The sequence below is a fragment of the Rhodanobacter denitrificans genome (genome assembly GCF_003335105.1).
GTDB lineage: Bacteria > Pseudomonadota > Gammaproteobacteria > Xanthomonadales > Rhodanobacteraceae > Rhodanobacter > Rhodanobacter denitrificans_A.
In genome coordinates this window covers 673662-715650 of sequence record NZ_QFWQ01000003.1, presented here as the reverse complement: position 1 = coordinate 715650, position 41989 = coordinate 673662, and the positions used below count along the sequence as shown (strand labels likewise).

At 67.1% G+C, this 41989-nt stretch carries 50 protein-coding genes (1 of these 50 running past the window's edge); 39 read left to right on the top strand and 11 right to left on the bottom strand.

Annotated features, from left to right (window positions below):
• Positions 1-447: 447 nt before the first annotated feature.
• From rpsJ to DEO45_RS05540, 29 genes are all read left to right on the top strand, one after another.
• Positions 448-759: a 30S ribosomal protein S10 gene (gene rpsJ, locus DEO45_RS05680; RefSeq protein ID WP_007082173.1), complete on the top strand. Its 312-nt coding sequence runs from the start codon at positions 448-450 to the stop codon at positions 757-759.
• A gap of 20 nt (positions 760-779) precedes the next feature.
• The gene (gene rplC / locus DEO45_RS05675; RefSeq protein WP_114341284.1) at positions 780-1421 is read left to right on the top strand and encodes a 50S ribosomal protein L3; all 642 of its coding nucleotides are present in this window, start codon (positions 780-782) and stop codon (positions 1419-1421) included.
• An 11-nt stretch (positions 1422-1432) separates the two neighbouring features.
• On the top strand, positions 1433-2035 hold the full coding sequence (gene rplD, locus DEO45_RS05670) for a 50S ribosomal protein L4 (RefSeq protein ID WP_114341283.1): 603 nt from the start codon (positions 1433-1435) through the stop codon (positions 2033-2035).
• A complete protein-coding gene (rplW, locus tag DEO45_RS05665) occupies positions 2032-2325 on the top strand; it encodes a 50S ribosomal protein L23 (protein WP_068095396.1) in 294 nt (97 codons plus the stop codon). The genes rplD and rplW overlap by 4 nt, the downstream gene beginning before the upstream one ends.
• Before the next feature lie 17 nt (positions 2326-2342).
• A complete protein-coding gene (gene rplB / locus DEO45_RS05660) occupies positions 2343-3167 on the top strand; it encodes a 50S ribosomal protein L2 (RefSeq protein ID WP_114341282.1) in 825 nt (274 codons plus the stop codon).
• 12 nt (positions 3168-3179) lie between these two features.
• Positions 3180-3452, top strand: coding sequence for a 30S ribosomal protein S19 (gene rpsS, locus DEO45_RS05655; protein ID WP_007082178.1), 273 nt, complete (start codon positions 3180-3182; stop codon positions 3450-3452).
• Complete coding sequence (gene rplV, locus DEO45_RS05650; protein WP_007082179.1) at positions 3452-3787, top strand: 50S ribosomal protein L22; 336 nt, start codon at positions 3452-3454, stop codon at positions 3785-3787. The genes rpsS and rplV overlap by 1 nt, the downstream gene beginning before the upstream one ends.
• A 15-nt stretch (positions 3788-3802) precedes the next feature.
• A complete protein-coding gene (rpsC, locus tag DEO45_RS05645) occupies positions 3803-4558 on the top strand; it encodes a 30S ribosomal protein S3 (protein WP_114341281.1) in 756 nt (251 codons plus the stop codon).
• 11 nt (positions 4559-4569) lie between these two features.
• The gene (gene rplP, locus DEO45_RS05640; protein WP_068095390.1) at positions 4570-4983 is read left to right on the top strand and encodes a 50S ribosomal protein L16; all 414 of its coding nucleotides are present in this window, start codon (positions 4570-4572) and stop codon (positions 4981-4983) included.
• A complete protein-coding gene (rpmC, locus tag DEO45_RS05635) occupies positions 4983-5168 on the top strand; it encodes a 50S ribosomal protein L29 (protein ID WP_007513354.1) in 186 nt (61 codons plus the stop codon). Before rplP ends, rpmC begins: the two co-directional genes overlap by 1 nt.
• Before the next feature lie 12 nt (positions 5169-5180).
• On the top strand, positions 5181-5453 hold the full coding sequence (rpsQ, locus tag DEO45_RS05630; protein WP_114341280.1) for a 30S ribosomal protein S17: 273 nt from the start codon (positions 5181-5183) through the stop codon (positions 5451-5453).
• Between the two features lie 15 nt (positions 5454-5468).
• Complete coding sequence (gene rplN / locus DEO45_RS05625) at positions 5469-5837, top strand: 50S ribosomal protein L14 (protein ID WP_007513359.1); 369 nt, start codon at positions 5469-5471, stop codon at positions 5835-5837.
• 14 nt (positions 5838-5851) lie between these two features.
• Entirely contained in the window at positions 5852-6166 is a 315-nt protein-coding gene (rplX, locus tag DEO45_RS05620; protein ID WP_114341279.1) for a 50S ribosomal protein L24, read from the top strand.
• 9 nt (positions 6167-6175) lie between these two features.
• Positions 6176-6718, top strand: coding sequence for a 50S ribosomal protein L5 (gene rplE / locus DEO45_RS05615; protein WP_189339684.1), 543 nt, complete (start codon positions 6176-6178; stop codon positions 6716-6718).
• A gap of 18 nt (positions 6719-6736) precedes the next feature.
• A complete protein-coding gene (gene rpsN, locus DEO45_RS05610; protein WP_114341277.1) occupies positions 6737-7042 on the top strand; it encodes a 30S ribosomal protein S14 in 306 nt (101 codons plus the stop codon).
• A 226-nt stretch (positions 7043-7268) separates the two neighbouring features.
• A complete protein-coding gene (gene rpsH / locus DEO45_RS05605; RefSeq protein ID WP_114341276.1) occupies positions 7269-7664 on the top strand; it encodes a 30S ribosomal protein S8 in 396 nt (131 codons plus the stop codon).
• Positions 7665-7675: 11 nt separating this feature from the next.
• Entirely contained in the window at positions 7676-8203 is a 528-nt protein-coding gene (rplF, locus tag DEO45_RS05600; protein ID WP_114341275.1) for a 50S ribosomal protein L6, read from the top strand.
• A gap of 97 nt (positions 8204-8300) precedes the next feature.
• On the top strand, positions 8301-8654 hold the full coding sequence (gene rplR / locus DEO45_RS05595) for a 50S ribosomal protein L18 (RefSeq protein ID WP_027493642.1): 354 nt from the start codon (positions 8301-8303) through the stop codon (positions 8652-8654).
• 105 nt (positions 8655-8759) lie between these two features.
• Complete coding sequence (gene rpsE / locus DEO45_RS05590) at positions 8760-9269, top strand: 30S ribosomal protein S5 (RefSeq protein ID WP_007513373.1); 510 nt, start codon at positions 8760-8762, stop codon at positions 9267-9269.
• Positions 9262-9459, top strand: coding sequence for a 50S ribosomal protein L30 (rpmD, locus tag DEO45_RS05585; RefSeq protein WP_114341274.1), 198 nt, complete (start codon positions 9262-9264; stop codon positions 9457-9459). The genes rpsE and rpmD overlap by 8 nt, the downstream gene beginning before the upstream one ends.
• Positions 9459-9896: a 50S ribosomal protein L15 gene (gene rplO, locus DEO45_RS05580; RefSeq protein ID WP_189339683.1), complete on the top strand. Its 438-nt coding sequence runs from the start codon at positions 9459-9461 to the stop codon at positions 9894-9896. Before rpmD ends, rplO begins: the two co-directional genes overlap by 1 nt.
• A 4-nt stretch (positions 9897-9900) precedes the next feature.
• Positions 9901-11223 (top strand): preprotein translocase subunit SecY, encoded by a 1323-nt coding sequence (gene secY, locus DEO45_RS05575; RefSeq protein WP_114341272.1) that lies wholly within the window; start codon positions 9901-9903, stop codon positions 11221-11223.
• A 135-nt stretch (positions 11224-11358) separates the two neighbouring features.
• Complete coding sequence (rpsM, locus tag DEO45_RS05570) at positions 11359-11715, top strand: 30S ribosomal protein S13 (protein ID WP_056386816.1); 357 nt, start codon at positions 11359-11361, stop codon at positions 11713-11715.
• A 16-nt stretch (positions 11716-11731) separates the two neighbouring features.
• Entirely contained in the window at positions 11732-12118 is a 387-nt protein-coding gene (gene rpsK / locus DEO45_RS05565; RefSeq protein ID WP_007513384.1) for a 30S ribosomal protein S11, read from the top strand.
• Positions 12119-12129: 11 nt separating this feature from the next.
• Positions 12130-12756 (top strand): 30S ribosomal protein S4, encoded by a 627-nt coding sequence (gene rpsD / locus DEO45_RS05560; protein ID WP_008435462.1) that lies wholly within the window; start codon positions 12130-12132, stop codon positions 12754-12756.
• Positions 12757-12773: 17 nt separating this feature from the next.
• Complete coding sequence (locus DEO45_RS05555; protein WP_007513388.1) at positions 12774-13772, top strand: DNA-directed RNA polymerase subunit alpha; 999 nt, start codon at positions 12774-12776, stop codon at positions 13770-13772.
• Between the two features lie 300 nt (positions 13773-14072).
• Positions 14073-14456: a 50S ribosomal protein L17 gene (rplQ, locus tag DEO45_RS05550; RefSeq protein WP_108473269.1), complete on the top strand. Its 384-nt coding sequence runs from the start codon at positions 14073-14075 to the stop codon at positions 14454-14456.
• 220 nt (positions 14457-14676) lie between these two features.
• Entirely contained in the window at positions 14677-15198 is a 522-nt protein-coding gene (locus DEO45_RS05545; RefSeq protein ID WP_114341271.1) for a disulfide bond formation protein B, read from the top strand.
• Positions 15195-16562, top strand: coding sequence for a class II 3-deoxy-7-phosphoheptulonate synthase (locus DEO45_RS05540; protein WP_114341270.1), 1368 nt, complete (start codon positions 15195-15197; stop codon positions 16560-16562). The genes DEO45_RS05545 and DEO45_RS05540 overlap by 4 nt, the downstream gene beginning before the upstream one ends.
• A gap of 72 nt (positions 16563-16634) precedes the next feature.
• On the opposite strand, the gene DEO45_RS05535 is transcribed toward DEO45_RS05540, so the two are convergent.
• Positions 16635-18242, bottom strand: a complete 1608-nt coding sequence (locus tag DEO45_RS05535; protein ID WP_114341269.1) for an amidase — start codon at positions 18240-18242, stop codon at positions 16635-16637.
• 96 nt (positions 18243-18338) lie between these two features.
• Between DEO45_RS05535 and DEO45_RS05530 the strand changes: the two genes are divergently transcribed.
• Both DEO45_RS05530 and DEO45_RS05525 read left to right on the top strand, forming a co-directional pair.
• On the top strand, positions 18339-19097 hold the full coding sequence (locus tag DEO45_RS05530) for a c-type cytochrome (protein ID WP_114341268.1): 759 nt from the start codon (positions 18339-18341) through the stop codon (positions 19095-19097).
• A complete protein-coding gene (locus DEO45_RS05525) occupies positions 19094-20383 on the top strand; it encodes a cytochrome c (RefSeq protein WP_114341267.1) in 1290 nt (429 codons plus the stop codon). Before DEO45_RS05530 ends, DEO45_RS05525 begins: the two co-directional genes overlap by 4 nt.
• A gap of 146 nt (positions 20384-20529) precedes the next feature.
• Here DEO45_RS05525 and DEO45_RS05520 read toward each other — a convergent pair whose 3' ends face one another.
• A complete protein-coding gene (locus tag DEO45_RS05520; protein WP_114341266.1) occupies positions 20530-21057 on the bottom strand; it encodes a mismatch-specific DNA-glycosylase in 528 nt (175 codons plus the stop codon).
• Positions 21035-21739 (bottom strand): ATP-binding protein, encoded by a 705-nt coding sequence (locus tag DEO45_RS05515; RefSeq protein WP_114341265.1) that lies wholly within the window; start codon positions 21737-21739, stop codon positions 21035-21037. Before DEO45_RS05515 ends, DEO45_RS05520 begins: the two co-directional genes overlap by 23 nt.
• 158 nt (positions 21740-21897) lie before the next feature.
• Between DEO45_RS05515 and rng the strand changes: the two genes are divergently transcribed.
• Together rng and DEO45_RS05505 are read left to right on the top strand one after the other, a co-directional pair.
• The gene (gene rng / locus DEO45_RS05510; protein ID WP_114341264.1) at positions 21898-23391 is read left to right on the top strand and encodes a ribonuclease G; all 1494 of its coding nucleotides are present in this window, start codon (positions 21898-21900) and stop codon (positions 23389-23391) included.
• Positions 23392-23427: 36 nt separating this feature from the next.
• Positions 23428-27330 carry a YhdP family protein gene (locus tag DEO45_RS05505; protein WP_114341337.1) on the top strand — a complete coding sequence of 1301 codons (3903 nt, stop codon included), beginning with the start codon at positions 23428-23430 and terminating at the stop codon, positions 27328-27330.
• Between the two features lie 110 nt (positions 27331-27440).
• Here DEO45_RS05505 and DEO45_RS05500 read toward each other — a convergent pair whose 3' ends face one another.
• Complete coding sequence (locus DEO45_RS05500) at positions 27441-28091, bottom strand: hypothetical protein (RefSeq protein ID WP_114341263.1); 651 nt, start codon at positions 28089-28091, stop codon at positions 27441-27443.
• Between the two features lie 142 nt (positions 28092-28233).
• On the opposite strand from DEO45_RS05500, the gene DEO45_RS05495 reads away from it, so the two are divergent.
• From DEO45_RS05495 to DEO45_RS05480, 4 genes are all read left to right on the top strand, one after another.
• Positions 28234-30471, top strand: coding sequence for a tetratricopeptide repeat protein (locus DEO45_RS05495; protein ID WP_114341262.1), 2238 nt, complete (start codon positions 28234-28236; stop codon positions 30469-30471).
• A gap of 2 nt (positions 30472-30473) precedes the next feature.
• Positions 30474-30713: a hypothetical protein gene (locus DEO45_RS16475; RefSeq protein ID WP_147269683.1), complete on the top strand. Its 240-nt coding sequence runs from the start codon at positions 30474-30476 to the stop codon at positions 30711-30713.
• Positions 30714-30870: 157 nt separating this feature from the next.
• On the top strand, positions 30871-32310 hold the full coding sequence (gene tldD, locus DEO45_RS05485; RefSeq protein WP_114341260.1) for a metalloprotease TldD: 1440 nt from the start codon (positions 30871-30873) through the stop codon (positions 32308-32310).
• A gap of 163 nt (positions 32311-32473) precedes the next feature.
• A complete protein-coding gene (locus DEO45_RS05480) occupies positions 32474-33859 on the top strand; it encodes a cytochrome C (RefSeq protein ID WP_223250791.1) in 1386 nt (461 codons plus the stop codon).
• Positions 33860-34583: 724 nt separating this feature from the next.
• Here DEO45_RS05480 and yjgA read toward each other — a convergent pair.
• On the bottom strand, positions 34584-35135 hold the full coding sequence (yjgA, locus tag DEO45_RS05475; protein ID WP_114341258.1) for a ribosome biogenesis factor YjgA: 552 nt from the start codon (positions 35133-35135) through the stop codon (positions 34584-34586).
• Between the two features lie 28 nt (positions 35136-35163).
• Positions 35164-35424, bottom strand: a complete 261-nt coding sequence (locus tag DEO45_RS05470; RefSeq protein ID WP_114341257.1) for a DUF1653 domain-containing protein — start codon at positions 35422-35424, stop codon at positions 35164-35166.
• Between the two features lie 105 nt (positions 35425-35529).
• Between DEO45_RS05470 and pmbA the strand changes: the two genes are divergently transcribed.
• Both pmbA and DEO45_RS05460 read left to right on the top strand, forming a co-directional pair.
• Complete coding sequence (gene pmbA / locus DEO45_RS05465; protein ID WP_114341256.1) at positions 35530-36897, top strand: metalloprotease PmbA; 1368 nt, start codon at positions 35530-35532, stop codon at positions 36895-36897.
• Positions 36898-37022: 125 nt separating this feature from the next.
• Positions 37023-37457, top strand: coding sequence for a DUF4870 domain-containing protein (locus DEO45_RS05460; RefSeq protein ID WP_114341255.1), 435 nt, complete (start codon positions 37023-37025; stop codon positions 37455-37457).
• A gap of 64 nt (positions 37458-37521) precedes the next feature.
• On the opposite strand, the gene DEO45_RS05455 is transcribed toward DEO45_RS05460, so the two are convergent.
• From DEO45_RS05455 to DEO45_RS05435, 5 genes are all read right to left on the bottom strand, one after another.
• The gene (locus DEO45_RS05455; protein WP_114341254.1) at positions 37522-38421 is read right to left on the bottom strand and encodes a polyprenyl synthetase family protein; all 900 of its coding nucleotides are present in this window, start codon (positions 38419-38421) and stop codon (positions 37522-37524) included.
• Complete coding sequence (locus DEO45_RS05450; protein WP_108472372.1) at positions 38405-38662, bottom strand: exodeoxyribonuclease VII small subunit; 258 nt, start codon at positions 38660-38662, stop codon at positions 38405-38407. Before DEO45_RS05450 ends, DEO45_RS05455 begins: the two co-directional genes overlap by 17 nt.
• A 75-nt stretch (positions 38663-38737) precedes the next feature.
• On the bottom strand, positions 38738-40039 hold the full coding sequence (gene tilS / locus DEO45_RS05445; RefSeq protein WP_114341253.1) for a tRNA lysidine(34) synthetase TilS: 1302 nt from the start codon (positions 40037-40039) through the stop codon (positions 38738-38740).
• On the bottom strand, positions 40036-40773 hold the full coding sequence (locus DEO45_RS05440) for an NYN domain-containing protein (protein WP_114341252.1): 738 nt from the start codon (positions 40771-40773) through the stop codon (positions 40036-40038). The genes tilS and DEO45_RS05440 overlap by 4 nt, the downstream gene beginning before the upstream one ends.
• Before the next feature lie 180 nt (positions 40774-40953).
• Positions 40954-41989, bottom strand: partial view of a hypothetical protein gene (locus tag DEO45_RS05435; RefSeq protein ID WP_147269682.1) — the 3' portion only. It continues 77 nt past the right edge of the window; the window shows 1036 of its 1113 coding nt (coding positions 78-1113); the start codon falls outside the window, past its right edge — the gene reads right to left on this strand; it ends in the stop codon at positions 40954-40956.

Below are 41989 nucleotides of genomic sequence, written 5' to 3'. Positions count from 1 at the left end.
AATACCTGTTGTCCCGGCAGCTTGCTGCCGGGACAACTTCAGACGTTGATCCGGTCTGGGTGATTGGATGATGCCAGGAAGGCGGGTGAGCCACTTTGATTGCACCCCCTTCACTAAATCCAGATTTGCCGGTATACTTCGCAGCTCACTTGTCGGCCATACACGTTTTGGCCGATCTACCGCGAAATGAGGTGCAGGAAGCGCTTCGAGTTCGCTGGCCGGGGATCGGCCTTGGCGAGTTGACGTCATCGCAGGGCTATCCTGTTGATAGCGTCTTTTTTCGCGAGATGCAAATTCGTCCAAGCAGGCCAATCGGTGCTTGCTTGGACTTTTCGAATTGGGGCCGCGAGGTTTTCGCCGGCCGCCGATGTGGTGACAAAGGGTAGTGCGGGGCGGCGAGAAGCCGTTTCGTTTCACATTACGTTCTTTCGACAACAGGACACGGTTATGGCGAACCAGAAGATTCGGATTCGGCTGAAAGCGTACGATCATCGCCTGATCGATCGCTCGGCCAGCGAGATCGTCGAGACGGCAAAGCGCACGGGTGCCACGGTACTCGGCCCGATCCCGCTCCCGACCAAGATCGAGCGTTACACCATTCTGACGTCGCCGCACGTCGACAAGGATGCACGCGACCAGTACGAGACACGTACCCACAAGCGCGTGCTCGACATCGTCGACCCGAACGACAAGACCGTGGACGCGCTCATGAAGCTTGATCTCGCCGCTGGCGTCGATGTTCAGATCAAGCTCGGTTGAGCGACAGACAGGATACGAAGATGAGTATCGGATTGGTTGGCCGCAAATGCGGCATGAGTCGCCTCTTCACCGAAGATGGCCGCTCGGTTCCGGTGACGCTGATTGAAGCGACCCCGAACCGCGTGACCCAGCTGAAGACGGATGACAACGATGGCTATAGCGCCGTCCAGGTTTCCGCGGGCAGCAAGCGCGCGAATCTGCTGACGCAGCCGCTGAAGGGCCACTACGCGAAGGCCAAGGTCGAGCCGGGTCGTGGCTTGTGGGAATTCCGCGTGGCTGCCGAGGATCTCGGCAAGTACGAAGTGGGCGCCGAGATCAAGGCGGACGACGTGTTCTCCGTCGGCCAGATCGTCGATGTCGCCGGCGTGTCCAAGGGCAAGGGCTTCCAGGGCACCATCAAGCGCTGGAACTTCAAGATGGGTGACGCCACCCACGGTAACTCGCTGTCGCATCGCGCACCGGGCTCCATCGGTCAGCGCCAGACGCCGGGTCGCGTGTTCCCGGGCAAGAAGATGGCCGGTCACATGGGTGCCGTGCGCCGTTCGGCGCAGGGTCTGGAAGTGGTCAAGGTCGACGCCGAGCGTCACCTGATTGCGGTGAAGGGCGCGGTGCCGGGTGCAACCGGTGGCGACGTCATCATCCGCCCGACGACCAAGGGTTGAGGAGAGTCGCCATGGAATTGAATGTCATTGGCGCCAAGCCGCTCAGCGTGTCGGACGAAGTGTTCGGCGGCGAGTACAAGAAAGCCCTGGTCCACCAGGTTGTGGTTGCCTACCAGGCGGCCGGTCGCGCCGGTACCAAGGCGCAGCTGTCGCGTGGCGAGATGTCCGGCACCACCAAGAAGTTCAAGAAGCAGAAGGGTGGCGGTGCCCGTCACGGTGACTACCGTGCGCCGATCTTCGTTGGCGGTGGCGTCACGTTTGCCGCCAAGCCGCGCAGCTATGAACAGAAGGTCAACCGCAAGGCCTATCGCGTCGCGATCCGTTCGATCTTCTCCGAGCTGGTCCGCCAGGGTCGCCTGAAGGTGGTCGAGAGCTTCGGCGTCGAAACGCCGAAAACCAAGTCGATGGTGGCCAAGCTGGCCGAGCTGGAAGTTGCCGGCCGCGTGCTGCTGGTGTCGGAAGACGCCTCCGAGGCGGTGTTCCTGGCCGCCCGCAACATCCCGTATATCCATGTGCTGGACGTGATGGCGCTGAACCCGGTCAGCCTGGTCGGTTCCGACCACGTGGTGATGACGGTCGACGCCGTGAAGAAGGTCGAGGAGTGGCTGGCATGAACAACGAACGCATTCTCGACATGCTGCGCGCGCCGCACATCTCGGAGAAATCGGCGCGTCTGGCCGAGCACAATCAGTATGTATTCGTGGTCGCCCCGACGGCGACCAAGGCCGATGTCCGCGTTGCCGTGGAAAAGCTGTTCGACGTGAAGGTCGAGCAGGTGAACCTCGTCAACACCAAGGGCAAGGTCAAGTCCTTCCGTTTCCGCGCTGGCAGCCGCCAGGGCAAGCGCAAGGCCTATGTGCGTCTTGCCGATGGCCAGACCATCGACGTGGCCGCCAAGGCCTGAGCCAGGAGTTCTGTGAGATGGCACTAATCAACCACAAGCCGACCTCGCCGGGTCGCCGCGACGCGGTGAGCGTTCGCACGGAAGGTCTGTACAAGGGCGCGCCGTACGCGGCGTTGACCGAGTCGCAGTCCAAGACCGGCGGCCGCAACCACCATGGCCGCATCACCACGCGTCATCGTGGCGGCGGTCACAAGCAGCACTACCGCATCATTGACTTCAAGCGCGACAAGGAAGGCATTGCCGCCCGCGTCGAGCGCATCGAATACGATCCGAACCGCACCGCGCATATCGCGCTGCTGTGCTACGCCGATGGCGAGCGCCGTTACATCATCGCGCCGAAAGGCGTGCAGGTGGACGATCGCCTGGTGTCCGGCCGTGATGCACCGATCAAGGCTGGCAACTGCCTGCAGCTGCGCAACATTCCGATGGGCAGCACGATTCACTGCATCGAGCTGCGTCCGGGCAAGGGTGCGCAGATCGCCCGCAGCGCTGGCGCCTCGGTGCAACTGGTTGCCCGCGAGTCCGGTTATGCCACGCTGCGCTTGCGTTCCGGCGAGATGCGCCGCGTATCGGTCGACTGTCGCGCCACCATCGGCGAAGTGGGCAACGGCGAGCACAGCCTGAAGAAGCTGGGCAAGGCCGGCGCCAAGCGCTGGGTGGGTATTCGCCCGACCGTCCGCGGCGTGGTGATGAACCCGGTCGATCACCCGCATGGCGGTGGTGAAGGCAAGACCTCCGGCGGTCGTCATCCGGTCAGCCCGTGGGGCACGCCGGCCAAGGGTTACAAGACCCGCAACAACAAGCGCACGCAGCAGTTCATCGTGCGTCGTCGTACCAAGTAACGGGAAGCCGACATGCCGCGTTCTCTGAAGAAAGGTCCGTTCGTCGACCTTCACCTCGTAAAGAAGGTGGAAGCTGCGGTTTCCGCCAACAACAAGCGCCCGATCAAGACCTGGTCGCGTCGCTCGATGATCCTGCCGGAAATGGTCGGCTTGACCATCGCCATCCACAACGGCCGTCAGCACGTGCCCGTCCTGATCAACGAGAACATGGTCGGGCACAAGCTCGGCGAGTTCGCGGTGACCCGTACGTTCAAGGGCCATGTCGGCGACAAGAAGGGCAAGTGATGAGCACTGAAGCCAAAGCGATCCTGCGCGGCGCCCGCATTTCGGCGCAAAAGGCACGCCTGGTGGCCGATCTCGTCCGCGGACTTCCCGTGGGCCGGGCCAGCGATGTGCTCACCTACACCAACAAGAAGGCCGCACACCTCGTCCGCAAGGTGCTGCTGTCGGCCGTCGCCAACGCCGAGAACAACCTCGGCGCCGATGTCGACGAGCTGAAGGTCTCCAGCATCTTCGTCGACGAAGGTCCGGCGATGAAGCGCATGTATGCCCGCGCCAAAGGCCGCGGTTCGCGCATTCTCAAGCGCACCAGCCACATCACTGTGGTTGTTGGCAACTGACCGGGGACATAGACGATGGGTCACAAAGTTCATCCCACCGGTATCCGCCTCGGCATTGCCAAGGACTGGAACTCGAAGTGGTTCGCAAACAAGGGCGACTACGCCAAGTATCTCGTGGCCGACATCAAGGTCCGCGACATGCTGAAGAAGAAGCTGGCGGCTGCCGGCATCTCGAAGATCCAGATCGAGCGCCCGGCCAAGACCGCGCGCGTGACGATCCACACCGCCCGGCCGGGCGTGGTGATCGGCAAGAAGGGCGAGGATATCGAGAAGCTGCGCAAGGAAGTCAGCGACATGATGGGCGTTCCGACGCACATCAACGTCAACGAGGTGCGCAAGCCCGAGCTGGACGCGCAGCTGGTGGCCGAGTCGATCGCGCAGCAGCTTGAGCGCCGCATCATGTTCCGCCGCGCGATGAAGCGCTCGGTCGGCAACGCGATGCGCCTGGGCGCGCTGGGCATCAAGATCAACGTGTCCGGCCGTCTGAACGGCGCCGAGATCGCGCGCTCCGAGTGGGCCCGCGAAGGCCGCGTACCGCTGCACACGCTGCGCGCCGACATCGATTACGGCTTCGCCGAGGCCAGCACGACCTACGGCATCATCGGCATCAAGGTGTGGGTCAACAAGGGCGAGATCTTCGACCTGACCCAGATCGGCCAGGAGTCGAAGGACGAGTCGCCCTCGCAGCCGCGCCGTGAAGGTGGCGAAGGTCGTCGTAACGATTCGCGTCGCGAGGCCGGTGACGGCCGCCGCGAGCGGTCGGCGAAGTAAGGAGAGTTGCCATGTTGCAACCCAAGCGAACCAAATACCGCAAGCAGTTCAAGGGCCGTAACGACGGGCTGGCGCAGTGCGCCAACCTGGTCAGCTTCGGCGAGTACGGTCTGAAGGCGACCACCCATGGCGCGCTCACCGCGCGCCAGATCGAGGCGGCCCGTCGTTGCATCACCCGCTTCGTCAAGCGCGGCGGCAAGCTGTGGATCCGCGTTTTCCCGGACAAGCCGATCACCAAGAAGCCGATCGAAGTCCGCATGGGCGCGGGCAAGGGTGGCGTCGAGTTCTGGGTCGCCCCGATCCAGCCCGGCCGCATGCTCTATGAAATCGAGGGCGTCGACGAGCCGACGGCGCGTGAGGCTTTCCGCCTGGCCGCCGCCAAGCTCTCGGTGCAGACCCAGTTCGTGACCCGGGCGGTGATGTGATGGCCAGCAAAGATATCAACAACCAGTCGGCCGAAGAGTTGCAGCAGCATCTGCTGGACCTGCGCAAGGAGCAGTTCAATCTGCGCATGCAAAAGGGTTCCGGCCAGCTCACCCAGCCGCACCAGCTCCGCCGCGTTCGGCGTGACATCGCCCGCACGAAGTTCGTGCTCGGCGGCAAGAAGTAAGGGACGGCCGACATGAGCGACAACCAGAATCAAGACAAGAAGCAGGCGCGCACCCTCGAGGGCCGCGTCACCAGCAACAAGATGGACAAGACGGTCACCGTCCTGATCGAGCGTCAGGAGCAGCACTGGCTGCTTGGCAAGACCATCCGCCGGTCGACCAAGCTGCATGCGCAGGATGACCTCGGTGCCAACGAGGGCGACCTCGTGCGCATCGCGGAGTGCCGTCCGTTGTCCAAGACCAAACATCACCGCGTGGTCGAGATCATCACGCGCGCCAACGTCTAAGGGAGGCATGCAGACATGATCCAGATGCAAAGCACGCTTTCCGCGGCGGACAACAGCGGCGCGAAGGAACTGATGTGCATCAAGGTGCTCGGCGGATCCAAGCGCCGATATGCCGCGATCGGCGACGTCATCAAGGTCACCGTGAAGGATGCGATTCCCCGCGGCAAGGTGAAGAAGGGCGAGGTGTACAATGCCGTGGTGGTGCGTACCGCCAAGGGCGTGCGCCGTCCCGATGGCTCGCTGATCCGTTTCGACGGCAATGCAGCGGTCCTCCTCAACAACAAGCTCGAGCCGATCGGTACCCGTATTTTCGGGCCGGTTACCCGCGAGCTGCGCAGCGAGAAGTTCATGAAGATCGTCTCGCTTGCGCCCGAAGTGCTCTGAGCGGAGTCAAGACAATGAACCGTATCCGCAAGGGTGATCAGGTCCTGGTGATCACCGGCAAGAACAAGGGTCAGCGCGGCGACGTGCTGCGCGTTGATGGCGAGCGCGTGTTCGTCTCCAACGTGAATCTGGTCAAGCGCCACACCAAGCCGAACCCCCAGGCCAACCAGGCTGGCGGTATCGTCGAGCGTGAAGCTTCGATCCATCTCTCCAATGTGCAGCTGTTCAACCCCGCCACGAACAAGGGTGAACGCGTCGGCACCAAAACGCTCGCTGATGGGCGCAAGGTCCGCGTGTTCCGTTCGACTGGCGAGGTCGTGGACGCGTAAGGAATCACGATCATGACCCGCCTTGAAAATTTCTACAAAGAGCAGGTAGTGCCGAAGCTCACCGAGCAGTTCGGCTACCAGAACGTGATGCAGGTTCCCCGCATCACCAAGATCACGCTGAACATGGGCGTGGGCGAAGCTGCCGGCAACAAGAAGGTGCTCGAGAACGCCGTGGCCGACATGGCCAAGATCTCCGGCCAGAAGCCGATCACGACCAAGGCGCGCGTTTCCGTCGCCTCGTTCAAGATTCGCGACGGCTGGCCGATCGGCTGCAAGGTCACCCTGCGCCGCGCCCAGATGTGGGAGTTCATGGATCGCCTGATCAATATCTCGCTGCCGCGCGTGCGCGACTTCCGCGGTGTCTCGGCGAAGGCGTTTGATGGTCGTGGCAACTATAACTTCGGCATCAAGGAACAGATCATCTTCCCTGAAATCGACTTCGATCAGGTTGACGCGCTGCGTGGCATGGATATTTCCATCACCACCACCGCCAAGACCGACGAAGAAGCGAAGGCCCTGCTGGCCGCGTTCAGCTTCCCGTTCCGCAACTGATAGACGCGAGAGATATCCATGGCAAAGACCTCGATGGTCAACCGCGACATCAAGCGGACCAAGCTCGCCCAGAAGTTCGCCGCCAAGCGCGCCGAGCTGAAGGCGATCGTGCTGAGTCCCAGCGCCTCCTACGAGGAGAAGATGGCGGCCCAGTCCAAGCTGCAGAAACTGCCGCGCGATGCCAGCCCGGTGCGCCAGCGCACCCGTTGTGCGTTGACCGGTCGTCCGCGCGCCGTCTACTCGAAGTTCGGCCTCGGTCGCAACAAGCTGCGTGAAGCGACCATGCGCGGCGACGTGCCTGGCCTGCGCAAGGCCAGCTGGTAATACTGTTTGCAGAACCGGCCGGCGGGGCGCGATGCCCCGCCGCCGATTCATCCCGGTCGCGTCGGTACGCGGCCGGCTGATGCGGTTATCGCATCGCTATTCGCCAAAACCTGAAAATGCTGTTATAGTCGGCGGTCTGCGCAAGGCAGGCCGGCGTCAATGCCGGCTCACAATCTGATTGATTTCCGGTTTTATCGGATATCGGTGCACTCTGAAGGATGTTTTCATGAGCATGACTGATCCCATCGCCGATCTGTTCACGCGCGTCCGCAATGCCCAGGCCATGGGCAAGCCGGCCGTGCGTATGCCGTCGTCGAAACTGAAGTTGGCGATCGCCAACCTTCTCAAGAACGAGGGCTACATCCTCGACGCCAAGACTTCCGCCGAGGAAGGCAAGCCGGTGCTCGAGATCAAGCTCAAGTATTTCGAGGGCCAGCCGGCCATCGAACGCATTTCCCGTGTCAGCCGCTCCGGCCTGCGCGTATATCGCGGCAAGGACGAGCTGCCGAAGGTCCTCGGTGGCCTGGGCATTTCGATCATTTCGACTTCCGCCGGTCTGTTGACCGATGCGCAGGCCCGTGCCAAGGGTCTGGGCGGCGAAGTCATTGGCCAAGTGGCATAAGGAGTCTTTCGATGTCACGTGTTGCCAAACAACCCATTTCCCTGCCCAAGGGCGTCGAGATGACCGTCGGCACCGACAGCATCTCCGTGAAGGGCCCGAAGGGCACGCTGTCCGTGCACCAGCTGCCGGGTGTGACCATTGCCGTGGACAACGGCGTAGCGCACATCAGCCTCGTCGAGGGCGCTGACGACATGTTCGGTGGCACCGCCCGCGCGCTGCTGGCCAACATGGTCACCGGTGTCTCCACCGGCTACGAGCGCAAGCTCGAGCTGGTCGGCGTCGGCTACCGCGCCTCCATGCAGGGCAAGTCGCTGAACCTGAGCCTGGGCTTTTCCCACCCGGTAGTGTTCGATGCGCCGGAAGGCATCAGCATCGAAACCCCGTCGCAGACCGAGATCCTGATCAAGGGTTCGGACAAGCAGGCGGTAGGCCAGGTGGCAGCCAAGGTCCGCGGTTTCCGTCCGCCGGAGCCCTACAAGGGCAAGGGCGTCCGCTATGCCGGTGAGAAGATCACGTTGAAGGAAGCAAAGAAGGCCTGAGTACGCTCTCCCTGCGTGTGGGGGCGGCCATCCATGGCCGCACTACTCACAAAAGCATTGCGTAACTACTGCCGATCCGCTTTCGAGGAACAGACAGATGAACAAGAACGAAAACCGCCTGCGCCGCGCCAAGTCGACGCGCGCCCACATCCGCAAGTTGGCCGTGGCCCGCTTGTCGGTGCATCGCACCGGGCAGCACATCTACGCGCAGGTGTTCGACGCCTCCGGCAAGAACGTGGTGGCGGCTGCCTCCACCGTGCAGAAGTCGGTGGCCGAGGGCCTGAAGGGCACGAAGAACCTGGCTGCCGCCGCCGCGGTGGGCAAGGCCGTCGCCGAACGTGCGAAGGCCGCGGGCATCGAGTCCGTCGCGTTCGACCGCTCCGGTTTCCGCTATCACGGGCGCATCAAGGCGCTGGCCGATGCGGCGCGCGAGGCCGGCCTGCAGTTCTAAGCAACATCAGGGTCGGGGTGTACCCCCGATCCATGGCGTCACCTACAACTCCAAGCGGCACAGCCGCAAGCAAAGTCCCGGTTCGCCGGGCACACGGAAAAGAACATGTCTTCTACCGATCGCGAAAATTCCGACGGCCTGCTGGAAAAGTTGATTGCCGTCAACCGTGTGGCCAAGACCGTCAAGGGTGGCCGCCAGATGAGCTTCACCGCACTGACTGTGGTCGGTGACGGCGAGGGCAAGGTCGGCTTTGGCTATGGCAAGGCGCGCGAAGTGCCGGTCGCCATCTCCAAGGCGATGGAGCGCGCCCGCCGCCAGATGGTGAACATCGAGCTGAACAACGGCACCCTGTGGTACGCCGTGAAGGCGAACCATGGTGCTGCCCGCGTCTACATGCAGCCGGCTTCCGAAGGTACCGGCGTGATCGCCGGCGGCGCGATGCGTGCCGTGTTGGAAGTGGTCGGCGTGAAGAACGTGCTGGCCAAGGCGGTCGGCTCGCGCAACCCGATCAACCTGGTGCGCGCCACCATCAAGGGTCTGCAGGCGGTTGCCTCGCCCAAGAAGATCGCCGCCAAGCGTGGCAAGAGTCTGGAAGAGGTGCTCGGCAATGGCTAAGAAGAACGAAACCGCCGCCACCGTGCGCGTGCGCCTGGTCAAGGGCCTGCGCGGCGTGCAGGCACGTCATCGCTTGAGCGTGAAGGCACTGGGTCTGAACAAGACCAATGACGTCCGCGAATTGAAGGACAGCCCGCAGGTGCGTGGCCTGATCAACACGGTCTATTACCTGGTCCGGGTCGAGGAGTAATCATCATGCGTCTGAACGACATCAAGCCGGCCGCCGGTTCCCGCAAGACGCGCCTGCGCGTCGGCCGCGGCATCGGCTCGGGCCTGGGCAAGACCGCCGGTCGCGGTCACAAGGGTCAGCACGCCCGCGCGGGCGGTACCCACAAATACGGCTTCGAGGGCGGCCAGATGCCGCTGCAGCGCCGGTTGCCGAAGGTCGGCTTCCGCTCGAAGATGCAGGCCGAGAGCCAGGAAGTGTTCCTGTATCAGCTGGCCGGCCTCAAGGCCGACGTGATCGACGTGGTCGCGCTGCATCAGGCTGGCCTGATCAACAGCCGCGCCAAGAAGGTCAAGGTGGTGCTCAAGGGTGAAATCGGTCGCGCGGTGAAGTTGTCCGGCCTGCTGGCTACCGCCGGCGCCAGGGCAGCCATCGAGGCTGCCGGCGGCAGCGTGGAGTAATCAGGTGGCCGCAGCCAAGGGCAACGCACTCGGCAAGCTCGGCAAGCTGACGGAGCTTCGCCAGCGCATCTTCTTCGTGATCGGTGCGCTGGTGGTGTTCCGCCTCGGTTCGTTCATTCCGGTTCCGGGCGTCAATCCGGAGGCGATGACCAATCTGGTCAATGGCAACGGCCTGATGGACATGTTCAACATGTTCTCGGGCGGCGCGCTGGAGCGTTTCTCGGTATTCGCGCTGGGCGTGATCCCGTACATCTCGGCGTCGATCGTGTTCCAGATGATGGGCGCGGTGGTGCCGAGCCTGCAGAGCCTGCGCAAGGAAGGCGAGGCGGGCAAGCGCAAGATGACGATGTATACGCGCTATGCCACGGTGGCGTTGGCGGCGTTTCAGTCGTTCGGCATCGCGGTGGCGTTGCAGGGGCAAGTCGCTGCCGGCGGAGCGCCGGTGGTCTACACGCCGGGCTTCGCCTTCGTCTTCTCGTCCGTGGTCGGGCTTACCGCCGGCACGATGTTCCTGATGTGGCTGGGCGAGCAGATGACCGAGCGCGGTATCGGCAACGGTATCTCGCTGTTGATCTTCGCCGGCATCGTGGCCGGTCTGCCCGGTGCGGTGGTACACACCCTGGGCATGGCCAGCAACGGCGAGCTGTCGCTGCTCAAGCTGCTGATGGTGTTTGCCCTGGCGTTGGGCGTTACCGGGTTCGTGGTGTTCATGGAGCGTGCCCAGCGGCGCATCACCGTGAACTATGCGCGGCGTTCAGGCGGCCAGAAGGCCTACATGAACCAGAGCTCGAACCTGCCGCTGAAGATCAACATGTCGGGCGTGATCCCGCCGATCTTTGCCTCGAGCCTGCTGATGTTCCCGGCGACGGCGGTCAGCTGGTTCAGTACCGGCCAACAGGCGCGCTGGCTGCAGGATCTGACGCAGGCGCTAAGCCCGGGCAACCCGCTGTACGAAATCGTCTTCTCGGTGCTGGTGATCGGCTTTGCGTTCTTCTACACGGCGATCGTGTTCAATGCCGACGAGACCGCCGACAACCTCAAGCGGTCGGGTGCGCTGATTCCGGGCATCCGTCCGGGCAAGGCCACGGCTGGCTACATCGACGCGGTGATGACGCGTCTGACCGGTGTCGGCGCGCTGTATCTGGTGCTGGTATGCCTGGTGCCTTCGTTCATGCAGAGCGCCTGGCATGTACCGTTCTATTTTGGCGGCACGTCGCTGCTGATCGTGGTGGTGGTGGTGATGGATTTCACGGCTCAGGTGCAGGCGCACCTGGTCAGTCACCAGTACGAAAGTCTGCTCAAGAAGGCCAATCTCCGCCGCAACTAGTGGCTGCTGGAGCGAACGGAGTTGGTCGAAGTCGGAAGCTGGCGGCGCCTCGGTGCCGCAGGGCTTTCCAGTCAGGGTAATTCAGGTTAAAATTGCGCGTTTACCGCGCAAGAAACGCATCGGAGAAAGTACATCATGGCGCGCATCGCGGGTGTCAATTTGCCGGTCCAGAAGCATGTCTGGGTCGGTCTGCAGAGCATTTACGGTATCGGCCGCAGCCGGGCCAAGAAGGTCTGCGTGGATGCTGGCGTGGTTCCCACCACCCAGATCAAGTCCCTCAGTGAAGGCGAGGTGGAGAAGATCCGCCACGAAATCGCCAAGTACACCGTCGAAGGCGATCTGCGCCGCGAGGTGGGCATGGCCATCAAGCGCCTGATGGACCTGGGCTGCTACCGCGGCCTGCGTCATCGTCGCGGCCTGCCGGTGCGCGGCCAGCGCACGCGTACCAACGCACGCACCCGCAAGGGCCCGCGTCGCGCCATCAAGAAGTAAGTAACGGATTCCGAACATGGCCAAGCCTGTCAAGACCAAGAAGAAGATCAAGCGCGTTGTCACGGATGCCGTGGCCCACGTGCAGGCCTCCTTCAACAACACCATCGTCACCATCACCGATCGCCAGGGCAATGCCCTGTCGTGGGCGACTGCCGGCGGCGCGGGTTTCCGCGGTTCGCGCAAGTCGACCCCGTTCGCCGCCCAGGTGGCCGCTGAAAAGGCCGGCCGCGCCGCGGGCGACTACGGCGTGAAAACGGTGGAAGTGCGCATCAAGGGCCCGGGCCCGGGCCGTGAATCGGCCGTGCGCTCGCTGAACGCGTTGGGCTACAAGGTGCTCAACATCATCGATGTCACGCCGATTCCGCACAACGGCTGCCGTCCCCCCAAGAAGCGTCGAGTCTAAGGAGCATACCCATGGCCCGTTATCGTGGAGCTACCTGCAAGCTCGCCCGTCGTGAGGGTGCAGATCTCAGCCTGAAGAGCCCGGCGCGCGCGCTGGATTCCAAGTGCAAGCTGGAAAACAAGCCCGGCCAGCACGGCGCGAACAAGCGCATGCGCATGTCCGACTACGCCGTGCAGCTGCGTGAAAAGCAGAAGGTCAAGCGCATCTACGGTGTGCTCGAGCGCCAGTTCAGCAACTACTACACCAAGGCGACCACCCTCAAGGGCAATACCGGCGAGAACCTGCTGCGCCTGCTCGAGAGCCGCCTGGACAATGTCGTCTACCGCATGGGCTTCGCGGTCACCCGCGCCCAAGCCCGCCAGCTGGTTGCCCACAAGGCGATCCTGGTGAACGGCAAGAAGGTGAATATTCCTTCGTACCAGGTGCGTCCGGGTGACGCGATCGCGCTGACCGAGCGCGCCCGCAGCCAGCTGCGCGTGCAGGAAGCGGCGACCGTATTCGACACCATGGACCTGCGTCCGGGTTGGGTCGAGGTCGACAGCAAGAAGTTCGAAGGTACGTTCAAGTCGGTGCCGGATCGTGGCGATCTGCCGACCGACATCAATGAAGCCCTGATCGTCGAGCTTTACTCGAAGTAATTTTACCGGAGCTCTGCATGGCAGTTTCGTCAACTAGCGTGCTGCGGCCGCGTGGCCTCAGCGTCGAACAGCTCGGAGCCAACCGCGCCAAGGTGGTGGTCGAGCCGCTCGAGCGTGGCTTTGGCCACACCCTGGGCAACGCGCTGCGTCGCGTGCTGCTCTCCTCGATCCCCGGCAGCGCCATCGTTGAGGTCGAAATCGATGGCGTGCTGCACGAGTACACCACCCTGGAAGGCCTGCAGGAGGACGTGATCGAAGTCCTGCTGAACCTCAAGGACGTGGCGATCCGTCAGCACAGCGGCGACGAGGTCACCCTGACCCTGTCCAAGAAGGGCAAGGGCGTGGTCACGGCCGGCGACATCGTCGTCGACCACTCGGTGGAGATCATCAACCCCGAGCACGTGATCTGCCACCTGACCAAGGATATCGCGCTCAACATGCGCCTGAAGGTGCGTCGTGGCGTCGGCTACCAGCCGGCCAGCGCGCGCCAGCATCCGGATGACGAAGCGCGCCCGATCGGTCGCCTGCAGCTGGACGCGTCGTTCGCGCCGGTGTTGCGCGTGGCCTACGAAGTGGACGCCGCTCGCGTCGAGCAGCGCACCAACCTCGACAAACTGGTGCTGGACATCGAGACCAACGGCACGATCGGTGCCGAGGACGCGGTGCGCAAGGCCGCCGAGATCATCAACGACCAGCTGTCGGTGTTCGGTGACTTCTCGCGTCGCGAGAGCGCCACCGACAAGGCGGAGAAGAGCGGTTTCGATCCGCTGCTGCTGCGCCCGATCGACGATCTGGAACTCACCGTGCGTTCGGCGAACTGCCTGAAGGCCGAGAGCATCTACTACATCGGCGACCTGGTGCAGAAGACCGAGGTCGAGCTGCTGAAGACGCCGAACCTGGGCAAGAAGTCGTTGACCGAGATCAAGGACGTGCTGGGCGGTCGTGGCCTCGCGCTCGGCATGAAGCTCGAGAACTGGCCGCCGCCGGGCTTGTCGCACGGCATGCAGCTGGGTTGATGTTGTTGCGGCGGCGATCTTCCGATCGTCGTCGCAGTCACCAACTGGCGGACGCCATCTGGCCGTTCCGCCGGGCTCGCCGCCCCCGGGCTGCGAATTTGGAGCAGTCGCCTTGACTGCCCGACGGAAGGCCGGGTTGGCCTTCCAAGCGGTCCCTTGGCCGCCGAAGCATCAGACGGCCATCCATGGCCGCACGTCTCACGAGAGCCCGTTTTGAAAGGGCTTGGAACAGCGGGCAACCGCGGAAAACCGGACACAGGCGCCGGCTTTTCATAACAACAGACCAGAGAGAGTTTCGTCATGCGCCACATGAAATCCGGACGCAAGTTCAACCGGACCAGCAGCCACCGCGAAGCGATGTTCAAGAACATGGCATCGTCGCTGTTCAAGCACGAGCTGATCCGCACCACCCTGCCGAAGGCGAAGGAACTTCGCCGCGTGGCCGAGCCGCTGATCACCCTGGCCAAGACCGACGGCGTGGCCAATCGCCGCCTCGCCTTCTCGCGTCTGCGCGACAAGGAAGCGGTGGGCAAGCTGTTCGTCGAGCTGGGCCCGCGCTACAAGGAACGCCCCGGCGGCTACCTGCGCATCCTGAAGTGCGGCTTCCGCGACGGCGACAACGCGCCGATGGCGTACGTCGAGCTGGTCGGTCGCCCGCAGGTCGAGGCCGTCGACGCCGAATAAGCTCGGCACGTAGGGACATCCAGACGTCCGAATGAAACCCCGGCCGGGCAACCTGCCGGGGTTTTTCATGGCGTACTTCCCCGTGTGTCCTCGTTGCCGGTGCTCCGCGTGCGTGCAGGACGGCGGTCCTGCCGTCCCGTCGTTTTCCACGCAATGACCCATGCTGACAGCCCGGTGGCAAGCGGGTAATGTCATGTCTTCGCTTGCTGCCGTGCCGCTTATGAATCCCTTGCGTTGGTCGTTTCGCGTCAGTCTTCTTGCCGGCTTCCTGGTCTGTGCCGGCCTGGTCGGTTTCGCGCTGTACGCGCAATACGCGCTGCTGATGGATCCCTGCCCGCTATGCATCCTGCAGCGCGTGGTGTTCATCGCGCTGGGCGTGGTGTTCCTGATCGGCGGCCTGCACGCCCCGCGCGGGGGCGGGCGCATGGCATACGCGGGATTGCTGCTGCTGATCGCCCTGGTCGGTATCGGCATCGCCACGCGTCACCTGTGGATCCAGTCGCTGCCCCCCGGTGAGGTGCCGAGCTGTGGTGCGCCGCTGGGCTACATGCTGGAAACCCGCAGCGCCCACGGCGGCGTGGTCGGCGTGTTGCTGAAGGTGCTGACCGGCTCCGGCGAGTGCGCCGCGGTGCAACCGATCCTCGGCCTGTCGATGCCGTGGTGGTCGCTGATCTGGTTCGTGCTGCTGGGTGCCTGGGCCGCGCTGGCCGGCACCCGTCGCCCGGGGGTGGCACGCCGATGAGCAAAGCGTTGCCAACCATGTTTGCCGCGGGCTGGGCGCCTTCGTCGTGGCTGCAGCGCGTGGCGCTGCAGCAGCCGCAGTACGAGGACGCTGCCGAACTGGCGCAAGCCACCGCGCAACTCGCCGGGCTGCCACCGCTGGTGACGTCGTGGGAGGTGCTGGCCTTGAAGCAGGCGCTGGCCGAGGCGCAGGAGGGCAGGCGTTTCCTGCTGCAGGGCGGCGATTGTGCCGAGAGCTTCGCCGACTGCACCAGTCCGGTGATCTCGAACCGGCTGAAGGTGCTGCTGCAGATGAGCCTGGTGCTGGTGCACGGGCTGAAGAAGCCGGTGCTGCGGGTGGGCCGTTTCGCGGGACAGTATGCCAAGCCGCGTTCGGCCGACACCGAGACGCGCGATGGCGTGACCCTGCCGAGCTTCCGCGGCGACGTGGTCAACAGCCCGGAATTCACCATCGCCGCGCGCCGGCCCGATCCGCAGCGGCTGATTCAGGCGCATGCGCACTCGGCCCTGACGATGAACTTCGTGCGGGCTCTGATCGACGGCGGCTTCGCCGACCTGCACCACCCGGAATACTGGGATCTGGCCTGGGTCGAGCATTCGCCGCTGGCCGCCGAATACCGGCAGATGGTCGCGGCCATCGGCGACTCGCTGCGCTTCATGGAAACCCTGGCCGGCCCGATCGCCGGTTTCTCCAAGGTGGATTTCTTCACCTCGCACGAGGCACTCCTGCTGCACTACGAGCAGGCGCTGACCCGCCAGGTGCCGCGCCATCCCGGCTGGTTCAACCTGTCCACCCACTTCCCGTGGATCGGCATGCGCACCGCCGCGCTGGATGGCGCGCACGTGGAGTATTTCCGCGGCATCCGCAACCCGGTGGCGGTGAAGGTCGGCCCTTCGGTGACGCCGGACCAGTTGCTGCCGCTGATCGACGCGCTGAACCCGGACGACGAGCCGGGCCGGCTCACCCTGATCCACCGGATGGGCTGCGCGAAGATCGCCGCCGCGCTGCCGCCGCTGCTGCAGGCGGTGAAGCGCGAGGGCCGGCGCGTGCTGTGGGTGGCCGATCCGATGCACGGCAATACCGAGAGCACCTCGAACGGCTACAAGACCCGACGCTTCGACAATATCCGCGGCGAACTCGACCAGGCGTTCGACATCCATGCAGCAGCCGACACCCGGCTTGGCGGCGTGCATCTGGAGCTGACCGGCGAGGATGTCACCGAATGCATGGGCGGCGCCCGCGACCTGTCCGAGAGCGATCTCGACCGCGCCTACAAGTCGATGGTCGATCCGCGCCTGAACTACGAGCAATCGCTGGAACTGGCGATGCTGATCGTGCGCAAGTCGGCCGGCGGCCAGGGCTGACGCGCCGGCCCGCGAGGTTCGTAGGGGTGTTCGGGAAAAGGCGGCCAGGTGGCCGTCTTTTTCGTTGCGTGCTCAGTGAATGGATGTCGCCGGCGTCCCGCCCACCGTCTCCAGGAACTGCGGCGGCTGCCACGCCGCGGCGTGCTGCTCGAAGCCGTAGGCGATCGAGATCAGCGTCGGCTCGCTCCACTTCGCGCCGAACAGCACGATGCCGACCGGCAGGCCGTGGGCGAAGCCGGCCGGCACGGTGATCGAGGGATAGCCGGCCACCGCCGCCGGCTGCGATGCGCCGCCCACGGTGGGATCGCCGCTGACGATGTGGTCGCCCAGCACAGGATCGGTCATGAAAGCCGGCCCCCATGACGGCGCCAGCAGGGCGTCCAGGTGCTGCGAGGCCAGCGCGGCATCGATGCCATGCGGCCCCGACAGCCGCTTCGCCTGCGCCAGTGCGTCCGTGTACGCCTTGTCGCTGAGCGGCCCCTTCTGCTCGGCCTGCTCGAACAGTTCCTGGCCGAACCATGACATCTCCTCGCGGGCATGCGCCCGGTTGAACGCGATCAGGTCGGCCAGCGTCTTCACCTTGAGGCCGCGGCGGTCGGCCAGGTAGGCGTTGATGTCGTGCTTGAAGTCGTACAGCAGCACGGTGATCTCCGGCTTGCCGAGTTCGGCCAGGTGCGGCAGCGTGACCGGGTCGACGATGATCGCGCCCTGTGCCTTCATCAGCGCGATCGACTGATCGAGCACGCGGTCGGCATTCGGCTCGGCTCCGGCGAGCTGGCGCACCACGCCGATGCGCTTGCCTTTCAGTCCGTTCGGGTCGAGGAAGCGGGTGTAGTCGGTGGCGTGTTTGTTCGCCTCGGCGGTGGCCGGGTCGCGCGGGTCGCTGCCGGCGATCACGCTGAGCAGGGCGGCCGCATCGGCCACGCTGCGCGCCATCGGGCCGGCGGTATCCTGGCTGTGGCTGATCGGCACGATGCCGCTGCGGCTGACCAGGCCCAGCGTGGGCTTGATGCCGACGATGCCGTTCATCGCCGCGGGACAGATGATCGAGCCGTCGGTCTCGCTGCCGATCGCCACGGTGGCCAGTCCGGCTGCCACGGCGGCGGCCGAGCCGGCGCTGGAGCCGCAGGGGTTGCGGTCGAGCGCGTAGGGGTTCTTCGTCTGGCCGCCGCGTCCGCTCCAGCCGCTGCTGGCATGGTTGGAGCGGAAGTTGGCCCATTCGCTCAAGTTGGTCTTGCCCAGGACCAACACGCCGGCCTTGCGCAGCCGTTCGACCAGGCCGGCGTCACGCGGTGCCGGCGCATCGGCCAGCGCCAGCGAGCCGGCGGTGGTCAGCATGCGGTCGCCGGTGTCGATGTTGTCCTTCAGCAGCACCGGGATGCCGTACAGCGGGCCGTGACTCTTCGTGCGCTTTGCGTCGAGCGTACCGGCCAGCTCCAGCGCATCGGGGTTCGTCTCGATCACCGCGCGCAGGCTCGGGCCGGACTGGTCGATCTGCCGGATGCGATCGAACAGCTGCCGGGCGAGCCGGCGGCTGTCCAGCGTGCCGGCATCCATGCGTTGCTGCAGCTGCGCGGCCGAGGCGTAGGCGATATCCGGCGGGGTGGCTTCGGCAGCCCATGCCGGACCGGCAAGCAGCATGGCGACGAGGGCGGCGAGATGGCTGGCTGGATGCTTCACGATGATCCCCGGGCGGCAAGTGCGGCATGCGGTCGTGCCGGCCAAGCTTAGCGCGGTGCCGGGCGGCACGCGGAGTTGCCAGAGTACAATCCCTAGATGATGACGAATGCCGGTTCCTGTCCAGCCAAGTCCTTCCGTGTTGCGGCCCTGCTGGCGGCCGCCCTGTGGTTTGGCGCTCCCGCCCGTGCCGCCGAGACGGCCGATACGCCGCGGATTCCCGACACCCTGCAACAGCGCATCGCCGCCTGCACCACCTGCCATGGCGTGCATGGCGAAGGCACGCCCGGCAGCGGCTACTTCCCGCGCCTGGCCGGCAAACCGGCGGCGTATCTCGCGCGCCAGATGCAGGATTTCCAGAATGGCCTGCGCAAGTACGCGCCGATGGAATACACCGTGCGCCAGTTGCCGCCCGCGTACATGCGGGAGATCGCCGAATACTTCGCGGCGCAGCAGGTGCCTTACGGCCGCTCGCCGCTGCCGCCGGTATCCGCCGCCACGCTGCAGCGCGGCGAGGAACTGATCGGCAAGGGCGATCCGGCACGCAGGATCCCCGCCTGCGCCAGCTGCCACGGCAGCCAGTTGACCGGCGTGGAGCCGTCCACGCCGGGGCTGGTCGGCCTGCCGTACGACTACATCAGCGCGCAACTGGGCTCGTGGCGCACGCATACCCGCGCCACCGTGGCCCCCGACTGCATGGCCGAGGTGGCGAACCGGCTGGGCGAATCGGACATCACCGCGGTGGCGGCGGCGCTGGCCAGCCGCGAGCTGCCGCCCGACACGCACGCGCAGCCGGCCGGCTCGGTGACGCCGCCGCTGCGATGCGGCGTGCTGGGTGCCACCGGAGGCACGCCATGACATGGCTGCGCAGGCTGTTGCTGCTGGTTGCGGTACTGGCCGTGCTGGTACTCGGCTGGATGCTGTTCGGCAGCGGCGGCCGGCCGACGCCACCCGCCGCCAGCAAGGTCGCGGCGGCCACTTTGCGCGATCCGGCACTGATCGCGAAAGGCAACTACCTGGCCATCGTCGGCGATTGCGCCGGCTGCCACACCGCGCAGGGCGGCGCACGCCTTGCCGGCGGTCGCTCGCTCCCCACGCCGTTCGGCAACATCCCCGTGCCGAACATCACGCCCGACCGCGAGACCGGCCTGGGCGACTGGAGCTTCGAGGATTTCTGGCAGGCATTGCACAGCGGCAAGGGCCGCCATGGCGAACTGCTGTACCCGGCGTTTTCGTACACCTCCTACACCAAGGTGAACCGCGACGATGCGCTGGCGATCTTCGCCTGGCTGCAGTCGCTGGCGCCGGTGCGTCAACCGGACATGCTGCCCGCGCTGGCGTTCCCTTACAGCGTGCGCAAGAGCCTGGCGGCGTGGCGCGCGCTGTACTTCAAGGAGGGCGAGTTCAAGCCGGATCCGGCGCAGTCGGTCGAATGGAACCGCGGCGCCTACCTGGTGCAGGGCCTGGGCCACTGCAACGAATGCCATGCGGCGCGCGACACGCTCGGCGGCACGCCGCAGGACGTGCACCTCACCGGTGGCCAGATCCCGATGCAGAACTGGTACGCGCCGGACCTCAGTACCCGCCGCAATGGCGGCCTCGAAGGCTGGAGCGCGCAGGACATCGTCGACCTGCTGAAGACCGGCCAGTCGGGCCGGGGCGCCGCATTCGGCCCGATGGCCGCGGTGGTGTCCGGCAGCACCCAGCACATGACCGAGGCCGACCTGCAGGCGGTCGCCACCTACCTGCAGTCGCTGCCGCCGCGGGCGCCGGTGGCCGAGCCGAGCTCGCCGTTCGACACCAAGGCGCTGACCGAGCAGGGCGGGAAGGTCTATGCGCAGCACTGCGCGGCCTGCCACGGCAAGAGCGGCAAGGGCGTCGCCGGGGTGTATCCGCCACTGGACGGCAATTCCTCGGTGACCGAACCCACCGGCATCAACGCAACCCGGATGGTCCTGCTCGGCGGATTCACTCCGGTCACCGCGGCGAACCAGAGGCCATACTCGATGCCGCCGTTCGCGCAGCAGCTGAATGATGGCGAGGTGGCGGCCGTGGTCACCTATATCCGTCGCGGCTGGGGCAACCACGCCTCGATCGTGCGCGCCGAAGACGTCAGCAGGTACCGGCACACGCCGATCGACTGAGCTTGCGGATGGCTACGGATGTCGTAGGGCGGACACTGTCCGCCGGCTCTTCGGCGCAGCCGGCCACCGACACAGGGCGGACACCGTCCGCCGGCTTTCCGATTCGTCGCCATGCGCGTCGGCAAATGCAGCGGGCGATGGCCGCCCTATGAGCCCGCGTGGTAGACGCGATACAGCCCGGCCAGAGTCAACCACGGTTCGATATCCCAGTGGCCGCGCGCCTGGCCGGATGGCGACGGCAGCACGAACAGCCGCGTGCCGCCGATGGTTTCCTGCTGCAGGCCGTAGCCGGTCGAGTGACCGAGCGCGGCGCGTGCCGCGTTCTTGCTGGTGAAGGCGAGCAGGCGTGGGGCATGGCGTTCGACCTTGGCGACCAGGGCGGGCACGTCGAACGCGCCCGGTGGCAGTTCGTCGTCGTTGCCCGAGTGGCGCTTGGCCAGGTCGGTGAGGCCGATGCGGTAGTGGGGCAGTTGCGGGAACTCCGCCGGCGCCAGCAGGCGCGGCGTCAGCCCGGCCTGGAACAGCGCGCGCCAGAACAGGTTGCCGGGGTGGGCGTAGTAGGCCTGCTCGGCGGCCGAGCGCTTCCCCGCGGCGGTGCCGCAGAACACCAGCGCCAGTCCTGGCTGCAGCAGGTCCGGCAGGACGTGGCGCTCAGTCCGCCGCGGCATGCTCATCCAGCATGAAATCGGTGAACTGGAACCGCCCGTCGCGCAGCACCGATTCGCCGCGGCGCAGCTTGAGCGGTCGGCGGAACAGCGGCCCGGCATAGCTCAGCGTGTGGAATTCGCCGCGCTCGCCGCAGGGGTCGACGCCGGCAGGCAGCGCGTCGAGCAGCGCGGCATCGTAATGGCGGCCGCAGAAGTCCGCGTCGAGCTGCTGGGTATCCACGCAGCACAGCACCGCGCGATGGCCCTCGCCGACGAAGCGGCGCGACAGCGCGGCGGTGTCGTCGCCCCACAGCGGGAATACCGCGCGCCAGTTGTCGCGGCCGAGCTGGCGCACGCGGTAGTCGCGCACGTCCTCCAGGAACAGGTCGCCGAACGCGCAATGGCGGATTCCCGGCCAGCGCATCCGCGCCTCGACCAGGGCCTGCGCATGGGCCGCCTCGTAGGCCTCGTTGCTGCCGGGCCAGTCCAGCATCACCTCCAGCAGCGGCAGGCCGAGCGCGGCGGCCTGCGCCTGCAGCACCTCGCGCGGCGTGCCGTGCATGGCCACGCGCTGGTAGTTGCGGTTGACCGTGGTCAGCAGCGCGGCCACCTGCCATTGCGGATCGGCCTGCAGCCGCTGCAGGGCCAGCAGGCAGTCCTTGCCGCCGCTCCATGCCAGCAGGGTCGGCGTCGCCGTGGGCGTCGTCATGCTTCGGGGCTCCCGGGTGGTTCGTCTGGCGGGCGGCATGGCTTGCCGTCCGCCGCCCATTGTGCGGCATTTGCGGGTGAGGGCGGTTTTTCCGCCGTGGTTCATCGACAGTCCGTGGCCGCAGCCGCTATAAAGATCACCTGTCCGGGGAGTATGCGGTGAGTGAAGAAATCCTGATCAACGTGACCCCGCGCGAGACGCGGGTCGGTGTGGTCGAAAACGGCATGCTGCAGGAGGTGCACGTCGAGCGGGCGTCCCGGCGCGGCTATGTCGGCAACATCTACAAGGGCCGCGTGCAACGGGTGATGCCGGGCATGCAGGCGGTGTTCGTGGAGATCGGGCTGGAGCGCGCGGCGTTCCTGCACGCCTCCGACATCGTGCGCCCGGCGCCGGCCGAGGGCGCCGAATCGAACGGCAACGGCAATGGCCATATGCCCTCGATCAGCGAACTGGTGCACGAAGGCCAGGAGATCGTGGTGCAGGTGGTCAAGGACCCGATCAGCACCAAGGGCGCGCGGCTGTCGGCGCACCTGTCGATTCCCTCGCGCTACCTGGTGCTGCTGCCGTACGCGCGCACCCTGGGCATCTCGGCGCGGATCGAGGACGAGGCCGAGCGGCAGCGGCTGCGCGAGGTGCTGACCCCGCTGATCGGCGACGACGCGCCCGGCAACAGCCGGCTGGGCTATATCGTGCGCACCAATGCCGAAGGGCAGAGCGCGGAGTCGCTGGCGTTCGACGTGACCTACCTCGGCAAGGTGTGGCGGGTGGTGCAGGAGAACATCGCGAAGGCGAAGGTCGGCGAGCGCGTGTACGAGGAACTCTCGCTGCCGCTGCGCAGCCTGCGCGACATGCTCAACGACGACATCGAGAAAGTACGCGTGGATTCGCGCGAGACCTTCGAGAAGGTGACCCGGTTCGTGCACAAGTTCATGCCGAGCCTGGACGACCGCATCGAGCACTACGACGGCGAGCGGCCGATCTTCGACCTGTACGGCGCCGAGGACGAGATGCAGCGCGCGCTGAAGAAGGAGGTGCCGCTGAAATCCGGCGGCTACCTGATCGTCGACCAGACCGAGGCGATGACCACCATCGACGTCAACACCGGTGCCTACCTCGGCACGCGCAACCTGGAGGAGACGGTCTACCGCACCAACCTGGAGGCCGCGCAGGCGGCGGCGCGCCAGCTGCGCCTGCGCAACCTGGGCGGCATCATCATCATCGACTTCATCGACATGAACGACGAGGAGCACAAGCGGCAGGTGCTGCGGATGCTCGGCAAGGGGCTGGCGCGCGACCACGCCAAGACCACGGTGTATCCGATGTCGGCGCTGGGCCTGGTGGAGATGACCCGCAAGCGCACCACCGAAAGCCTGGCCCGCCAGCTGTGCGAGCCGTGCCCGGCGTGCAACGGCCGCGGCGTGCTGAAGACCGCCGAGACGGTGACCTACGAGATCTTCCGCGAGATCACCCGCGCGGTGCGCCAGTTCAACGCGCAGAAGCTGCTGGTGATGGCCAATCCCGCCGTGGTCAACCGGATCCTGGAGGAGGAATCCAGCGCGGTCGCGGAACTGGAAGAGTTCATCTCCAAGAGCATACGCTTCCAAGCCGAAGAGCATTATTCGCAGGAACAGTTTGATGTCGTCTTGCTGTAAATCCGGCGGCTGCAAGTCCCTGTGGGGCCGCCGCGCGTGAACGCGTCATGGCAGCGACGGCTGCATGGTTGCGCACGTGCGTCGGGGTGGGTTGCCGGGATCGCGCTGATCCTGCTCGCCGTGCTGGCGGCACTCGCCCAGCTGCTGCTGCCGCTGCTGGCGAGGCACCCGGACTGGGTGGCCGCGCAGCTCAGCGCACGGCTGCAGAGGCCGGTCAGCTTCGCCTCGATGGAAGGGCGCTGGACGGCCACCGGTCCGGCGTTCGTCATGCACGGGGTGAGCATCGGCGCGGCGCCGGGCGAGACGGGTGCCGTGCTGCGCTTGCCCGAATCCGAGTTGAAATTCGACTTTGGCGGCTGGCTGCTGCCCTCCCGCCACCTGCTCAACCTGCACGCGCGCGGTCTGCAACTGGATCTGCTGCACGATGCCGCCGGCTGGCACGTCAACGGCATCGGCCTCGCCAGCGGCAGCAGCCGGCAGCCGCTGTCGCTGGGCCGGCTGTCGGTCGACCTGTGGCTGGAAGACCTGCGTGTGGTGGTCAACGACGCCACCCTGGGCAAGCGCTACACCCTGCTGTCGAAGCAGCTGCGGCTGAGCCACCAGGGCCGCCAGATCCGTTTCGGCGGCGTGCTGCGGCGCGACGGCGTGAACGCCGCCGTGCGCACCGCCGGCCGTTTCCGCGAGGACGGCAGCGCGGGCCAGGTCTGGGTCGACGTCGACAGCGCCGAGCTGAAGCCGCTGCTGGACGGCGTCGACATGGGCGGCTATGCGGTCGACCACGGCAGCGGCCGGCTGAGCGCCTGGCTCGACTGGCGTGCGGGCCGGCTGACCCGCAGCCTGACCCGCTTCGACCTGGCCACCCTGACGGTGCGCGCGCCCGCCGGCGCCAGCGCCAGCGTGGCTGCGCTGCACGGGCTGGTCGGCGTGCATCAGGCCGGTGACGGCTACCAGGTGCGCTGGGCCGGCGACGACGGCAGTGCGCTGGCGCTGAGCCTGCACCAGGCCGGTACGCCGCAGGCCAGCGCCGGCGTCGCCGCGCGCGAGCTGCAGCTGGCCCCGCTGCTGCCGTGGCTGGCCTTGCTGCCGGAACTGCCGCCGACGTTCGCGCAGTGGCTGGGCAATGGCCATCCGCGAGGCGATCTCAACCGGGTCGCGCTGCAATGGAGCCGCGCCGACGGCGTGTACGCGGTCGACGTGGCGTTCAGCGGCCTGGGCATCGACCCGGTCGATAAGCTGCCGGGCGTGAGCGACCTGCATGGCCAGTTGCGCGGCGACGCTGGCGCGCTGTCGCTGGAGTTGCCGGCGCAGGCCGTCACGCTGGCGTTCCCGCACACGTTCCGGCAGCCGTTCGTGCTGTCCCGACTGTCCGGCACGCTCGCCGCCTGGCCGCAGGACGGCGACTGGCACGTCGGCGTGGATGCGCTGGATTTCACCGGCGTCGGCTACGCCGGCCAGGCCCGCGGCGAGCTGGTGCTGCCGGCGCAGGGCGGCCACCCGTTCCTGGAGCTGTACGCTTCGCTCGATCCCTCCGACGTGGCTGCCGCCAAGCTGTTCTGGCCGGTCGACTCGATGTCGCCGGCCACCGTTGCGTGGCTGGACCGCGCGCTGGTGTCCGGCCACCTCGACCAGGCGCAGGTGCTGCTGCGCGGCGATCTCGGCGACTGGCCGTTCCGCCATAACGAGGGCCGTTTCGAGGCGCGCGCGGCGGTCAGCAACCTCACCTTCGACTACGGCAAGGACTGGCCGCGTGCCGAAAATGTCAGCGCGGTGGCCAACTTCATCGACAACGGCATGCTGGTGGAGGCCAGTGGTGGCCAGTCGCTCGGGGTGAAGGCGAGCCAGGCGGTGGCGCTGATCCCGGATTTCCACGACGGCCTGCTCGACCTCAACGTACAGGGCGGCGGCAGCGGCGCCAGCCTGCTGGAGTTTGCGCGCCGCAGCCCGATCGCCAGCCACGAGGCCGATACACTGGCCAAGTTGAAGCTGGGCGGCAGCGGCACGTTCGAGTTCCATCTCGCCATGCCGCTGAAGGACGTCGCTGATGCACAGTTGAGCGGCACCGCCCAACTGAAGGACGCCGATCTCACCGCGTCGGCATGGAACCTCCAGCTGGACAAGCTCAACGGCCCGCTGACGTTCGACCTGCACGGCCTGCAGGCCGGCCCGCTGGACGCCGGCTTCCGCGGCCAGCCGTCGAAGCTGCGGCTGGCGATCGCCGGCGCCACCGGCGACCCGGCCACGATCCTCGCGGCGAAGCTGCAGGGCAGCTACCGCATGGCCGAGCTGGTGCAGGATTATCCGTCGCTGGACTGGATCGGCAAGCTGGCCGACGGACGCAGCAATTTCGACATCGGTTTCAGCATCGCGCGCGTGGCCGGCAGCGATGCGCTGGCGCAGACCCTCAGTGTCGATTCCGCGCTGGACGGCATCGCGCTGGGGCTGCCGGCGCCGCTGGGCAAGCCGGCCGCGGACAGCCTGCCGCTGCACCTGACGATGAGCCTGCCGGTGGCCGGCAGCGATCTGCGGCTCGGGTTGGGCGAGGTGATGCGCGGGCACCTGCGCCTGGCCGACGGGGAGCAGCGGCCGCTGGCCGGCACCCTGGCGTTCGGCAACCAGATGCCCGAGACGCTGCCGCCGCGCAACCTGCGCATCCGCGGCCATGCTCGCCAGCTCGACGTCACCGGCTGGGTGCAGCACTCGGTCGCGGCCAGCGGTGGCAACGGCCCGGGGCTGGAAAGCCTCGACGTCAGTACCGACCAGGCGGAATGGTTCGGTCGCCCGCTCGGCGCGCTGAAGCTGCACGCCACGCCACAGCCGGACGCGCTCAGCATAGACGTGGACGGCCCCGCGATGGCCGGCAACTTCATCGTGCCGGCCGGCGAGCTCAACAAGCGCGGCGTCACCGCGCGGTTGCAGCGGCTGTACTGGCCGAAGGCTCCCCCGACGCCGGCACCGGCTGCCGGCACTGCCGCTGCGCCGTCGCGCGATCCCGCCAACACCGGCATCAATCCGGCGGCACTGCCGCCGTTCCATCTGTGGGTCGGCGACCTGCGCCTGGGCGAATCGAAGCTCGGCGAAGCCCGGCTGGAAACCTGGCCCACCGCCGAGGGCATGCGCATCGAGCAACTGCGCGCACTGTCCAGTCGCGTGCAGGTCAATGCCAGCGGCGACTGGAACGGCAACGCCAGCAACAGCCGCACGCACATGAAGATCAGCTTCGCCGCCGAGGATCTCGGCGCGATGCTTGGCGCGTTCGGCTACGACGGGCTGGTCAACGGCGGCAAGACGCGCGACCAGCTCGACGCCAGCTGGCCCGGCGCGCCCAGCGACCTGACGCTGGCCACCATGGACGGCACCCTCTCCATCCAGGTCAGCGACGGTCGTATCCCCGAGGCGGCCTCGCCCGGGGTGGGGCGGCTGCTCGGGCTGGTCTCGCTGGCCGAGTTGCCGCGCAGGCTCACCCTCGACTTCGGCGACGTGTTCGGCAAGGGGCTGGCGTTCGACTCGATCACCGGCGACTTCAAGCTGGCCAACGGCAATGCCGTCACCGACAACCTGGTGATCGCCGGGCCGGCCGCGAACGTCAGCGTCAACGGCCGCACCGGGCTGCGCGTGCGCGACTACGACCAGCAGATGGTGGTGGTGCCGCATGTCGGCAACAGCCTGCCGCTGGTCGGCGCGGTGGTCGGCGGCCCGGTCGGCGCGGCGGCGGGCTTTGCGGTGCAGGGCATCCTCGGCCGGGGCCTGAACCAGGCTGCCAGCGCGCGCTACAGGATCACCGGCAGCTGGGACAAGCCGGTGATCACCCTGGTCGAGAAGCGCGGCAGTACAGCTCCGGCTCCGGCCACGCCGCCACTGCTGCTCGGCGCGAAGCCGGCGCCGACGGTTACCACGCCGCTGCCCGAAGCGCATCCAGCCGCTGCCTCCTCGTCGCCGTGAAGGCAACATCCCGCGCGTGACCGCCCGGCAAGGCCAAGCTCAACGTCCCTGACGGGGCGCTGAGCCTGGCCTCTGCTGTGGCGTGGCACATGGCACGGCCGCATGGCGGTTCAGTACACGCGGAAGCTGCGGGTGGCCGGGGTTGGCAGGTAGCTGCTCTCACCGACCTGGCGGCAATGGGCGATCAGCCCGGCTTCGGCGTGGCGGCCCTGCAGCCAGTCGGCGCGGGCGAAGTTGAGCTGGCCGACCGCGCAGCCGCGCAGCTCCGCTTCGATCGCACGAAGGCGGCAAAAGTCGAGGTAGCTGTCCACCTCGCCGGCCAGTTGCGGCCAGGCGGCCTCGACCAGGATGGCATCGTCCAGGCGCTTTACCGGCGGCAGGCTGCCCGTGATCAGCGTGTGCCGTCCGTGCACGTAGTCCATCACCATACGGGCCGGAGCAATCACTTCGTCGGCCGGCTGCCAGGCGGTATCACCGACCATTCGTTCGACGGCGTCGGCCAGTTGCAGCCGCTGGTGGATGCTCGCGGATCGGGTCGGCGAAGCCGTGCCGGCCAGCTCGCGCGAGGCCGTGGCCAGCTGGTCCCGGTCCAGCGGGAAGTGCTGCAGCCGGGCCAGCAACTGGTTGAAATGGGCCAGTGCCTCGGCCCGGATCAGGAAATCGCCCATATGGCGGCGGCGGTTGGGGTGGCGCGAACCGGCCCAGGCGGGTGACTGCAGGGCGGCGGGCAGGGGGTTCAGGGTGGCGATCTGGGCGTACATGGTGTGCCTCCGGACGGGTTGATGCGCCGCGACTTGCGGCGCGGGGAAAGACTCCATCCCGCGGCCGTTTTGAGTCATGATGGAGATGCAGGGCTTGCATGAGCGAACACTGAGGTTTGTGTGATCGCCTGAGGGCTTCCCGATGGATCGGACCGAATCGGGCGCGCGCAACGGGGGGGCTGCGCCTTATCGCTTCGGCGACATCGTGGTCGATCCGGCCGCGCACACCCTGTTGCGGGCCGGCGTTCCGCAGCCGGTGGAGCCGAAAGCCTTCGCGGTGCTGCTGGCGCTGCTGCAGCGCCCAGGCGAACTGATCGGCCGCGACGACCTGCTCGATCAGGTCTGGGGCCACCGCCACGTCACTCCGGGCGTGCTGACCCGCGTCATTGCCCAACTGCGCCATGCGCTGGACGAGGACCCCCAGCAGCCGCGCTACATCCAGACACGACATGCCCTGGGCTACAGCTTCATCGGGCAACTGGACGGCACCGTGGATGACGCCGCGGCCGCGGTGCCGGAGGAGGCACCATCACCGGCCGTCACCGTGCCGCTACCGGCCGAGGCCGCCGAACCTGCGCCGTTCCCAGTCAGTCGGCCGCCGGAAACGCCGCGGATGTGGAGCGCCGAGGGGCCTGCCCTTGCGAGGCCGGGGCGCTGGTTTATGCTGGGCGCGATCGTGTTGCTGGCGGGGCTGGCTGCGTGGCTGACCATCCAGCGCCACAAGCCGCCGCCCCGGCCTGTCGCGGCCTCGGTGGCCGTGCTGCCGTTCGCCAACCTCAGCGGCCGGCCCGGTGACGACTACTTCGCCGAAGGGCTGGCTGAGGAAATGCGCGACGCGCTGGCCGGCGTGAAGGGCCTGAAGGTGGCCGCCTCGGTGTCCCCCGCCGCCAGCAGGGATGCCGTCGACGCCAGGGCGCTGGGCGACCGGCTGGGCGTGGCCTCGATCCTCAGCGCCAGCGTGCGCCGCGAAGGCGCGCGCCTTCGCATCACGGCGCGGCTGACCGACACCGCCACCGGCTTCACTCTGTGGAGCCACACCTACGACCGCGAGCTTTCCGACGTCTTCGACACCCAGAGCGACATCGCCGAAGAGGTGGTGCATGCGCTGTTGGGCGCGATCCCAGGCGAGGACAGCGCGCTATCGAAACGCCTGGCCGCCACCCGCAGCGAGGCGGCGTTCGACACCTACCTGCAGGGCATGCAACTGCTGCGGCACCCCGACCAGCCGGATGCCGCCGACCAGGCGATCGCGCACTTCGGCCAGGCCCTGAAGCAGGACAGCGGGTTCGCCAAGGCACAGGCGGGCATCTGCCACGCCGAGACCTGGCGCTTCCAGAGCCAGCGCAGTCCGACTGCGCTGGACAACGCCAAGGCGGCCTGCCAGCAGGCCGAGCGGATGGATCCGGGCGCGCCGGAGGTGGACCAGGCGCTGGGCGACCTGTACCGCGTCGCCGGTGATCCCGAACGCGCGTTGCAGCACTATCGCAAGAGCGTACAGGCGCCGGGCCAGGCCATGTACGCGCACGTGGGCATGGCCAGTGTCTACGCGGCGCAAGGGCACGGCGACCTTGCCCTGGCGGAGTTCCAGCAGGCGCTGAAACTGCGCCCCGACGACGCCTACATCCATGCCTCGATCGGCTACCAGCAGTACCTCGACGGCAAGATTCCCCAGGCCGTGGCCTCGTATCGCCGCGCCGTCGAGCTGGACCCGAAGAACGCGGACCGGTGGGGCACGCTGGGCGCCCTGTACATGAGGGCGGGCAACAACGCGGCCGCTGCGCAGGCGCTGGAGCGCGCCATCGAGATCAGTCCGGCGGCGGACACGCTGACCAACCTCGGCGAGCTCAGGTACCAGCATGGCGACTATGCCGCCGCGGTGGCGCTGCGGCGCCAGGCCACGACGCTGACCCCCGACGATTTCAGGGCTTGGGGCAACCTGGGAGAGGCCTTGCGGGCGGACCCGGCGTCGAATCCTGCCGACACGCGCAAGGCGTTCGAGGCAGCTGCCTCGCGCGCCGAACGCTACCTGCGGGCCAAGCCCGATGACGCCCAGGCTGTCGCCTTGCTCGGCCTGTACCGGGCGATTCTTGGCGACCCGGCCGAAGCTCGCCAGCTGGCCGTGCGCGCCGAGGCGCTGGGCGGCCAGCCCGGCGAAGTAGCCTTGTTCAATGCGGAAACCTTTGCCTTGCTGGGCGATCCCGGTGCGGCCCGCCAGCGGTTGCAGGCCGCGCGCGCCGCCGGCATCGCCGAAACCCAGATCTCCAGCAACTACACCTTCCGTCGCCTGGGCTTGTGGTCTCCGCCGCCGCCGGCGGGCACGTCCCGGGGCACGGAACCACCCGCCCCGCCTTCGAGTGCGGGGTACTCAGCCGGAGGATGACCATGGCAACCAAGCTCAATCGCGAACAATTACGCGCCGCCAGTACCCCCGCCATCGGCAAGCAGGCCGCCGCACCGCGGCGACGTGAGGCTCGCGAATCCGGGCGGGGAGCCTCCGGGTCCAAGGGCAGAGCCGAGCCGACGATCTATCGTTTCGACCTTGCCGACATCAGGAGCATCGCCGTCGAGCGCCACTCCCCCCTCTGCCTCGTCATTGTGGTGAACCCGCCAAAGCAGAACTGATCGCCGGGGCGAGCCCGCTGCTCGCGTCCGTTCGCCAACTTGAAGCTCCTGAAGACCCGGTCCCGTTGCCGGGCCTTGGCGGTGCGCGGCAATGCCATGCGTTGAAACCGGGCGGTATGCCACCATCATAGGTTCACTGTATTGCATTGGTTTCTGCATGGATTCCCTGATCACCCTCGCCGAAAACAAGCTGCTGGCTCCCGGCGGCCTCGCCACCGGCGACCTCGACCGCGTGTTCTCACAGTTGATGGGCCCCGCGATCGACGCCGCCGACCTGTACTTCCAGCATTCGCGCAGTGAGTCGTGGACGCTGGAGGAGGGCATCGTCAAGGACGGCAGCCACTCCATCGAGCAGGGCGTGGGAGTGCGTGCGATCTCGGGCGAGAAGACCGGCTTCGCCTATTCCGACGAGATCGTGCTGCCGCAACTGCTGGAAGCGTCAAAGGCCGCGCGCGCGATCGCCCACGACGGCCGCGGTGTCGGCAAGCCGCTGGCGCTGAATGGCTCGCGGGCGCTGTACCCGGCGATCGACCCGGTCGAGAGCCTGCCCAACCCGGACAAGATCGCGCTGCTGCGCGAGGTGGATGCGTACGCGCGCTCGCGCGACCCGCGCATCAAACAGGTCATCGTCAGCATGGCCGCCACCATCGACACCGTGCTGATCGCGGCCTCCGACGGCACCCTCGCCGCCGACGTGCGTCCGCTGGTGCGCATCAACGTGCAGGTGATCGCCGAAGCCAACGGTCGCCGCGAGCAGGGCTACGCCGGCGGCGGCGGCCGTTACGGTTACCGCGAGCTGATCGAGAACGGCCGCGCTCTGCGCTTCGCCGACGAAGCCGTGCGCCAGGCGCTGGTGAACCTGGATTCCGTCGACGCGCCCGCCGGCCAGATGACTGTGGTGCTCGGCCCCGGCTGGCCCGGCGTGCTGCTGCACGAGGCGATCGGCCACGGCCTGGAAGGCGACTTCAACCGCAAGGGCAGCTCCGCCTTCGCCGGTCGCCTCGGCCAGCGCGTCGCCGCCAAGGGCGTCACCATCGTCGACGATGGCACGCTTGCCGGCCGCCGCGGTTCGCTCAGCATCGACGACGAGGGCACCCCGACCGAGTGCACCACGCTGATCGAGGACGGCATCCTGAAAGGCTACATGCAGGACAAGCTCAATGCCCGCCTGATGGGCATGACCCCCACCGGCAACGGCCGCCGCGAATCGTTCACCGCGCTGCCGATGCCGCGCATGACCAACACCTACATGCTGGCCGGCCAGCACGACCCGGCCGAGATCATCCGCTCGGTGAAGAAGGGCCTGTACGCGCCGAACTTCGGCGGCGGCCAGGTCGACATCACCAACGGCAAGTTCACCTTCTCCGCATCCGAGGCCTACCTGATCGAGGACGGCAGGATCACCCGCCCGGTGAAGGGCGCCACCCTGATCGGCAGCGGCCCCGAGGTACTCAACCGCGTCTCGATGATCGGCAACGACCTGGCGCTGGACGAGGGCGTGGGCGTGTGCGGCAAGGACGGCCAGAGCGTGCCGGTCGGCGTGGGCCAGCCGACGCTGAAGATCGACTCGATGACAGTCGGCGGTACGGCGTCCTGAGCCTCGCCGGCAACGGCGACACGTGTCAGGTATCACCAGGCTGCGACATTCCGCGCCAGTGCCGGAAGGCCCACTTTTGACTGGAGTCAATATCCGGCGCATCCGCTAGACCAAGACTGCACTCACACCCAGTCATCACGCTGGAATCGTGGGGAGCATGTACATGGATACTCGCCGGAATAGCCTTGTTTCGAGCTGGTTCGCCGCCTTATCTCGACCGCCGCGCTGGATCGTGCTGGTCGCGCTCGCATGGTTGGGCATACCCACCCTGGCATCGGCGGTGCCTTCGTACGCACGACAGACCCAGCAGCCTTGCGTGGCCTGCCACGTGGGCGGCTTCGGGCCGGAACTCACCCAGTTCGGGCGCCAGTTCAAGCTGATGGGCTACACCATGAAGGTCGGCGACCAGACCGACGTGCCGCTGTCGGCAATGCTGGTCGAGTCGTTCACCCACACGCAGAAAGCCCAGACGGCGGCTCCGGCCAACGGCTTCGGCACCAACAACAATACCGAACTGCAGCAGGTCTCGGCGTTCCTCGCCGGCCGCCTGAGCGAGCACATCGGCGTGTTCGCGCAGGCCACCTACTCCGAGAACGGCGGCCTGCTTGGCTGGGACAACATGGACTGGCGCTATGCGCGCATGTTCAGCCATGGCAGCCACAGCGGCATCTGGGGCATCTCGCTCAACAACAACCCCACCGTCAGCGACGTGTTCAATACCGCACCCGCTTGGAAGTACCCCTACATGTCGGCCGATCTGGCTCCGGGGACGCCTGCGCAGCCGATGCTGCTCGGCGGCTTGGCGGGGCAGGTGGTCGGCGTCAGCGCCTACATGCAGCTGGACGGCGCCTGGTACATGGAGCTGGGCGGTTATCGCTCGCTGTCGTCGGCGTTCCTGCACCACGTCAATGCCCACTTCGACGGCCGCCTCAGCGGGGTCACGCCGTATGCGCGCCTGGCCTACACCTGGAACCTGCCCACCGGCAGCTTCTCGGTCGGCGGCTTCATGCTGAACATGCGCCGCGGGCAGGTCGGCACCAACGACATCGGTGACTCGGTGGCGCTGCCCGGCCCGACCGACCGGTTCCGCGACTTCGGCGTGGATTCCAGCTATATGTACGTCAATGGCGACCACACGATCACCGTCGACGGGCTGTACGTCCACGAGAGCCAGAAGCTGGACGCCACCTGGGGCGGCGGCGGATCGGACAACCTGCACAACACCCTGCAGTCGCTCAACCTCAAGGGCAGCTACTGGTACCGACATACCTACGGCGTGACCCTGGCGTCGTTCGTCTACAACGGCAGCAAGGACGTCACGCTTTACGGCAACGACGGCTCGCCGAACACCCAGGGCGAAAGCGTCGAGCTCGACTACAGCCCGTTCGGCCAGTCCACATCGTGGCATCAACCGTGGGCCAACGTGCGCCTGGGCCTGCAATACACCTACTTCAACCGTTTCAGCGGGCGGGTGCACGACGTCGACGGAGCAGGGCGCAACGCCAAGGACAACAACACGCTCTACTGCTACGTGTGGCTGGCGATCTGAGCACGACATCCGCGCTGCAAAGTCGAAGGGTGATTGCGATGGAGTGTTTTGGCCGTCTGATTGTCGGAGCAGAACGCAGCGCTTTCGCCCGCCTGCGGCGGCCGAGTCACCTTCCCCTTGCATGCTCAGGAGCGCATGCGAGCGGCGAAGCGAACCGCCCGGGTTTCGTGGAGGCTGTTGCTGTTGCTTTGGCTCTTCTGAGTAGTGCGGGCCAGGATCGCCCGCTGCTCTACCGGGGCCCCTGTGCGGCGGTGAGTCGGGGACGATAGGCCGCGCAGCGGGAATCGACCGGGATGTCGATTCCATTTCGTCCGGACAGGAGTCCGGTCGAAAAGCCCGGCCCCGGCTCACGGACTTGCCACCCATGGATGGGTGGCAAGCGCCAAGCGGGGTGGCCTTTCTCTTTACTCCGGGCATCCTGCCCTCCGCCCTTTGGGCCAGCTTCGCTGTTCGCGCACGCATCCTGCGTACGCGTGGCCACGCAAAGAGGAAGTAACTAGGCCTCCGAAGGAGGGCGAAAGCTGTTGCTCTGAAAAAAATAGGCGAGAGCATGGCCCGCGGGCTGATTCCTGCGAGAGGCAGCGATGCGAGGTAACACGCGAGAAAAGCCGGCGGGCAATGCCCGCCTTACGCGGGCCGATGCAAGAATCGGTAGAGCAAGAGCATCGCGCACGACCAAAGGAAGTCCCTTGTGGACGGGGTGCGCTCCTGCGCGTGCCTCTTATCAGCCTTCGGCCGAATCCCCCGCCTGCAGATCCTTCAACAACTGAAAGATCTCCCGATACGCCCGCGGCGGCTTGTTCGGCGCGTCCTTCTCGATGCGCGCCTGGCGCACCAGCGAGCGCAGGTGCTGGCGGTCGACCTGCGGATGCTCGGCGATCAGTTCGGACAATGCCGCTTCATCCTCGGCGACCAGCCGATCGCGCATCGCTTCGAGCCGGTGCATCGCGGCGGTTTCCTGGCGCTGCTTCTCGCGGTTTTCGCCGAGTTCGGCGCGCACGGCGGCGAAGTCCTCGTCGTCGTAGCGGCGCATCACCTTGGCGAGGAAGGCGAGCTGGCGCTTCTTCGCGCCATGCGAGGTAATGCGGCGGGTGATGTCGATCTCGCGGCGCACGTCGTCGGGCAGCGCCAGCTTGGCCAGCTTGCTAGGCGGCAGTTCGATCAACTGGCTGGCGAGGGTCAGGATGGCCAGAGCTTCGCGGCGTTGCTGGGTGCGGCTGGGGCCGTAGTCCGCATCGTCGAGTTCGGTCTGGTTGCGGCTGCGGCTCGGGCTCACGGGTTCATTCCAGAAGAAAGCGGGTGGGTCAGGTGTGCCGGCTGTTGCCGGGTGTTTCGTCGCCGGCGGCCTCGCCGTCGGCCTGCTCGAGTGCGAAGCGGGCGATCGGTTCGCCGTCAAGTTCGATGGTCTCGCTGAACATCGCGGCGGGACGCACCCACAGTCCGTGGTCGCCGTAGAGCGCCTGGTAGACCACCAGCGGCTCCATGGTTTCGCTGTGATGCGCCGTGCCGAGCACGCGGTAGCGCTGGCCCTTGTAGTGGCGATAGATGCCGGCGGTGGGTTGCATGGGCGTTCTCCGCAGCTCTTTTCATTTCGCCGCCGTGGCCCCATGTCGGGTGCCTGCGGCTGCGAACCGCCTATTCTACCCGCCTAATTCCCAGGAAAGCCCGACGTGAGCGAAGTTGCCATCAGCCCGGACCCCAGCCTGCACGAACTCGACCGCCTCGCCGGGCTGGCCGAGGACGTGATCCGCCGCGCCCGCGCCGCCGGCGCCAGCCAGGCCGAGGTAGCGGCGAGCATCGACACGGGCTTGAGCGTGAACGTGCGGCTGGGCGAGGTGGAGACGGTGGAGCATACCCGCGACCGCGGTTTCGGCCTTACCGTGTACTTCGGCCAGCGCAAGGGCTCGGCCAGCACCGCCGACCTCCATCCCGATTCGATCCAGGCGACGCTGGACCAGGCCTGCGCGATCGCCCGCTACACCGAGGAAGATCCCGCCGCGGGGCTGGCCGACGCGGCGCGCATGGCCACGGCATTCCCCGACCTCGACCTGTGGCATCCGTGGGACATCGACACCGCGCAGGCGATCGAGCTGGGCATCGCCATCGAGGACGCGGGCCGTGCGCATGCCGGCATCAGCAATTCCGACGGCGCCAGCGTGCAGGCCGGGCAGGGGCTGTCGGTGTATGCGAATTCGCACGGTTTCGTGGGGCGCGAGCGTGGCACGCGGCATTCGCTGTCTCTGGCGCTGATTGCCGGCGACGAGGGCGGCATGCAGCGCGACTACTGGTACGACAGCGTGCGCGCGGCCGGCGATTTCATGAGCGCGCAGGCGTTGGGCGACAAGGCCGCCGAGCGCACGCTGGCGCGGCTGGGTGCGCGCAGCCTGTCCACGCGGCAGTGCCCGGTGCTGTTCGCGCCGGAGCTGGCGCGCGGGTTGGTCGGCCATCTGCTCGGCGCGGTCAGCGGTGGCGCGCTGTACCGCCAGGCCAGCTTCCTGCTCGACCATGTCGGCAAGCCGGTGATGCCGGGCTGGCTGAATATCGACGAGCGGCCGCACCTGCCGCGCGGGCAGGGCTCCGGCAATTTCGACGCCGAGGGCGCGGCCACCCGCGACAGCGCGCTGGTCGAAGGCGGCGTGCTGGCGCGCTACGTGCTGGGCAGCTATTCGGCGCGCAAGCTGGGCCTGCAATCGACCGGCAACGCCGGTGGCATCCACAACCTGATCGTGGAGCCGGGCGCGGCCGACGGCGAGCGCAGCGATTTCCAGCGCATGCTGCAGCGCCTGGGCACCGGCCTGCTGGTGACCGAGGTGATGGGGCAGGGCGTGTCCATCGTCACCGGCGACTATTCGCGCGGTGCGTCGGGGTTCTGGGTGGAAAACGGCGTGATCGCCTACCCGATCGAAGGCATCACCATCGCGGCGAACCTGCGCGACATGTTCGCCGGCATCGTGGCGGTAGGCGCCGATGTCGACCCGCGCTCGCACATCCTCACCGGGTCGATCCTGCTGGAGCGGATGACGGTGGCGGGCGAGTAGTCCGCAGCCGGTCTCGGCCGTGCCGCAAGTCCACTCGGCAAGCGTCTCCGGCCTTGCTAGCATCGGCACCACCGGCAGCCGACCGGCGAGCCGTCGACGCAAGTTCCGACTACCAGGAGAAGCGCATGAGCGTTCCACCCGAGTCTGTCATTCCGCCTTCGCCGAACGAGCCGATGGCCGGGGCGCCTTCCGCCGAGGAGCGCCAATGGGCGATGTTCGCGCACCTTTCCGCGCTGGCCGGCGCCATTCTGACCGGGGCCTTCGGTGGCGGCTGGGGCTGTTTCATCGGACCGCTCGTGATCTGGCTGGTGAAGAGGGACACCATGCCGTTCGTCGCCGACCAGGGCAAGGAGGCGCTGAACTTCAACATCACCGTGGCGATCGCGTTCGTGGTGCTGGCCCTGCTGTCCGTCATGACCCTGGGCATCGGCTTGATCATCGCGATTCCGCTGTGGGTGATCATCGGCGTTGCATGGCTGGTGTTGACCATCATCGCCGCGGTCAAGGCGAATGAGGGGACGCTTTACCGGTACCCGTTCACCTTGCGGCTGATCAAGTAGAGACAGCGCTGTTCCGGCAAAAAGGCAGCCTTGCGGCTGCCTTTTGCCGCGCCTGCGGAACGATTCAGTAGTGGCGATGGGCGGCGTACAGCGCCAGCTCTTCCAGCAGCGTCGCGCGCCCGCCCAGCGGCGCGATCGCGGCCAGCGCGGTGTCGGTCAGCTCGGCCAGCCGGGCGCGTGAGGCGTCGAGGCCGATGATCGAGGGGAAGGTGGGCTTGGCGGCGGCGGCATCCTTGCCGGCGGTCTTGCCGATCACCGCCGATTCGCCTTCCACGTCGAGGATGTCGTCGCGCACCTGGAACGCCAGCCCGACCGCGTGGGCGTAGCGGTCCAGCGCCTGCCGGGTGTCGGCATCGGCGCTGGCGGCGAGCGCACCCAGCTGTACCGAGGCGCGGATCAGCGCGCCGGTCTTGCAGGCGTGCATGTGTTCGAGTTCGTCCAGCGTGAGGGGGCGGCCGACCGCGGCCAGGTCCAGGGCCTGGCCTCCGGCCATGCCTTCGGCGCCGCAGGCCTGGCCCAGCGCGCGCAGCATGGCGATGCCGGTGGCCGCATCGGTGCGTCGGGCGGCGTCGTCGGCGAGGATCTCGAACGCCAGCGCCTGCAGCGCGTCGCCGGCGAGGATCGCCATCGCCTCGCCGAACACGATGTGGCAGGTCGGGCGACCGCGGCGCAGCGCGTCGTCGTCCATCGCGGGCAGGTCGTCGTGCACCAGCGAATAGGCGTGGATCAGCTCCACCGCGCAGGCGGCGGCGTCCAGCGATGGGCCGTCTTCGCCGAGTGCGTGGGCGGCGGCGTAGACCAGCAGCGGGCGCAACCGCTTGCCGCCGCCGAGCACGGCGTAGCGCATCGCGCGATGCAGTTCGGCGGGGGAGTGATCGGCCGGCGGCAGGATGCGGTCCAGTGCCTGTTCGGCACGGACGATCAATGCTTGCAGGGCGGGACCAAGCTCAGAGTTCGGGTTCAAACGGTTGGGCGCTGTCGGGGGCTTCGGGGTCGAGCAGCAGCCGCACGCGCAGTTCGGCCTGCTCCAGCGACTGCTGGCAATGGCGGAACAGCCCGATGCCGCGTTCGAACGAGGCCAGCGATTCGTCCAGGCTCATCTCGCCACCTTCCATCTTCGCGACCAGTTGTTCCAGCTCGTCGAGGGAGTGTTCGAAGTCGGCGGCGGGCGGAGTCTTGCCGGGTGCGGGAACGGTCTTGGCCATGGCCCGCAACGCTAGCGCAGCGGCCGTCCGGAATCAATCTGCGCGCGCCGCGGAACGCTGCTGGCGTGACCTGGCTCAGCGTCCCGCATGCCAGTGCAGCGATGCGCCGGCCTGGCGGAAAATCGCCGCGCCGCGGGCATTGATCCAACGATCGGCCACGGCAACCAGTTCGTCGCCGGCGTACAGCAGCGGGCAGGCGTTGCGTCGCCACGGCGGCAGCTGCGCCTGCTGGAACAGGTCGCGCAGCTCGCGCGTATGCGCGTCGCCGTCGGGGCGGATGCGCTCGCCGCCGCGGCGCAGGCGCACGAGCAGCGGCTCGGCAAGACGGGTGCCTTCGACCGTCAGCGACAGTTCGCCGCCCTCGGGCAGCGCCAGCGGCTCGCCGTGCCAGGTTGCCTGCCAGCCGGCGTCGACGGCGCGCTCCGGAGGCAGGGCCCACAGGCGCCCTTTCCAGAGATGCAGCTCGGCGCCAGCCCAGCGGATGCACGGCAACCGGCCCGGGCGTGCGCCGCACTGGCGCTCGATCTGCCGGCGTTGGGCGCTGGTGGGCGCGGGCAGGCCACGCAGGTGCAGCCAGTGGTCGAGCAGCGGCTCGCGCAGCGCAGGCATCAGCGCCAGCCAGCCGGCGGTTTCGAGGCTGCCACTGGCCGGGTCGTGCAGGGCATCGAACGCGGTCAGCCATTGCAGGCGCAGCGCCTCTGCAGCAGCGCGGCAGAGCGCTGCGCTGTGCAGGATCGAATCCGCCGCCTGGGGCCAGCAAGGCGCCAGCCGCGGCAGGATCTCGTGGCGCAGGCGGTTGCGCGCCAGCGAGGTATCGGCGTTGGACGGGTCGTCGATGACATCCAGCCGTTGCGCCTCGACGTAGTCGCGCAGCTGCTGCCGCGACAACGCCAGCAGCGGCCGCCACAGCTGGCCGCGGCCGAACGGGCGCAGCGTGCGCATGCCGCCGAGCCCTTCCGGGCCGGCGCCGCGCAGAAGTTTCAGCAGCACGGTCTCGACCTGGTCGTCGCGGTGGTGGCCGAGCAGCAGGTATTCGCCGTCGCGCAGCTGCGCGGCCAGTGCGGCGTGGCGCGCGTGGCGCGCGGCCGCTTCCAGGCCGTTGCCGGCGCCTCGCTCGACCTGCACGCACAGCATTTCGCACGGCAGCCCCAGCGCAGCGCAGAAGTGTCGGCAATGTTCCGCCCAGGCGGCGCTGTCGGGGTGCAGTCCGTGGTCGACGTGCAGCGCGCGCAGGCCGCGCCTGCGCGCCTCGGGCAATTGCGTCAGCGCGTGCAGCAGGGCGGTGGAATCCGGGCCGCCGCTGAAGGCGACGCACAGCGGGGCCGGCGGCATGGCCGCGAGGGAGGCCTGCAGATGTGCTTGCAGCGGGTTGCTCACTTCTTGCTGTCGCGTGGCCGAACGTAGAGATGCTTGCCATTGCCGATCTGGCGTTCCTCGGTCTCGAACAGGCCGATGCCCTTGATCAGACCGCTAAGCTTGGCGTAGCCGTAGTTGCGCGAGTCGAAGTCGGGAGACTGCTTGCTGACGATCTGGCCGACGCGCGCGAGCTGTGCCCAGCCGGTGTCATCATCGGAGGCGGCCTCGATCGCGTTGCGTAGCAGGTTCAGCAAACGCGTATCTCCACGCAGTTCCTTCGCAGAGCGCTGTTTTGGTGCAGCCTCGGTTTCAGCTTCGGCAGTTCCGGCCAGCACCTCGGTGTAGATGAACTTGTCGCAGGCGGTGCGGAACGGCTCGGGCGTCTTCTTCTCGCCGAAGCCGTAGACGATGCGCCCGGATTCGCGAATGCGCGAGGCGAGCCGGGTGAAGTCGCTGTCGCTGGATACGATGCAGAAACCGTCGAAGCGTTCGGCATAGAGCAGGTCCATCGCATCGATGATCATCGCCGAGTCGGTGGCGTTCTTGCCGACGGTGTAGCGGAACTGCTGGATCGGCTGGATCGAGTGGCGCAGCAGCACTTCCTTCCAGCCGTTGAGGTCGGGCTTGGTCCAGTCGCCATAGATGCGCTTGACGTGCGCGGTGCCGTACTTCGCCACCTCGGCGAGCAGGCCTTCGACGATCGCTGGGCGGGCGTTGTCGGCGTCGATCAGCACGGCGAGCTTGTCGTGGGCCATGACGGGCTCCTGGGCGGCAAAGGAATGACAGGGATGGTAGCGCCTTGCCGGGATGCCACAACGCTGTTCGTGGGTTTGAGGGCCACCTTCACGGACCAGTCACGAGATGGGTGGCCGACCAAAGCGAAGCCCCGGTCAGGGGCCGGGGCTTCGCTTTGGTCGGCAGCAATGCGCCGGGTTTCAATGGATGCCGTGGTCAAAGCCATGAGGTGGCGTGATACCGGTAAAGTCCCCGACCGCCTTGGCGTCGTAGGGCCCGTTGAGCTGGTTGAAACCGTCGCCGGGCGCGTTGAGCGCGCCCTGCTGGAACACGATCTTTCCCGCGGGCGTGACCTCGATGACACGCTGGTTGAATTGATCGCTGATCAGCGTATCGCCATTGCGCAAACGCAGTGCCCGGGTTGGCAGCGGCGCGGGGTTGCTGCCCGGGTCGGTGTTGGTGACGTACTGCCAGACGACGTGGTCGTTGCGGTCGACTTCGACGGCGCGGTTGTTGTTGGAGTCGGTGATCAGCGTGTCGCCGTTGTCCAGCCGGCTGGCGAATGCGGCGCCGTTCACCGTGCCCATGGCGGTGAATTGCTTCACGATCTGCAGGCTGGGAGTAACCTCGATGACCCGGTTGTTGCTTTCGTCGGCTATCAGGATGTGGCCGTTTTCCAGCACTTCCGCGCTGTTGGGATTGCTGAGCTGGTTCGGGCCATTGCCGGCCACGCCGGTGGTGCCGTATTGCCAGACGATCTTGTGTCCCAGGTTGACCATGATGACGCGCTGGTTGCCCTGGTCGGTAATCAGCACATGCGCACCCGGATGATGCGGAAAGCTGGTCAGGAAGAGGGAGTGCACCGGGGTATTCAGCTCGTTCGGGCCCGAACCGGTGATACCTGCCTTGCCGTACTGCCAGCGAATGTCCCCGCCGCGATCGACGATCAGCACGCGATTGTCGGGACAGCCGCTGATCGGGTCGGCACAGCCGGGGAGCGCGGGATTGCTGGGCGGGATGCCGGTGCCCGAGATCAGCGTGAAGGCGCCGAAGCGCTCGGCATCGTTGACGCCCACGATGCTCCTCGGGCCGGGCAGGTCCGAGCCGTTGCCGAAATGCCACAGCACGCGATGAGTGTCGCGGTCGATTTCGATGACGCGATTGTTGAACTGATCCGCAATGAGGAGGGAGGGGCGCGCCTCCTCGCGGGCTGGCACAGCCGGGGAGAAGAAAATG

Bases quoted from the DNA above. Each gene is read 5' to 3' on its own strand.
- DEO45_RS05450 (WP_108472372.1), bottom strand. From the start codon at position 38,662: ATGGCCAAGACCGTTCCCGCACCCGGCAAGACTCCGCCCGCCGCCGAC.
- rpsQ (WP_114341280.1), top strand. From the start codon at position 5,181: ATGAGCGACAACCAGAATCAAGACAAGAAGCAGGCGCGCACCCTCGAG.
- DEO45_RS05495 (WP_114341262.1), top strand. From the start codon at position 28,234: ATGGATCGGACCGAATCGGGCGCGCGCAACGGGGGGGCTGCGCCTTAT.
- DEO45_RS16475 (WP_147269683.1), top strand. From the start codon at position 30,474: ATGGCAACCAAGCTCAATCGCGAACAATTACGCGCCGCCAGTACCCCC.
- DEO45_RS05525 (WP_114341267.1), top strand. From the start codon at position 19,094: ATGACATGGCTGCGCAGGCTGTTGCTGCTGGTTGCGGTACTGGCCGTG.
- DEO45_RS05520 (WP_114341266.1), bottom strand. From the start codon at position 21,057: ATGAGCATGCCGCGGCGGACTGAGCGCCACGTCCTGCCGGACCTGCTG.
- rplW (WP_068095396.1), top strand. From the start codon at position 2,032: ATGAACAACGAACGCATTCTCGACATGCTGCGCGCGCCGCACATCTCG.
- rpsM (WP_056386816.1), top strand. From the start codon at position 11,359: ATGGCGCGCATCGCGGGTGTCAATTTGCCGGTCCAGAAGCATGTCTGG.
- DEO45_RS05440 (WP_114341252.1), bottom strand. From the start codon at position 40,773: ATGGCCCACGACAAGCTCGCCGTGCTGATCGACGCCGACAACGCCCGC.
- rpmC (WP_007513354.1), top strand. From the start codon at position 4,983: ATGGCCAGCAAAGATATCAACAACCAGTCGGCCGAAGAGTTGCAGCAG.
- rpmD (WP_114341274.1), top strand. From the start codon at position 9,262: ATGGCTAAGAAGAACGAAACCGCCGCCACCGTGCGCGTGCGCCTGGTC.
- rplF (WP_114341275.1), top strand. From the start codon at position 7,676: ATGTCACGTGTTGCCAAACAACCCATTTCCCTGCCCAAGGGCGTCGAG.
- rpsN (WP_114341277.1), top strand. From the start codon at position 6,737: ATGGCAAAGACCTCGATGGTCAACCGCGACATCAAGCGGACCAAGCTC.
- rpsS (WP_007082178.1), top strand. From the start codon at position 3,180: ATGCCGCGTTCTCTGAAGAAAGGTCCGTTCGTCGACCTTCACCTCGTA.
- rplD (WP_114341283.1), top strand. From the start codon at position 1,433: ATGGAATTGAATGTCATTGGCGCCAAGCCGCTCAGCGTGTCGGACGAA.
- rpsD (WP_008435462.1), top strand. From the start codon at position 12,130: ATGGCCCGTTATCGTGGAGCTACCTGCAAGCTCGCCCGTCGTGAGGGT.
- rpsH (WP_114341276.1), top strand. From the start codon at position 7,269: ATGAGCATGACTGATCCCATCGCCGATCTGTTCACGCGCGTCCGCAAT.
- rpsK (WP_007513384.1), top strand. From the start codon at position 11,732: ATGGCCAAGCCTGTCAAGACCAAGAAGAAGATCAAGCGCGTTGTCACG.
- tldD (WP_114341260.1), top strand. From the start codon at position 30,871: ATGGATTCCCTGATCACCCTCGCCGAAAACAAGCTGCTGGCTCCCGGC.
- rplX (WP_114341279.1), top strand. From the start codon at position 5,852: ATGAACCGTATCCGCAAGGGTGATCAGGTCCTGGTGATCACCGGCAAG.
- rplQ (WP_108473269.1), top strand. From the start codon at position 14,073: ATGCGCCACATGAAATCCGGACGCAAGTTCAACCGGACCAGCAGCCAC.
- rplV (WP_007082179.1), top strand. From the start codon at position 3,452: ATGAGCACTGAAGCCAAAGCGATCCTGCGCGGCGCCCGCATTTCGGCG.
- rpsE (WP_007513373.1), top strand. From the start codon at position 8,760: ATGTCTTCTACCGATCGCGAAAATTCCGACGGCCTGCTGGAAAAGTTG.
- DEO45_RS05460 (WP_114341255.1), top strand. From the start codon at position 37,023: ATGAGCGTTCCACCCGAGTCTGTCATTCCGCCTTCGCCGAACGAGCCG.
- rplB (WP_114341282.1), top strand. From the start codon at position 2,343: ATGGCACTAATCAACCACAAGCCGACCTCGCCGGGTCGCCGCGACGCG.
- DEO45_RS05515 (WP_114341265.1), bottom strand. From the start codon at position 21,739: ATGACGACGCCCACGGCGACGCCGACCCTGCTGGCATGGAGCGGCGGC.
- rpsJ (WP_007082173.1), top strand. From the start codon at position 448: ATGGCGAACCAGAAGATTCGGATTCGGCTGAAAGCGTACGATCATCGC.
- rplN (WP_007513359.1), top strand. From the start codon at position 5,469: ATGATCCAGATGCAAAGCACGCTTTCCGCGGCGGACAACAGCGGCGCG.
- DEO45_RS05470 (WP_114341257.1), bottom strand. From the start codon at position 35,424: ATGCAACCCACCGCCGGCATCTATCGCCACTACAAGGGCCAGCGCTAC.
- rplR (WP_027493642.1), top strand. From the start codon at position 8,301: ATGAACAAGAACGAAAACCGCCTGCGCCGCGCCAAGTCGACGCGCGCC.
- rpsC (WP_114341281.1), top strand. From the start codon at position 3,803: ATGGGTCACAAAGTTCATCCCACCGGTATCCGCCTCGGCATTGCCAAG.
- rplC (WP_114341284.1), top strand. From the start codon at position 780: ATGAGTATCGGATTGGTTGGCCGCAAATGCGGCATGAGTCGCCTCTTC.
- DEO45_RS05500 (WP_114341263.1), bottom strand. From the start codon at position 28,091: ATGTACGCCCAGATCGCCACCCTGAACCCCCTGCCCGCCGCCCTGCAG.
- DEO45_RS05530 (WP_114341268.1), top strand. From the start codon at position 18,339: ATGATGACGAATGCCGGTTCCTGTCCAGCCAAGTCCTTCCGTGTTGCG.
- DEO45_RS05555 (WP_007513388.1), top strand. From the start codon at position 12,774: ATGGCAGTTTCGTCAACTAGCGTGCTGCGGCCGCGTGGCCTCAGCGTC.
- DEO45_RS05545 (WP_114341271.1), top strand. From the start codon at position 14,677: ATGAATCCCTTGCGTTGGTCGTTTCGCGTCAGTCTTCTTGCCGGCTTC.
- rplP (WP_068095390.1), top strand. From the start codon at position 4,570: ATGTTGCAACCCAAGCGAACCAAATACCGCAAGCAGTTCAAGGGCCGT.
- DEO45_RS05540 (WP_114341270.1), top strand. From the start codon at position 15,195: ATGAGCAAAGCGTTGCCAACCATGTTTGCCGCGGGCTGGGCGCCTTCG.
- DEO45_RS05480 (WP_223250791.1), top strand. From the start codon at position 32,474: ATGGATACTCGCCGGAATAGCCTTGTTTCGAGCTGGTTCGCCGCCTTA.